Here is a 52,655-nt window from a genome sequence, read left to right as displayed (position 1 = left end):
AGCCTGGGCGAGAAGTTCAAGGCGGCCGGGCTGCACGACGGCGAACTGCGCGTCAAGCGCAGCCGCGTGAGCTGCTTTGCCGCCTGCAAGGGCGGGCCGGTGATGTGCGTGCAGCCCGACGGCACCTGGTACTACAACGTGACCGACGCCAACATGGACCGCATCATCAAGCAGCACCTGTGCCAGGGCCGCGTGGTCGAAGACCTGGTGTTCCACCAGGGGCCCCAGGGGTCGGACGCTTGACGCCGGGCCACGCTCCGCAGGCGCAGGCGCAGGCGCAGGCACAGGCGCCGGGCACGGTGTGCCTGGTGGGCGCCGGCCCCGGAGACCCCGAGCTGCTGACCCTGCGCGCCTGGCGGCGCCTGCAGACCGCCGAGGTGCTGGTCTACGACAACCTGGTCGGCCCGGGCATCGTGGACTTCGCCCCGCCACAGGCCGAGCGCATCTACGTGGGCAAGGCCGCGGGCCACCACACGCTGTCGCAGGAGGCGATCTGCCAGTTGCTGGTGGACCAGGCGCAAAGCGGCAAACGGGTCGTGCGCCTCAAGGGTGGCGACCCCTTCGTGTTCGGGCGCGGCGGCGAAGAGATGGAGGCGCTGGCCCGGCACGCGATTCCGGTGGAGATCGTTCCGGGCATCACGGCGGCGCTGGGCGCTGGCGCGAGCTTCGGCTTTCCGCTCACGCACCGGGAACATGCCCAGAGCTGCGTCTTCGTCACGGGCCATCTCAAGGACGGCGGCGTCGATCTGAACTGGCAGGCGCTGGCCCAGCCGCACCAGACCGTGGTGATCTACATGGGGGTCACGGGCCTGGACCGCATCGCCGAGAACCTACAGGCCGCCGGGCTGCCCGGCGAGACGCCGGCGGCCCTGATCTACAAAGCCACCTGGCCAGAACAGCGCATCCACACCACGCCGCTGCGCGACCTGGCGCGGACGGCGCGGCGGCACCGCATCCAGCCCCCCACCCTGCTGGTGATCGGCACCGTGGTGGGCTTGATCAACGCCGCCTGAACCGGCGCACCGCGAGCCACAGCAGGCTGAGCGCCACGCACACCGCGAGCGACCAGCCCAGGGTGCGCGACCACAGCAGCTCGCCTTCGCGCGCCGCGCCCATGAAGAACAGCACGAAGGCCAGCAGGTGCACGCCCCAGCGCTGCGCGCGGACCCACACGGCTTCGGAGCGCAGCGTCCAGGCCAGCAGCACGTCCACGCACCACCAGACCGCGAACACCGTGTCCAGGCGCGGCGCGCTGACCCGGGGGGTGTGCAGGATGCGCTGCCAGTCGTTGCCGAAGAGCACCACAACGGCCCAGTAGAAGTGCACCAGGAAGACCAGCAGGGCCGCGGTCCAGAAAGCGAGCCAGTAGCGCGCGGCGCGCTCGGAGCGGTGCCGGAAACCGAACAGGCTCAGGGCGGGTACCACGAGCACCAGCGCCGCCCAGATGGTGAAGAAGGTGCGGTGCAGGTCCAGGCGCTGCGCGGGCAGCATGTCGGGCGCACCGCCGCCCGGCGGCTGCAGCGAGAACAGCGCCGTGTCACTGGTCAGACCCGCGCCGATGAAGGCCAGCGCCAGCAGCAGGCCGGCTCCGAGCAGGGCGATCAGCATCGTGCGCCGGTCGGGCAAGGGGGTTCGGGTGGGTGCGTTCATGGTGGGGGGGTTGGGGGTTTGTCGGGCGGGTACGGAGCGCCCAAGGATGCCGCGGCGCCGCGGCCGCTGTCTGTCAAAATTTCGACAATCCCGCTCGCCCGCCCCCGCGACCGGCTCTCCACACCACGCCGCAGCCCACGGCCCCCGATGCCCCGCCCTGCCCCCCTCCCACCCGGTTTGCGCGCCGCGCTGGCCAGCGACGACTGGTTCGGCGCCTGTCCGGCCGAGCTGCAGGACGCGCTGCTGGCGCGCTCGCGCCTGCACCGCCTCGCGCACGGCGAGTCCCTGTTCGCGCGCGGCGGGTCGGCCAGCGGCCTGTGCTGCGTGATCGCGGGCGCCCTGCGCATCGGCGCGGTGAACGTCGAAGGGCAGCCCGCCGTGCTGGCCTACCTGGAGCCCTACCAGTGGTTCGGCGAGATCTCCATGATCGACGAGCTGCCGCGCACCCACGACGCGGTGGCCGACGGCGACACCCAGGTGCTGGAGGTGCCGCGCGCCGGGCTGCTGGCCTGGCTGGAGACGCACCCAACCATGTGGCGCGAGCTGGGCCGCCTGGCCTGCCGCAAGCTGCGCGTGGCCTTCGCTGTGCTGGAAGAGCTCGCGCAACTGCCGCTGGAAGAGCGCATCCGCCAGCGGCTGTGGCTGCTGGCCCAGGGCTACGGCAGCCGCGACGCCCCGCGCCGGCGCATCCGCCTGGGGCAGGAGGTGCTGGCGCACATGCTGGGCGTGAGCCGGCAAAGCGTCAACAAGGCCCTGAAAGCGCTGGAGGCGCGTGGGGTCGTGCGCCTGCACTACGGGGAAATCGAGCTGCTCTGAGCCGCAGCGCCGTGCGAGGCCTCGGGACGCCCGGGGCCGGCCCCGGCAACACCGGGCTCAGCGGGTGGGCCAGGCCACCACCATCGGGTGCACCAGGGCCTGCAGCGCGCTCAGGTCGTCCGGCGTGTCCACGTCGGTGACGCAGGCCCGCCGCACGCTGGGGACAGGCTGCACGGCCTCGGGGTGGCGCTGCAACCAGTCGCGAATGCCCAGCTGCGGCGCGGTGGCGGCCACCTGCGCCACGGCGTGGCTGGAGAGCAGGAGCGGATGCCCGCGCACGCCGTCCACCACCGGCATCAGGGCGTGCACCCCGGGCGCGCGCTGCCGCCAGGCGCTCAGCAGGGGCGAGACGTCGTCGGCCCCCAGCAGCGGCAGATCGGCCAACACCAGCAGCAGGTCGTGGCCGGGAAAACCATCGCCATGCGCCTGCAGCGCGAGCCGCTGCGAATCGATCAGGCTGGGGTTGGGCAGCCGGTGCTCCACGGCGTGGGCACCGCAGCGGGCCGCCAGGGGCAGGAGCTGGTCGCGGTACGGGCCCATGACCACGCTCACCGCCGGAATGCCCGCGCCGCGCAGGGCCGCGACCACGCGCTCCAGCACGCTGCGGCCATCGATCTGCAAGGTCGCCTTGGGCCGGCCGCCCAGGCGCTGGCCTAGGCCGGCCGCCAGGATGGTGGCGGCCAGTGGCGGGTGGGGCGCGGCGGTGTTGTTCATTCGCGCTAGACCGCGCAGACCGGGGCGGTGAAGGCCTGGGACCCGGTCTCGGCCGCTTCGAGCCGGGACTTGCCCACCGAAACCGGCACCGGCGCGCCCTGCCGCACGCCGTTCTTCACCGCCACCACCTCGGCCATGATGGACAGCGCGATCTCGGCCGGGGTCTTGCTGCCGATGTACAGCCCGGCCGGCCCGTGCAGCCTGCGCAGGTCGTCTTCCGACAGGTCGAAGTGGGTGTGCAGGCGTTCCCGGCGCAGCGCGCTGTGGCGGCGCGAACCGATGGCGCCCACGTAGAAGGCTTCGGACTGCAGCGCGTCGATCAGCGCCAGGTCGTCCAGCTTGGGGTCGTGCGTCAGCGCCACCACGGCGGTGCGTGCGTCGGGCTTGAGGCGCAGGATCAGGTCGTCCGGCATCTCGTGGCTGAGCACCACGCCGTCCAGCATCCAGCTGGCGCGGTGTTCCTCGCGTGGGTCGCAGACGATGACCTCGAAGCCCAGGCTCAGCGCCATCTGGCCCATGAAGCGCGAGAGATCGCCCGCACCGATCAGGATGAGCCGCGCCTGCGGCCCGAGGTAGGTGGTGAGGTGGTGCTCATCCAGTCGGGGCACGCCGTCCCGGCGGCCTTCGCTCAGCGCCACCGCACCGGTGCGCAGGTCCAGCCGCCGCTCGGTGCTGCGCCGCCGCTGGCAGGCCTGCAGCAGCTCGTCGAGCCGGCTGCGCCCGGACACCGGCTCCAGCACCAGCTCCACCGTGCCGCCGCAAGGCAGGCCGAAGCGGTGCGCCTCGTCGGCCGAGATGCCGTAGCGCAGCACGGCGGGCGTGTCGGTGGCGCAGGCCGCCCGCACGCCGCCTTCGCGGATGCGCTGGATCAGGTCGTCTTCGATGCAGCCGCCCGACACCGAACCGACCGTCTCGCCCTGCCCGTTGATGGCCATGAGCGAGCCGGGCGGCCGGGGCGAAGAGCCCCAGGTGCGCGCGACGGTGACGAGCACCACCGGCAGGCCGGCGGCGCGCCAGCCCACGGCGGTGCGCAGCACCAGGGTGTCGAGGTCTTCCATGGTTGGCTTCCTCTCAGGGTGGTGGCTCGGGTCAGGCCAGCTTGAAGGGCAGCTCGCGCATCGGCTTGCCGGTCAGGCGCGTCACCGCGTTGGCGAAGGCCGGCGCCAGCGGCGGCAGGCCGGGCTCGCCCATGCCGGTGGGCGGTTCGGCGCTGGGCACGATGTGCACGGCGATCTGCGGCATGTCGGTGATGCGCGGGACCACGAAGTCCCCGAAGTTGCTCTGCTCGACCACGCCGTCCTTGAAGGTGATGGCCGCGCCCGGCAGGCACATCGACAGGCCCATCAGCGCGGCGCCCTGCACCTGTGCCTCCAGGGTGCGCGGGTTCACCGCCAGGTTGCAGTGCACGCCGGCGGTGGCGCGGTGCAACACCGGCTGGCCGTCCTTCAGCGAGGCCTCCACCACATAGGCTACGACCGACTGGAACGACTCGTGCACGGCCACGCCCCAGGCCCGGCCCGCGGGCAGCTTCTTCTTGCCGTAGCCGCTCTTGTCGACCGCCATCTGCAGCGCCGCGCGGTGCCGCGGGTGTTTCTCGCCGAACATCTGCATGCGGTAGGCCACCGGGTCCTGCCGGTTGGTCCGCGCGATCTCGTCGATCAGCGTCTCCATCACGAAGGCGGTGTGGGTGGAGCCGACGCTGCGCCACCAGAGCACGGGCACGTTGACCTTGGGGTGGTGCACCGTGAGGCGCATCGGCAAGTCGTAGGGCTCGCGCATGCCTTCCACGGCGGTCATGTCGATGCCGTTCTTCACCATGAAACCCTCGAAGGGGGAGCCGCTGAGGATCGACTGCCCGACGATCGTGTGGTCCCAGGCGAGCACCCGCCCCTGCGCATCGAGGCCGATGACCGCGCGGTGCAGGTGCATCGGGCGGTAGTAACCGCCCCGGATGTCGTCCTCGCGGCTCCACAGCGTGCGCACCGGCGCGTCCAGGCCGGCCGCGCGGGCCGCCTTGGCCACCACGCAGGCCTCATACACGTAGTCGCTGGTGGGGATGGCGCGCCGCCCGAAGCCGCCGCCCGCCATCTGCACATGGACCTGGACCTGCTCGGGTTTGAGGCCCAGCACACCCGCGGCCATCATGCCGTCGAGGCCCGGCATCTGGCTGCCGAGCCAGAGCTCGGCGCCATCGGCGCCGATGCGCACCGTGCAGTTCAGCGGCTCCATCGGCGCGTGGGCCAGGTAGGGGAAGGCAAACTCCGCCACGATCTTTTGGGCGGCACCGGCCAGCGGCGCCATGTCGGCGTCGAAGTGGCGCGGGCCGGGTTGGCCGGCCTGCTCGCGGTACTGCGCGAGCTGGCGCGCGCTGTCGACCTTTTCGACGCCCGCGGTGTCCCATTGCACCTTCAGCGCGTCCCGGCCCTGCTTGGCGGGCCAGTAGCCCTCGGCCACGACGGCGACGCCCTCGGCGCCCCGGTCCAGCGGCACGCGCAGCACCGCCTTCACGCCCTTGATGGCGCGCGCCGCGCTGTCGTCCAGCGAGGCCACCTTGGCGCCGAACACCGGCGGGCGCATCACCACCGCCGTGAGCTGCCCGGGCAGGCGCATGTCGATGCCGTAGTCCTGCCGGCCGCTGCTCTTGGCTTTCGCGTCCAGCCGCGTGGTGGGCCGCCCGATGATGCGGAAGTCCTTCGGGTCCTTGAGCACCACCTTCTGCGGCACCGGTTGCGCCATGGCGGCCTCGGCCAGCTCGCCGTAGCCCAGTTTGCGACCGTCGGCCGCGATGACCTCGCCGGCCGCGGTGCGCAGCGTGGCCGCGTCCACCTTCCAGCGCGCGGCCGCGGCGTTGATCAGCATCCACCGGGCGCGCGCGCCGAGCTCGCGGTATTGGGTGAAGCTGTTCTTGATGGAATTGGAGCCACCGGTCAGGTGCATGCCCATCATGGGGTCGACATAGGCGCCGGCGTTGCTGCCATGGCGGCTGCGCACCTTGGCCCAGTCGGCATCGAGTTCGTCGGCCAGGATCATCGGCAGCGCCGTCTGGACGCCCTGGCCGAAGTCGAGCCGGTTGATCGTCACGGTGACCTCGCCGTTGGGCGCGATCTCGACGAAGGCGGACGGCTGATGCGTCGGGCCCAATGGCTTGTCGGCCGGGGCATCGGTCTGCGCCAGGGCCATGCCCGGAAAAGCGCCCAGGGCAAAGCCGCCGACCCCGGCCAGCTTCAGGAAACTGCGGCGCGGCATCGCGGCGGGCTCGTCGGCCGGGTCGCGGCTGAGCAGGTGCTGCAGGGCGCGGGGCATTTCAGCGCGGTCAAAGTGGTTGAACAGCATGGGGAATCCTTCAGGCAAGGTTTTTCGCGGCATCGACCACGGCGGTGCGGATGCGGGCGTAGGTGCCACAGCGGCAGATGTTGCCGGCCATGGCCGAGTCGATCTCGGCGGCACTGGGCTGCTTGCCACGCGGCAGCGACTTCAGGAACGCGGTGGCGCTCATGATCTGGCCGCTCTGGCAGTAGCCGCACTGCGCCACGTCGTGTTTGACCCAGGCCGCGTGCACGGCCGCGCCCACGCGGTCGGCACCGCCGGTGACGGCTTCGACCGTGGTGAGCCGCTTGCCTTCGGCGGCCGAGATGGGCGTGACGCAGGAGCGGATGGCGGCGCCGTCCAGATGCACGGTGCAGGCGCCGCACAGCGCCGCGCCACAGCCGAACTTGGTGCCGGTCAGGCCCAGCGTGTCGCGCAGGGCCCAGAGGATGGGGGTGCCGGGGTCGGCATCGACCGTGTGGTTTCGGCCATTGACGTTCAGGGTGCTCATGGGGGGTTCTCCGGGTCAGAAGTTGCCGTCGGTCGGCGTCGGGACGGGAAAGCGGGAAACGGCTCGCCCGACGGTTTCAAACGTCGAACGATGTCGGGAAGTGTCTGCGGCGGCCCCGCCTCGGGTTTGCCGGTTTTGACGCTTTTTTTGCCTTTTCCAACGCCATGCCCATGGAAAAGGAAATCGCCACCGGCGCCAGAGGTACAGTGCCCCTGGGTGCTCCGCCCCCGGAGCACCACCCTGCCTGGCGCTGCGCGCCGGGACGAATCCCTCCGCTGAAGCCCACCGACCATGCCCATTGAAACCCTGGCCCAGGCCATTGGAAAGTTTGCCCAAACCGATGGCGGCCACGCCACCGGGATTGAGCGGCTCTCGCTTCTGCGGTGCAGCGTCAGGACCGAGCCCCTGCATTGCATCTACGGGCTCGGGCTGGCCGTGGTCGCGCAAGGGGGCAAGCAGGTCATCCACGGCGAATATGTGACCCAGTACGGCCCGGGCCAGTCCCTGGTGACGACGGTGGACATGCCCGTGGTGTCCCATGTCACGCACGCCGACGCGGCCAGGCCCCTGCTGGCCATGATGCTCACGCTGGACGCACGCGCGCTGGTGCAGCTGGCGGCCGAGATGGGGTTGCCGGCCCCGCCGCGCGACCCGCCCCCGCGCGCGATCTCGCTCAGTCCGCTGGACGAGCCCTTGCTGGACGCGGTGACCCGCCTGGTGCGGCTGCTGGAGGAGCCGCTGCTCATCGCCAGCGTGGCGCCCTTGATCCAGCAGGAGATCATGGTGCGGGTCCTGCTCGGCCCGCATGGGCCGTTTCTGCGGCACCTGGTGGCCTCGGGATCGCCCGGCCATCAGGTCGCCCAGGCCATGGCCTGGCTCAAACAGAACTTCACGCGCGACGTGCTGATCGACGAGCTGGCCGCCCGCGCGCACATGAGCCCATCGAGCTTCCGGCTGCACTTCCGCGACCTCGCGGGCATGAGCCCCCTGCAATACCAGAAGCAGCTGCGCCTGCAGGAGGCCCGGCAACTGATGTTGAACCAGGCCCTGGACGCGGGCAGCACCGCGGCGCGCGTGGGCTACGAAAGCGCCTCGCAGTTCAGCCGGGACTACAGCCGCTTGTTTGGCGCGCCGCCCCAGCGCGACATCAAGCGCATGCAGCGCCTGCCCAACGGCGGCGTGGTGGGCGAGCCGGTGCCCTAGAAGCCGGCCCGGGCTTCACGGGTGGGCGCCGCGCCGACCCCCGCCGCCCGGCGCTCCCGCGGGAAAGTGCAGGGAAAAGACGGTGTGCCGCTCGTCCGAGTCAACGGACACCCGGCCACCGTGGGCCTCCATGATCGCGCGGGTGATCGACAGCCCGAGCCCCGTGCCATCCGAGTCCGGGTGGGCGCGCGACTTGTCGACCCGGTAGAAACGATCGAACAGCCGCAGCGGGTGCTCGGTGTGAATGGTTCCGGCGTTGGAAACGCTCAAGGTCGTCCCCTGATCGCTGCGCCGGATGGCCACCAGGACCTCGCCCGCCTCGGGGGAATGCCTCAGCGCGTTCGACAGCAGATTGCTGATGGCGCGCCGCACCATGAGCCCATCCCCGACGATCTCGGCGTCACCGTCCAGCGTCAAGCGGATCCGCTTCTCATCGGCCACCGCGTCGTAGAAGTCGAACAGCGCCCGCACCTCGCGGTCCAGCGATATGGCTTCGCGGTGGGGAAGCTCGATGCCGTGTTCGGTCTTGGCCAGGAACAGCATGTCGGACACCATGCGCGCCAGGCGCTGGAACTCTTCGGCGTTGGAGGCCAGGATGTCGCGGTAGGCGTCGGCGTCGCGCTTTTGCGCCAGCGACACCTGGGTCTGGGTCAGCAGGTTGTTGATGGGGGTGCGCAGCTCGTGGGCCAGATCGCTGGAGAACTCCTGCAGGCGCGCGAAATCCGCCTGCAGGCGCCCGAGCATGGTGTTGAGGCTTTCGGCGAGATCGGCGAACTCCACCGGCACGGCCTCGACGGGCATGCGCTGGTCCAGCTTCTGCGCCGTGACCGTCATGGCGCGCTCTTTCATGACGCGCAGCGGCGCCAGGCCGCTGCGCGCCGCGCACCAGCCCAGCACGCCGCTGACCAGAATGGCGCCCAGCGAGTAGAGCGCCAGCGTCTGGCTCAGCGCGCGCATGAAATGCGCGTGGTGCCCCGTGTCCAGGGCGATCCGCAGTTGCAGGGGCTGGCCTGCGCTGTCCGGGCCGCCCGAAGCGGCCGGGGGCTCGACGCGCGCGCTCAGGCCGCGCAGCGTCTGGCCGTCGGTGGTCCAGTCGGTGGGGCCGGTGCCGGCGTCGACCGAAGCGAGCTTGGGGGGAAAGACCATGCCCTCGGTCCCGTGCACCAGGCGCTCGCCCTGGCGCAGGTCGATGAAGAGCCCATGGTGGCTGCCCAGCAGTTCATCCAGCCGGCTGGAGAGCTGCTCCGGCGACGGCGACTCGGCGACGATCTTCTGAACCAGGCCGATCTTGTCCCGCAGATAGTCCCGGTCCAGTTCGACGAAGTGGCGGCTGGTCGCCAGCGCCACCAGCACGGCGAGCCCCACCAGCACGGTGGCCGACACCAGCGCGTAGAAGGCGGTCAGGCGCGCGGTCAGCGAGAGTCGCCCGGGCATCAGTCGGAAGCCTCCGGCACTTCCAGCACATAGCCCATGCCGCGCACGGTCTGGATCAGGCGAGGCTCAAAGCCATCGTCCACCTTGCCCCGCAGGCGCCGCATGGCCACCTCGATCACGTTGGTGTCGCTGTCGAAATTCACGTCCCACACCTGCGAGGCGATCAGGGAGCGCGGCAACACCTCGCCGTGGCGGCGCATCAGCAGCTCCAGCAAGCCGAATTCCTTGGCGGTGAGGTCGATGCGTTTGCCCGACCGCGTCACGCGCCGGCGCAGCAGGTCCAGCTCCAGGTCGGCCACCTGCAGCGTGGTGGCTTCCAGCCCCGTGCGACCCCGGCGCAGGATGGTGCGCACCCGGGCCAGCAGCTCGGCAAACGAAAACGGCTTGACCAGGTAGTCGTCGGCCCCGAGCTCCAGGCCCTTGACGCGGTCTTCCACCTGATCGCGCGCGGTGAGAAACAGCACCGGCATCTCCCGCCCCTGGCCGCGCAGGCTGCGCAGGACCTGCCAGCCGTCCATGCCCGGCAGCATGACGTCCAGGATCAACAGGTCGTGGTCGCCTTCGAGCCCGTGGTGCAGGCCGTCGATGCCGTTGGTGACGAGATCCACCACATAGCCCGCCTCGCGCAGGCCTTGCCGCAAATAGTCGCCCGCCTTGGGCTCGTCTTCAACAATCAGAATCTTCACGGTCGCGCTCCTGGTCGCTAGTTTGCCTGCGCATACAGCCGCGCGGACGAAAATGACAGCTTTGTCATCAAGCCGACAGGATGATGACGGAGAGCCCCCCGCAGAATCCGTCCCGTTTGATCTAAATCAAAAAGGAGCGATTGCCGTGAATTCCCCTTTCCATGTTCGGGCGACCCGCCGGCTGCTGGTGGCAGCCGCGCTCGCCGGGCCTTTGGCCTTGTCGGCCCAGACCGCGCCCCCGGAGCTTGACTGGCGACAGGCCAACGAGGCCGTCGGGACGCTCAAGCGCGGCCACGCCGATGTGCTCAAGTGGGAACAGGCCAACCCGTCGGCCGAGCCGGCGCAACCCGCCGCCACCGGCTGGGCCCTGCCCACGCCCGAGCACGCCGTTCGCCAGGCCTGGCGGCTGCACCGCGACCTGGCCAGCCCGCTGGCCCGCCTCGGCGACCAGAACGGGCAGTGGATCGCGAGCGGTCGCTGGACCGAGCTGGACCCCGGCCTGCAGCGCCGCATCGACGACATGGACGAACTGCTGGAGGTGGCGGCCGAGGCCCGCAAGGCCTGGTTCCAGGCCGTGGCCGCGCAGCAGATCCTGAAGCACCAGCGCGACCTGCTGGACGCCGCCCAGGCGGCCAGCGAACTGGGCCAGCGCATGGTGAGCGTGGGCAACTGGAGCCGGTTGCAGCAGTCCCGGGTGCAACTGGCCACATCGGCGGCGCGCATGGACCACCGGCGCGCCCAGTACGCGGCCGTTCAGGCACAGGCCAAGCTGCTGACGCTGCTGGGCCTGTCCGGTGAACACGACGCGGTGGCGCTGCCCGACCGCCTGCCCGACCCGCCGACGCAGGCGCTGGAGGCGTCCGATCTGCGGCAACGCGCGGCCGGCGTGCAGGCCCAACTGCCCGCGGCCGAGCGCATGCGCAACCGGGTCCTCACCAGCGTGGCCCTGGGCGCCTACCAGGCCAGCCATGCGCTGGCGCAGGCCAGCCGGGACGACGTATTGAAAGAGCGGACCTTCATCACCGAAGAAACCGTGCTGCACTACAACGGCATGCTCAAGAGCGTGTGGGATCTGCTGGACGAAGTCCGCAACCAGGCGCAGGCCACCATCGACGCCATCGGCGCCCAGCGCGACTTCTGGATCGCCGACACCGACCTGCAGTGGGTATTGCAAGGCGGCAGCCCCGACAGCTTTGTATCGCTGGGCGGTGGCGCCGAAGCCCCCGCGGCCGCAGCGCATTGACAGGACCCCTTCATGACCATCAACAACCCAAGACGACAGTTTTTCGCCGGCGCCGCGGCCTCCGTGGCCGGCCTGGCGGTGGCGCGCTCCGCGCTGGCGGGCCTGCCCGAGCCCGTCATCCAGACCTCGGTGGAAACCGCGCCGCCGCTGGTACCCACCACCGGCCGGCCCTACAACCCGGTGGTGACCCTCAACGGCTGGACGCTGCCCTGGCGCATGAACAACGGTGTGAAGGAATTCCACCTGGTGGCCGAGCCGGTGGTGCGCGAGGTGTCGCCCGGCTTCAAGGTGAACATGTGGGGCTACAACGGCCAGAGCCCGGGCCCGACGATCGAGGTGGTCGAGGGCGACCGCGTTCGCATCTTCGTGACCAACAAGCTGCCCGAGCACACCACCATCCACTGGCACGGCCAGCGCCTGCCCAGCGGCATGGACGGCGTGGGCGGGCTGACCCAGCGCGCCATTCCCGTGGGCAAGACCTACGTCTATGAGTTCGAGGCGCGCCGCCCCGGCAGCTTCATGTACCACCCGCACGCCGACGAGATGGTGCAGATGGCCATGGGCATGATGGGCATGTGGGTGACGCACCCCAAGACCCAACACCCCCACATCAGCGCCGTGGACCGCGACTTCTGCTTCCTGCTCAACGCCTTCGACGTGGAGCCCGGCAGCAAGACGCCGAAAATCAACACCATGACGGACTTCAACATCTGGTGCTGGAACAGCCGCGTGTTCCCGGCCATCGACAGCCTGAACGTGCGCCTGAACGACCGTGTGCGCATCCGCATCGGCAACCTCACCATGACCAACCACCCGATCCACCTGCACGGGCACGAGTTCCTGGTCACGGGCACCGACGGCGGCCCGACGCCGCCCAGCACGCGCTGGCCCGAGGTGACCACCGATGTGGCCGTGGGCCAGATGCGCCAGATCGAGCTGATCGCCGACGAAGAGGGCGACTGGGCCATGCACTGCCACAAGAGCCACCACACCATGAACGCCATGGGCCACGACGTGCCGACCATGATCGGCGTGGACCACCGCGGCCTGGTCGGCAAGATCCAGAAGGTCGCGCCCGACTACATGCTGATGGGCGAGCGCGGCATGGCCGACATGGGCGAGATGCAGATGCCCATCCCCGACAACACGGCGCCCATGATGACCGGCACCGGCCAGTTCGGCCCACTGGAGATGGGCGGCATGTTCACGGTGTTCAAGGTGCGCAAGGACCAGAAGCCCGGCGACTACAAAGACCCCGGGCCTTACAAGTTCCCCGAAGGCACCGTGGCTTACGAGTGGAACGGCACACTCCCTCCAGCACCGCGCCCCGCCGCCAGCCGCGACACCACGCCGGCCGCCGCCAAGGCGATCAAGCCCACGAGCAACAGCATGCAGCATTGAGATCTCAGTTTTCCGTTCCCCTTCCTACCCCTCCCCTGAAAGAACCCACATGAGCTTTGCACGATCCTTCCTGCCCTCCCGCTCCGCGCTGTTTTTCTCCGGCGTCCTGTTGGCCACCACGGCCGCCCTGGCGGGCGGCAACCACGCCGGTGGGCACCACGACTCCCCGATCGGGAAACCCGGCGTGGCTTCCCAGGTCAATCGCACGATCCAGGTGGACATGGCTTCCGGGATGCGCTTCAAGCCGGCGGACATTCCGGTCAAAAAGGGCGAGACGATCCGCTTCGTTTTGAAGAACACCGACGTCGTCAAGCACGAGTTCAGCCTGGGCACCCAACAGGAGCTGCTGGAGCACTACGAGGTGATGAAGAAATTCCCCGACATGGAACACGACGAACCCAACAAGATTTCGCTGGCGCCCGGCCAGCAGGGCGAAGTGATCTGGACATTCACCAAAGCCGGCGCCGTGGACTTCGCCTGCCTGCACGTCGGGCACTTCGACGCCGGCATGAAGGGCCAGGTCAAGGTGGCGGCGAAATGACACGGGTCAGCGTCGGCTCGCCCCTTCCCCGCGTTCATTCACAAAAGGAACTCCCCATGAAGACCCTCCCTGCCGCATTGGCCACCCTGGCCGTCGCCCTCTCGTTCTGGGCGGTGGGCCCGGCGTTCGCCCAAACGACCTCGGACCCCGGCAAAGCGGGCGTGGCCGCCATGCCCGCCTTGACCGACGGCGAAGTCAAGAAAATCGACAAGGACGCCGGCAAGATCACCATCAAGCACGGTGAGATCAAGCACATGGAAATGCCCGGCATGACCATGGTCTTCGTGGTCAAGGACAAGGCCTTGCTGGACACGGTGTCGGTCGGCGCCAAGATCCGGTTCATGGCCGCCAACGAGAACGGTCGGATGGTGGTGACCGACATACAGCCCGCGAAGTGACCACCCGACCCCGGTGGGTTTTCCTGGTCGCCACCGGCCCGGCGTTGGCGGGGCTGGCAGCGGCCTGGGCGCTATGGTGGGGCCTAGCCGCGCCACCACCCGCCCTGCGCGACTTTTTCGCGACTTCATTTCCGCACCGGCTTTTCAGCCGTTTCCGAGTCGGCTCAGGTCCAGACCTTCCTTAGGCCTCATACCCATCTGCGTACCCTCCCCTTGTAAGCCTCGTACTCTGCCCCGAATAGAGACACCAACACACGTTCTTCCGGAATGATCTGGAACCGAGTGATGTAAAGCACGAACAAGACAACCCATAGGACAGCGACCGGATTCGCCAGAAACACGGCCCACGCCAACAGGGTCAGCAAGAGCCCGACATACATGGGGTTGCGCGTGTACCGGTACACGCCTTGGACGACCAACGAGGATGCCAAGCTTGCCTTGACCGGGTTCACGGTGGTCTTGGCGCGCCGAAACGCAACCATTCCGGCAATGGCGATGCCTTGGCCGACGCTCACCAGAACGATGGCGCAGAGCACGCGGGCCAGGTAGGGAATCTGCACAAGGCCCGCGACGGCGGGCGTCAGCCACATCAGGAGCGCCAGGACAAGCGTCACGATGGGGGGAGGAACCTTCAGTTCAAGCACGCTCATATCACTCCATGAGGTCTAGCACCCGGCCGTGAACACAGCTGTGATTTCAGCCCAGTCCGAACGTCTTGCGCAGGCCCTTTTCGACCGGGCCAGCGGGCATGAAGCGGCGCAACTTGGCCAGAAGGGACGCTTCCCCCTTGGGCGTGTGGCGCATCTTCCACGGACCAAGTGCCGCGCTGACCATCGTCGCCACAACGCCTTCAGGCGTGGGCGCCTTTTGCACGTTGTTCTGGAAGGCTTTGGCGACGATGGCAAGCTCTTTGCTGTAGTCCGGGATTCTGGCAGCGGTCTGGGGCGCGTTGAGATCAAGGTTGGTTTTGGTGAAGGAGGGCTCGACCAGCGACACGCGGATGCCGAATTGGCGGACTTCATGATCCAGTGACTCGGACAGCCCTTCAACAGCGTATTTGGAGGCCGCATACAAGGCCATGTACGGCGAACATAGAAAGCCAACCACCGAGCTGACATTGACGATGCGACCGGAACGCTGCTGACGCATGTGCGGCAGCACGGCCTTGATCACGCGCAAGAGGCCGAAAAGGTTGGTTTCGAACAGCGTCTGGGCTTCGGCAATCGAGGTTTCTTCAGTCGCGCCCAGCAGGGTCACACCCGCATTGTTGACCAGCACATCGATGCGCTTGGCCTGCGCGATGATGGCCTGAATGCCTCGATCAACGGAAACATCGTCGCGGATATCCATCTCAATGAGCGTGACGCCAGGTATGGCTTGGGCCTTTGCCGTGTTGCGCACGGTGCCGAAGACCCGGCAGCCTTGTTCGGCAAACTTTGTGGCGGCGGCGCACCCGATGCCTGACGACACGCCGGTGACGAGGACAACTTTGGAATTCGACATGGCAGTTCCTTTGTGTAGAGGATGTGGAGTGACGAGGATCAGTTGTGTAAGGAGGCAGGTCTGATCGGATTGCGTGCCATGACGATCCACGCTGCGCCGTCGATCATCACCGAACGCTCGCCGGGGAGGCCCGCGAAGACGGCACGAACCGCGGCCGAGGCGCGGGCGCGGATGTCGTCGGGCTGATCAGCGAGCGCGCGCGACAGTGGGCCGACCTCGAGCGCCATCTTCACCGCGTCGTCGATCGCAGCGTCCCGCGTCCCGCCCTCGCCGAACGGGACGGAAGCATCGAAGGGCGCGATAGCGATATCGGTGAAGCCGGCTGCCGTCAGGATGCGCGCCACTCGTCTCCGGTCGCCGAACGAAAATGGGCCGGGCGCTTCGGGATCGGGCAGCGCGGTCAACGGGACGATGTTCTTGAGCGCGCCAATCGGCAGGCGCACCCAATCGTTCTCGGCCACGCCGCGCCAGCAGACGAAAGCGACCCGCCCGCCCGGCCGCAGCGCGCGTCGCAAGTGAGCGAACGCCCCTGTCGGATCGTCGAAGAACATCACCCCGAAACGCGAAAACAGGATGTCGAACGCGCCCTCGGGCAGCTCGGCGCTGCTGGCGTCGGCCACCCGGAACAGGGCCGGCGTATCCTGTGGCGCAAGCGCGCGCGCTCGGTCGATCAGCGCTTCGGATATGTCCACTCCCAGCACTTGGCCCCCCGGGCCAACGCGGGCGGCCAGAGCCAGACTCGACGCGCCCGCGCCGCAGCCGACGTCCAGCACGCGCTCGCCCGTCGCGGGCGCGACGGCTTCGATCGCGGCCTGGCCGAACACCGCCACCATGGCGTCGAGCCGGGCCTGGTTGGCGACCCAGCGCTCTCCGCTTTGGCCATTCCAGTCGGCGACCTGATAGGCATTTTGCTCGGGCATGCTATCTCCTTGTTCTGATTCGTTCTTAACTAGCTACCCTTTTATCGAGGCAGGGGGAAATGACGCTACTCGGCCCATGCCGCGATCCGTTTCGCGATCGCCTCGGGGGCCTCGATGTGCAGGAAGTGACCGACCCCGGGGATGACTTCCAGCGCGTGCGGAGCGGCGAACCGATGTCGGTCGTCGACCTGCTGGGGGAGGATGCAGCCGTCGTCGGCACCGTGGAGCTGCAGCAGGGGCACCGCGATCGGCCGAGACAGGCGGCGCGTCGCTCCAAGCATGCCGGGGCGCAGCATCGCCCGGTAGTACTTCAGAGGCGCGGGCATGCTCGCCCGCAGGTGCTCGTGCAGCTCTGCCTGGAGAGCAGGAGCTAGCGAGAGGCCGGGCGACCACTGACGCCAGAGGTGGTCGATGAGGGCGAGATCGCGGGCGGTGGCCATCCAGCCGCTTCCCGGCAGTTGAAAGAGTCCCATGTACCAGCTCCGGCTTAGCTGCGCGGGGCGCGCAAGCTGGCGCATGAACGTGAGTGGATGGGGGATAGCGAGCGTGACCGCGCGTTCGATCCGCTCCGGCGCGGTGACGCAGGTATCGTAGGTGACCAGGGCGCCCCAGTCATGGCCAATCAACTCCACGGGCCGACCCGGAGACCAGCGGTCGATCAGGGCGATCACGTCGCTGGTGAGGGCAGCGAAGTCGAACGGCCCCGCAGTCGGGGACGGCGCGTAACCGCGAAGCCAGGGTGCGACGACGTGACGTCCACGGCGGCCGAGTTCGGCAAGGAAGGGCTTCGCGGTCGGGGGATGGTCCGGGAAACCGTGCAAGACGATGGTCGGTTGCCCATCGGGGTCACCCCCCTGCAACGCGTGAAAGGTGCCGTGCGGCAGGTCGAAGGTGACGTGTTCGAACTCCATGTGTGTCTTCTCAAGCCAACATCGATTGCTGGGCGAAGATGCCCGCCATCGCGCCCTGCGACGATGCCTGGGTGACCGAGGGCAAGAAGGTCGTGGTGAGGTCGCCGGCGGCGTAGATGCCGGGCATGCTGGTCTGGCGGCGCTCGTCGACCTTGAGGACGATGCCGCTGGGCGTATCGGCCGTGGCGAGGCCCAGAGATTCGTGCAGGCTTGCGGACGGCTTGTTGCGCGGCTGGGCGAACAGGATGTCGACCGCGATATGGCGGCGGGTATCGAGATTGACGGTGGTGATACGGCCCTTGTGATGGGCGATCTCAACGATCCGGCCATCGACGACAGGGATGTTGCGGCGCGCCAGATCGGCCTGGATCTCGGGCGCAATGTCGTGACCATCGGCGAAGACGGTCAGCTTGTCGGTCCAATCGAGGAACAGCCTGACCTGATTGTGAGATTGCGGGCCGGACCAGACGACGCCCCAATGCTGGCCGGCGACTTCAAAGCCGTCGCAGTAGGGGCAGGGCACGATGGACGTGCCCCAGCTTTCGGAAAAGCCTGGAACGTTGGGCATCTGGTCGGCGACGCCATAGCTCAGGATCAGGCGGCGCGCCCCAAGGCTTTCGCCATCGCCAGTGAGGACGGAGAAGTGGTCGATGGCGCCAGAAACGCTGTCGGCCCGGGCATTGACCAGCTTGACCGTGGGATAACGCTCCAGCTGCTGCCGCGCCTCGGCCAGGATGTGCAGGGGTGGCTTGTGATCGTGGCCGAGCAGGCCGTGCGAGTGGCCAGCGAAGCGATTGCGCGGCAGGCCGGTATCGAGAACAGTGACCTTGCGGCGGGCACGGCCGAGCTGCAGGGCGGCGGCGAGGCCGGCAAAGCTGCCGCCGATGATGATGACGTCATTCATGGTGATGGGCTCCGTGTGGTGGATGGAGGGGGTCGGTCCAGTTACTGGACTTTTAAGTACATTAATGTGCACGAGCTATAGTGAACTGTCAAGTCCACTAAATATGCCCATGACCCACCCCCCAGCTCCCGCTCCCAAGCCCCAACGCGGCCGGCCACGCGATCCTGAGCGCGTGCGGCGCATCCTGGAAGCGGCGCAAAGGCACTTCAACGAGCATGGCCTGGAGCGTGCCAGCGTGGATGCCATAGCCGCGGACGCCGGCGTGTCCAAGATGACCGTGTACAGCAATTTCGGCTCCAAGGAGGGGCTGTTCCAGGCGTTCGTGCGCGACAGGACGGTGGCGGTGGTGGCTGACGGCCCGGGCGCCGAGGCGCTGGACCCAGGCCAGCCGGAGAAGGCGCTGCTGGCGATCGGGGCCCGGTTTCTTGCACTGACGCGCGGGGACGACGCCCTGGGCGCGTTGCGCTCTGTCTACGGCGTCGCGGGGGCGCAGCCGGAAGTCTGCCGTGCGTTCTACAAGGAAGGCCCGGAGCGTGCGAACGGCGAGCTGGCTGCATACCTGCGCCGTGCTCACGCGGCGGGCACGCTGAAGGTGCGGAACCCGCTTCAGGCAGCGGACCTGTTCCTGTCGATGTTCCTGGGCTCCGGGCACTTCCGCGGACTGCTGAAGCTCGAGATGCCGGATTCCCGGGAAAACAGGGCTCTTCTGCGCGAGGCCGTACGGGTCTTTATGGCGGCCTACGGCGCGTAGGCTCCACAATGCGGCCTGAGGCCGCGAGCACGCGGCGGGCCCGGGAAGCCCGGCGCTGAATCTGACTTTTTTGTCATCCCGGCGTCATCTCGCCAACCCGATCCCCTTTCTACAGTGTCCCCATGGCTTGGCGGTTCCGGCAGCCCACCAAGGGTCCGATGCCCGCCAGACCGGCTCCAGGCGCTTTTGCCTGGGTTCTGTCATGAAAGGAAATCGGTATGTTCCAGTGGATGCCCACGGTCACGCGACGCCACTTCCTCGGCAGCCTGGGCGCGCTGGGCGCGGCCGGGTCCGTGCCGGGGGTTCTGGCCGCCACCCCCGGTGTCTCCGATACCACGGCCGCAGCCATCACCGGCATTGAAAAAGAAGCGGCGGGCTTCGCCAACCCGCTGCGGCTGCCCGGCGGCAGCGGCCTCTATGGCGTGCTGCCCGCGTCCGAATTCCGGGAGGTGCATGTAGTGCGCAGCGCCATCGAGGTGCTGCCCGGCCGGCGCACCCCCATCCTGGCCTATGCGGTGGAGTCGGGCGGCAAGACCTTCCTGAACCCCGCTCTGTTGGCCCGCCGGGGCGACGAGATGCGTGTGCGGCTGATCAACGACATCGATCAGCCCACCGTCATCCACTGGCACGGCCTGAGCGTGGATTCGCGCAACGACGGCAACGGTCTCAACGTGGTGCCCCCCGGGGGCCGCATGGACTACGCCTTTGCCCTGCGCGACCGCGCGTCCATGTACTGGTACCACCCGCATGCGCACGGTTACATCCCGCAGCAGGCCTACCACGGGCTGGCCAGCCTGCTGTTCGTCGAAGACGACGAAGAAGCCGCGCTGCGCAAGGAGCTGGACCTGGTCCTGGGCGACAGCGAAATCCCCCTGGTGCTGCAGGACCGCGAGTTCGACGCACAGGGCCGGCTGCGCTATGCGCCGACCGCGGCCCAGTCCTTCGGGGGCTGGGTGGGCGACCGTCTGCTGGTCAATCTGACCGAGCGACCGTTCATCCAGGCCGGGCGCCGCATCGTGCGCTTTCGCATCCTCAACGGCTGCAACGCGCGCAGCTACCGGCTCGCGTTCGTGCAGGGCGGGCACCGCCTGGGCTTCTTCCTGGCGGGCACCGACGGTGGCCTGCTGGCCCAGCCGCTGCGCATCGACCAGACCTTCATTTCCCCCGGCCAGCGGCTGGACGTGCTGGTGGACCTGCGCGAAGCCGATCCCGGCCGGCCGGTGACGCTGGCCTCGCTCGCCTTCGACCCCATGCATGCCGAGGGCGGCCACGACATGGGCCAAGCAGCAGGCCCTGCCATGGCTGGCATGGACCACAGCCAGCACGGCGCGGCGCCCACGGCGGAGCCGTCCACCCCGATGGCGATGGAGGGCGACGCGCGTGCGCTGATGCGCATCGACCTGAAACCTTCGGCCCCATACGAGCGCCGCATGCCCACGGTGCTGTCCAGCCTGCCCGCTGCGATCACGTCCCCGAACCCGCCGCGCCGCCTGCGGCTCGGCCACAACGGCCAGGGCAACTGGACGATCAACGGCGGGCTCTTCGACCCGAAGGTGGCGGCGCTGAGCGTACAGCGCGGTGCCCGCGAGACCTGGCTGATCGAAAACGCCGAACGCAGCATGCCCCACCCCATGCACATCCATGGCTTTTCATTTCGCGTGATCGAGCGCCTGGGCAGCCCCGCGCTGGTGCGCGAACTGGCCGGCGCCCGGGGCCTGCTGCCGCACGACCAGGGCGTGGTGGACACCGTGCACGTGTGGCCCGGCGAATCGGTGCGCATCGCCATCGACTTCACCCACCCGCACGCAGGTGACCAGGACTACGTTTTTCACTGCCACTCGCTGGAACACGCCGAAGCGGGGATGATGCTGCGGTATACGGTAAAGATATGAAACACGCTGCATCGCCCCAGACGCACGGACCCAGAAGCCTGTGGCGAACGCGTTTTGGCGTCGGTTGGCTGGTGCTGGGCGCGGTGGCGGCGTTCTTTCTGCTGACCGAGCACCGGGCCCACCTCTTCGGCGTCCTGCCGTATCTGCTGGTCCTGGCCTGTCCGTTGATGCATCTGTTCATGCACCGCGGCCATGGCACCCATGGTCATCACGGAAGTCCTGAGCAACCGCGGACCGGGGCCGATGAGATAGACCAGACGAACCCGGGAGATCGATCATGAATCCCAGCGAAACGGCCTATGGCCTGTGGTCCCTGGTGGTCCTCAACTCGGCCGTTTTCATCCTGTTCGCCTTCAGCTTCTTCAAGCCGGCCACCGCGCGCGACTGGCGCAGCTTTGGCGCCTTTGCCGCTTTCATCGTGGCCCTGTTTGTCGAGATGTACGGCTTCCCGCTGACCATCTACCTGATGTCGGGATGGCTGGCAACCCGGTTCCCGGGTCTTGACCTGTTGACCCATGACAGCGGCCACCTGTGGTCCACCTTGCTGGGCGAAACAGGCGATCCCCATTTCGGTGTACTGCATATCGCCAGCTATGTCTTTCTAGGATATGGCTTCTACTTGCTGTCGAGCGCGTGGCATGTGCTGTACCACGCACAGCGCCAGCACTCGCTGGCGACCACCGGGCCATACGCCCGCGTCCGGCATCCGCAGTACCTGGCCTTCGTGCTGATCCTGCTGGGTTTCCTGCTGCAGTGGCCCACGTTGCTGACCCTGCTCATGTTCCCTGTCTTGCTTGTGATGTACAGGCACCTCGCCATCACCGAAGAGCAGGAAATGCACAAGCAGTTCGGGGAGACGTACGATGCATACGCCCAGTCCATACCTCGGTTCATCCCTCGCTTGGGCAAGGCACGGTCGACGGCCGACGCTGAGCCAAAGAAGTGACCTGGGTTCTTGCAGGCAGCAAGCGTTTCGTTCGTTCAGGGGTTGGATCCAGGAGAAATGGTCTTTTGCTTCTGAAAGGGGGTTCCATGAATCAGCCTGACAACGGCGCCCAGACGCCATCGTTCTGGCGCCGCCCGGCCGGCATGGCGCTGGCAACGGTGGCCTTGATCGCCGGCTTTTTCCTGCTGCGTGAGCACTGGGGCCATGTCCTGGGTTACTGGCCCTACCTGCTGTTGCTCGCCTGTCCGCTGATGCACCTGATGCACGGCCATGGCCATGGAGGCCATGGCGGGCACCGGCGGCCGCCGGAGCGCACCGACAACAACAGGGAATAGGCTCATGAACATGAACGAACACCACCACCACGGCAGCGGTGCACCGTCCCCTTCGGCCGCTCCAACGGATCTGAAGGACCCCGTGTGCGGCATGACCGTCACGGCGCAGTCCGCTCACACGCTGACGCACGAAGGTCGGCCCTATTACTTCTGCAGCGCCAAGTGCCAGGGCAAGTTCGCGGCGAACCCGCGGCAATACCTCGCGCCCGAGCCCCCGGTAGAGACGCCTCCAGCGGCGGCCGGCACGGTCTACACCTGCCCCATGCATCCGGAGATTCGCCAGGACCATCCCGGCAGCTGTCCCAAGTGCGGCATGACGCTGGAGCCCCTGCTGCCCGAACTCGACGACGATGACAACCCCGAGTTGCGCGATTTCCAGCACCGCTTCTGGTGGACCTTGCCGCTCACCGTGGTCGTCACCGTGCTGGCCATGTTCGGCCACCAGTTGCAGTGGTTCGAGTCCACAACCCAGACCTGGATCGAGCTTCTGCTGTCGATCCCCATCGTGCTGTGGGCCGGCTGGCCGTTCTTCTCGCGCGGCTGGCAGTCCGTGGTGAACCGCAGCCCCAACATGTGGACCTTGATCGGTCTGGGCACGGGGGCGGCCTTCGTCTACAGCGTGGTCGCCACGGTCGCGCCCCAGGTGTTCCCGGACTCTTTCATCTCCATGGGCCGCGTCGCCGTGTACTTCGAGGCCGCCGCCGTCATCATCTCGCTCACGCTGTTGGGGCAGGTGCTCGAACTCAAGGCCCGCTCGCAGACCTCGGCGGCCATCAAGTCGTTGCTGGGCCTGGCGCCCAAGACCGCCCGGCGCATCCGGTCGGACGGCACCGAAGAGGACGTGCCGCTGACCCATGTGCATGTGGGCGACCTGCTGCGCGTGCGCCCCGGCGAAAAAGTCCCGGTGGACGGCGAGGTCACGGAAGGCGGCAGTTCGGTCGACGAATCCATGCTCACGGGCGAGCCGATGCCGGTGGCCAAACGCGTGGGCGACAAGGTGATCGGCGCCACGCTCAACACCAGCGGCGCGCTGGTGATGCGTTCGGAGCGCGTCGGCGCGTCCACCGTGCTGTCGCAGATCGTGCAGATGGTGGCGCAGGCACAGCGCTCCCGCGCGCCCATGCAGCGCATGGCCGACGTGGTCGCGGGCTACTTCGTCGTCACGGTGGTGGGCATTGCGCTTCTGACCTTCTTTGGCTGGGGCCTGTTCGGCCCCGAACCGCGCTGGGTGTTCGGCCTGATCAACGCGGTGGCGGTGCTGATCATTGCTTGCCCCTGCGCGCTGGGCCTGGCCACACCCATGTCCATCATGGTCGCCACCGGCCGCGGCGCCACGCAGGGTGTGCTGTTCCGGGACGCGGCAGCCATCGAGAACATGCGCAAGATCGACACCCTCATCATCGACAAGACTGGGACGCTCACCGAAGGCCGTCCGACCTTCGAGCGCGCCGTTCCCGCGCCCGGTTTTGACGCCGACGAAGTGCTGCGCCTGGCCGCCAGCCTGGACCAGGGCAGCGAACACCCGCTGGCCGAGACCATCGTGCGCGCCGCGCGGGAGCGCGGCATGGCGCTGGACAAGCCCGAGAACTTCGAATCCGGCTCGGGCATCGGCGTGCGGGGGCAGGTGGCCGGGCGCCAGCTGGCGCTGGGCAACACCACGCTGATGGAACAGGCCGGTGTCTCGGTGGCCGCCCTGGTGCCGCAGGCCGAGGCCCTGCGCGCAGAAGGTGCCAGCGTGATGCACCTGGCGGTCGATGGCCAGCTGGTGGGCCTGCTGGCGGTGTCCGATCCGGTCAAGGCCAGCACGCCGGAAGCGTTGGCCACGCTCAAGGCCTCCGGGCTGCGCATCGTGATGGCCACCGGTGACGGCCTGACCACGGCCCGGGCGGTGGCGGCCCGCCTGGGCATCGACGAGGTGCATGGCGAGGTCAAGCCGGCCGACAAGCTGCTGCTGGTGGAACGGTTGCAGAAGGAAGGGCGCGTGGTGGCCATGGCCGGCGACGGCATCAACGACGCGCCAGCGCTGGCCAAGGCCGACGTCGGCGTGGCCATGGGCACCGGGACCGATGTGGCGATGAACAGCGCGCAGGTCACGCTGGTCAAGGGCGATCTGCGCGGGATCGCGATTGCGCGGGCGCTGTCGGAAGCGACCGTGGGCAACATGAAGCAGAACCTGGTGTTTGCCTTCTTCTACAACGCGCTGGGCATCCCGGTTGCGGCCGGCGTGCTGTATCCGCTCACCGGCTGGCTGCTGTCGCCATTGATCGCCGCGCTGGCCATGAGCCTGAGCTCGGTGTCGGTGATCGGCAATGCGCTGCGTCTGCGGGGAACGGCGCTCAAATAGCCTCTGGATGCTGCGCACGAAAGGTCGTCACCATGCCGATTGATTGCGCCGCGTCACCCAACACCGGCAAGGCGGTGCAAGCCGGCAAACGCCGCGCCTGCGGGGTCCTGCTGCAGGCGACCCTCGCCGCCCTGGCCTGGGACGCCATGCCGGCTGCGCACGCGCAGGAGCCGGATGGGCGCGACATCATCGAGCGGGTCGAGCACCTGCTGTGGGGCAGCACCGTGCAGGGCCAGTACCAGATGACCATCACCACGCCACGCTGGCAGCGCACGCTCGCGTTGCGGGTCTGGATCGAGCGGCCCCGGCGCTCCTTTGTGCGCATCTTGTCGCCGGCCAAGGAGGCCGGCATCGGTTCGTTGCGCATCGGCACCGACATGTGGAACTACCTGCCCAACGTGGAACGGGTGGTCAAGATTCCACCGTCGATGATGTTGCAGCCCTGGATGGGCTCGGACTTCACCAACGACGATCTGGTCAAGGAGAGCAGCGTTCTGGAGGACTACACCCACAAGGTACTCGGCACCTCGACCGTGGACGGCCAGGACGCTTACCAGGTCGAAGCCACGCCCAAGCCCGAAGCGGCCGTGGTCTGGGGTCGGGTGCTGTACTCGGTGCGCAAGGGCGACTTCATGCCCTTGAAGCAGGCGTACTTCAGCGAGCGCGGGGAATTGGTGCGGGTACTGAGCTTTTCCGAAGTGCGCCAGCTGGGCGGGCGCACCCTGCCTACGCGCTGGGAGATGCGACCGCTGGCCAAACCCGGCAACATCACCACCGTGCTGCTGAAGGAAGCGGTTTTCGACCGCCCCGTGGACGAGGCGGTTTTCACCCAAAGCCATTTGCAGAATCCATGAGCGCGCGCCTGAGCCCGACCTTCCCTCCGCCGCTCAGCGTGGCGGCGGATCGTGCCGGGGCTCCTTCAGCCGAGCTGGTGGTGCGACTGGAACGGGTCACGCGTGTGTACCAGCAAGACGGTATGGCGGTGCGTGCGCTCGATGGTGTCGATCTGGCGATTTCTCGTGGCGACTTTGCCGTGCTGGTGGGCCCTTCGGGCTCGGGCAAGACCACCTTGCTGAACGTGATGGGCGGACTGGATTCGCCCACGACGGGGCGCATCTGGATCGCAGGCGTCGAAACCGGCCGCATGAGCAAGGCCGAACTGTCGCAGATGCGCCTGCGCCAGATTGGCTTCGTGTTTCAGGAGTTCAACCTGATTCCGGTGTTGTCGGCGCTGGAGAACGTCGAGTTCGTGATGTTGCTGCAGGGCGTTCCCGAGGCGCAGCGCCGTGCCCGCGCCATGGACATGCTGCAGGAACTGGGCCTGCGGGGTCTGGAGCATCGGCGCCCGGCCGAGCTCTCGGGTGGGCAGCAGCAGCGCGTCGCGGTGGCGCGGGCGATTGCCGCCGAACCCGTGATCGTGCTGCCCGATGAGCCCACCGCCAACCTGGACTCCAAAGCCGGCGCCGCGCTGATGGACCTGATGCTGCGCTTGAATGAAGAGAAGGGCGTGACCTTTGTCTTCTCCACCCACGACCCGATGGTGGTGGAGCGTGCACGGCGGGTGATCCGGATGCGCGACGGGCGGGTTGAGTCGGATGAGCGCAAGCCCACGGCGCAGGCAGGCCGGCCATGATGCTCGGCAAACTCGCCTGGTGCAACGTGCTGCGCAACCGGCGGCGTTCGGCGATCACGGTGTTGTCGATCGCCACCGGGCTGGCGGCGCTCACCTTCATCTGGGCCTTCATCGATGGCATGAACCAGCAGATGATTCAAAACAGCACGCGCTTCCTGACGGGCGACATGCAGGTGCACCAGCGCGGCTACCACGCCGACCCCACGCTCGACCTGACCATGGAGCAAGTCGCGCCTGTTCTGGCGGCGGTGCGCGCCGACCCCAACGTGGAAGCCGCTGCCATTCGCCTGGAGGGAAAAGCCCTGGCCAGCCGCGGGGACAAGTCGCGCGGCATCGTGTTGGTGGGGGTGCAGCCGCGCGAGGAGGCGCTTGTGAGCGTGTTGTTCAGCGCGGTTGTCAGTGGTCGGGCCTTGCAGGACGACCAGCGCGGCGTCTTGATCGGCGAGCAGTTCGCGCAGGCCCTGGGCCTGGCGGTGGGCGACGATTTGCTGCTGATCGGGCAGGCCTATGACGGCTCGGTGGCCAGCGGACGCTTTCCGGTGCGCGGCGTGTTTCGCACCCGCATCGACGAGCTGGATGACCGGGTGGCGGTGATGCCCCTGGAGGCGGTGCGCGAGTTCTTCGCCGCGCCGACCGGTGCCAGCGCCATCGCGCTGCGGCTGCGCGAGCGAGGGCGGATCGACGCAACCCAGGCGCGTCTGTCCCAGCGTCTGGGTGTGGGCTACGAGGCACTGGCCTGGCCGCAACTGCTGCCCCTGGTGGCGGTCAGCGCGCGCTTCCACGAGGTCATGGCCTGGGTGGTACTGGTGGTGTTTTTCGGCATCGTGGCGGCGGCGGTGGCCAACCCGATTCTGATGGCGGTGCTGGAACGCACGCGTGAGTTCGGCATCATGTTGGCGCTGGGCACCAGCCGCGCCCGCTTGCTCGGGCTGGTGTTGCTCGAAGCCCTGTTGCTGGGCGCGCTCGGTCTGCTGGTGGGCAACCTGCTGGGTTTGTCCGTCACGGCGCTGTTTGCCCGCGTGGGTATCAACCTGGGTGCCTTTGGCGCGGCCCTGCGCACCATGCCGGGGCTGGAGGATGTGATCTTCCCGGTGATCCGCTGGGAACGCAGCGCCATGGTCTCGCTGCTGGTGTTCGCCACGGCGTGTATCGCCGCGCTGTATCCGGCGGCAAAGGCGGCGCGGCTGGAGCCAGTGGCCGCCATCCGGGGGCTCACGGGGTCACGCTCTGCGAGGGCACCGCGTGGCGGCGCACCGGGGCGGGGCTGGCCGGTGTTTCTGTTGATCGCCGCGCGCAACATCCTGCGCAACCGCCGGCGCACCGCCATCACCGCCGGCGGCACGGCGTTTGGCATCGTCGCCTTCGTTTTTCTGTTCAGCTACTTCGACGGGTTTGGCGAGGAGTTGATCGAGAACTCCACCCGCTATGTCACCGGCCACGTGCAGATGGAGCCCCGTGGTTTTCGGCAGGACTACGCGCCCGAGTTGGCGTTTGACGGCGCGCAGGCGCTGCTGCAACAGCTGCGCGCGGCGCCCGAGGTGGCGGCGGCGGCACCGAGGGTGCAGGCGCAGGCACTGGCCAGCAGCGCGGCCAAGTCCGAAGGCATCCTGTTGGTGGGCATCGTGCCCGAGGTCGAGCGCGAGGTCACCTTCATCCACCGCACACTGGTCGAAGGCAAGCCGCTCAGCAGTGGCGCGGACCGCGACATCCTGATCGGCCGCAAGCTGGCCGAGCGCCTGGGTGTTCGCCTGGGGGAAAAGGTGGTGGTGATGGCGCAAGCCGCCAATGGCGAACTCGGCACCAGCGCTTTGCGTGTTGCCGGAATCTTCGCCACCGAGAGCGGTTCCTTCGACAGCGCGATGGCTTTTGTCACGCTGCCGGCGGCGCAGTCGCTGCTGGCCCTGGACTCCAGGGTGTCCACCATCAATCTGCGATTGCGTGACCGCGCCACGCTGGACGCCAGTCTGCCGGCTTTGCGCCAACGGCTCGCCAACCCCTCGCTGACCTTGGAGCCCTGGCAAACGCTGTTGCCACAGGTGCAGGAGATGGTGCGCATGAACCGCGTCATCGGCAACATCGTGCTGGCGATTGCCTTCCTGGTGATCGCGATCGCCATCATGAACACGGTTTTCATGGCGGTGGCCGAGCGCACGCGTGAGTTTGGCGTGATGATGGCGCTGGGCGCACCGCCCGCCGCGATTCAACGCATGGTGGTGTACGAGACCCTGGCGCTGATGCTGCTCGCTTCCTTCATCGGTTACGGCGTGGGCGTGTTGCTGGTGGCCTACTTTGGGCGCCAGGGCATTGACCTGTCGGGCTTCTTTCGCGGCTACTCGGCCATCCCGGGGCTCACCGGCATCGTCCACCCCAAGCTGGTGCTCAGCCACATCGGTCCGCCGGGCCTGGTGTTGTTTGTGGCCAGCGTCCTGGTGTCGCTGTACCCCGCCGCCCGTGCGGCCCGGCTGGACCCGGTGCGGGCGATCCGCCATGTGTAGCGGAGCGTGCCGGGTGATCGGGCTGCTGAGCCTTTTGGCGGGGGTGGCGGCGCCGGTGGCGGCCCAGGACGCGCCGGTCGTGCGCGTCTCGGGCCACTACAAGAATGCGCTGCTGCGTTCAAAGACCTGGGCCGCCGAGCCCTATACCCTGGATGTCAACCGCTTGCGGCTGGAACTCAAGGGCCAGCTCAATACCGCGCTGGGTTTCGATCTGCAATACGACAACGAAGTCCTGCTGGGCAGCTACCTGCGCACCGCGCAGTTCAGCCAGCAGAAGGAGGGGCCGGTGCCGCAATACTGGCAGGCCCAGGCCAGCTACGTGGACCGGGCTTCGCTCCATGGTGTGCACCGCTTGTACCGGGCCCAGCTGCGCGGCGAGTGGAGCGACACCACCTTGCGTATCGGCAGACAACGCATCGCCTGGGGCACCGGTCGTTTCTGGAGCCCGATCGATTTGCTCAACCCGATCAGTCCGCTGGCGCTGGAGCGTGAGGAGCGTCCGGGTGTGGACGCCGTGTTGGTGGAGCAGCGCTTTGGCCCGGTCGCGCGTTGGTCGGGCGTCTATGCGCCCAGCCGGCAAAGCGGCCAGGACAGCCGCGCCCTGCAATGGCACAACAACACCCATGGCATCGATTATTCGGTGACGGCCGGCCGGTTTCGAGGTGACGAGGTGATCGGGCTGGACCTCGCGAGCCAGGTTGGCACGACCGGCGTGCGCGCCGAGTTCAGCCACACGCGCCCACCCCATGGTCCAGCCTTTCGTCGCACCCTGCTCGGTATCGACCACGCTTTTGCCAACACCCTGACACTCAGCGCCGAGCTGTACCACGACAGCAGCGGCGCCACCAGCCCGATGGCCTACGACTTCAGCGCCTTGGCAACAGGCCGCCGCCAGACGCTGGCACGGCGCTATGTGGGCCTGCGCGCCAGCTATGCCCTGACCCCCTGGCTCAAGCTCCACGCCGATCTCGTGCAGAACCTGGCCGATCGCAGCCATTACCTGGCCCCTTCCGTCACCTACTCGCTGCAAGACGACCTGGACCTGACGTTGGGATGGCAATACTTCGGCGGCGCCCCAGGCAGCGAACTGGCACGCCCGCCGGATGTGGTCCACGCCAGTGTGCAGTGGTTCTTTTGAGGCAGGACATCGACCCGCCATGAACCTGACTTTTTTGTCATTCCGGCGTCATCTCGCCAACCCGATCCCCTTTCTACAGTGCCCTCATGGCTTGGCGGTTTCGACAAGCCACCGGGGGTCGGATACCCACGGCAGGTGTTTCATTTTTTTGGAGGTTGATGCATGCGAAACGATCTTTTATTCAGGGAGCGCACCATGGCTTTTGAAAACGACGGCGCGACGGGCCGGCGCCGTTGGTGGATGGCTTCCATGGCCCTGGCCGGCCTGCTGATGGTCGCGGCGCCCTGGGTCGGTTGGGCCCAGACAAGCCCCGCCGCCGAGCAGTCGTCCAGCGAACGGGGCGTGACGGTCAAGGTGACCGCAAAGTCGATCGGGGTGCCAGGCAGCCCGTGGGAGTTCGCGGTCGTGCTGGACACGCACAGCGCCGACCTGAACGACGACCTCGTTCAAAGCGCCACCTTGACGACCGACGACGGACGCACGTTCAAGCCCACGGGCTGGCTGGGCGCGCCACCGGGCGGCCACCACCGCGAAGGCGTGCTGGCCTTCGACGTACCGGCGCCGCGTCCGGCTGCGATCGAACTCCGGATCGACCGGCCGGGCGAAGCCGCTCCCCGCAGCTTTCGCTGGCAACTCTGATGTTTCAACAAGGACGGTCCGTGATGACAAGCAAGAACAACTGGCTTTTGACGGCGGTGCAGATGGGCCTGCTGGCCTGGTCGGGTGCCACCTGGGCCGCCGACCAGGTCTATGTGGCCAATGAAGGCGCCGACACGGTGAGCGTGCTCGATGCCGCCTCGTTCAAGACGCTGGCGAGCGTGCGCGTTGGCAAGATGCCGCACAACGTGCAGGTATCGCCCGACGGCCAGTTCGCCTGGGTGACCAACAACGGCGAGCCCGGCCCGATGAGCGACGCCTCCGCGCACAAGGGCATGGCCCCAGGCGCCCACGAGGCGATGGCGCAACCCGGGGCGGTCTGGGTCATCGACACCGGCACCCACGCCGTCGTCGCCCGGGTGCCGGTGGGCATGCACCCGGCCCATGTGGTGGTGTCGCCCGATGGCCGTCTGGCCTACGTCACCAACGGTGGCGACAACACGGTCAGCGTGGTCGACACGTCGACGCGAAGCCCCGTGGCGAGCATTCCGGTCGGCCAGTTTCCCCATGGCCTTCGGATCAGCCCGGACGGCAAAGAGGTCTACGTCGCCAACCTCAAGGGAGGCACGGTGTCGGTCGTCGACACCACCAGCCAGAAGGAGGTGGCGCAGGTGCCGGTTGGCCAGGGCCCGGCCCAGACCGGCTTCACGCCAGACGGCCGCCTGGCCTTTGTCTCGCTGTCGCAGGAAAACGCCGTCGCCGTGATCGACCCGGCCACGCGCCAGGTGATTCGCAAGGTCGCCGTCGGAGCGGTCCCCATCCAGCTGTACGCCACGCCGGACTCGCGCACGCTGCTGGTGGCCAACCAAGGCGCGCGCCAGAAACCCGGCAACACCGTCAGCCTGATCGATCTGGAGAGCTTCAAGGTCACCAACACCGTCGTGACCGGCGCCGGCGCCCATGGCGTGGTCGTTGACCGGGAAGGCCGGTACGCCTATGTGACCAACACCTACGCCAACACCGTCTCCGTGATTGATGTGAAAGACCGCAGGGTCGTGAAGACGGTTCCCGTGGGCAAGGCGCCCAACGGCATCAGCATCGCGCCTTGATGGCTGTGTGCGTAAGATGCGGCAGGGGGCCGCGCGGGCGGCCATGGGAAAGGTCCGATGAACGGCTACGAACTGCTACCTGGCGCCCAGGGTCTTGTCGCCGCACTGGCCGTCGGCCTGGTGATCGGTCTGGAACGTGGCTGGCACAACCGCGAGCTGCCGGAAGGGGGGCGTGTTGCGGGCCTGCGCACCTTCGCGCTGACCGGTCTGCTCGGTGGTGTGCTCGGGCATCTGCAGCCCGATTTCGGTGCCTGGCCTTTGCTCGGTGCGCTGCTCGGGCTCTCCCTGCTGCTGACGGTGTCCTACACCCGCCGCGCCAAACTGTCGGGCGATCTCAGCGCCACCACCCCCGTGGCAATGCTGTTGACGCTGGCGCTGGGCGCCTTTGCGGCCCACGGCAACATCACCCTGGCCTTGTCGGCCGCCGTGATTGGCGCCGTGCTGCTGGACCTCAAGCCGACCTTGCACGGCTGGCTGCGCGTGATCGATCACCGCGAATTGACGGCTTCGCTGCAGCTGCTGGTGTTGTCCATGGTGATCCTGCCCTACCTGCCCAACACCGGTCTGGGGCCCTACGCCGCGCTCAATCCCTACCAGCTGTGGTGGGCGGTCATCCTGATCGCGGGCCTGTCGCTGACGGGCCACTTCGCGATGCGCATCACCGGCGCACAAAGAGGCGTCCTGTGGACCGGAATTCTGGGTGGGCTGGCCTCTTCCACGGCCGCCACACTGGCTTTGGCCCGGTACGCACGCCAGCAGCCGCGCCTGGCGGATGCGGCAGCGGCTGGCTCGCTGGCCGCGTGTGGCGTCATGTTCTTTCGCATGCTCGTCCTGCTGGCCGCGGTGCAGCCGTCGCTGCTGTCCACCCTGGGCAACAGCCTGGTGGTCTCGGGCGTGGTGTTGCTGGGGGTGGCGCTCTGGCGGTGGCGCAAGCAGGCCAACACCCCGGTGGGGGAAGGTGCCGTCGACACGATGGCGCCGTTTGACCTCGGCACCGCGCTCGGCTTTGGCGCGCTGCTCGCCGTCATGAGCGTCCTGGTGCCCGCGGCGAAACAGTGGCTGGACACCAGCGGCCTCTACGTGCTGTCGGCGGTGTCTGGCCTGGTGGACGTGGACGCGATCCTGATCTCGCTCGCCCGGCTGCACGGAACGGGTGGCCTGTCCACGGTCGCCAGTGTCACGGCGCTCGGTCTCGCGACCTTGGCGAACATGGTGACCAAAATCGGCATCGCCTGGACGACGGGTGGCCCGCAGGTCGGCAAGCCCGTGCTCCTGGGCTACCTGGCCGCGATGGCGTGCGGAGCGATCGTGTTGGCGCTGAGCGTGGCGCTTGTGTGAGGCTTGCGTGAAGCTTCACCGGCCACGTCTTCGGATGTTGTGTGTTTGAACCACAAGGACCCCCACCATGGAAAAGTCATTCCACCGTTTCTCTGAACTCTTTTCCCAGCTGGGCCTGCCCATGGACGAGGCCGGTATTCGGGCCTTCCTGAAAACGCACTCGCCCCTGCCAGACGATGTGCTGCTGGCCGATGCGCCCTTCTGGACACCGGCTCAGGCGGCTCTGTTGCGCGAAGAGCTGCTGGAGGACGCGGACTGGGCCGAGGTGGTGGATCAGCTGAACACCGCTCTGCGCGCGCCCGTCCGCGGTTGAGACACCGACCGGGGCCGTGAGCGCCCGCGGGTCGCGGGGTTCTGCCTCCGTTCACCGGCTGGCAGGCTTACCGTGGTGGCTTCCACAACAAATGGCCGTCCACCCGCTGCAACTTGCCCTCGCGCTCCAGCGCCGCAACGGCGCGGTAGAGCGCTTCATGGGTCACCGCCAAGTCCCCTGCGAGGCTCTTCAACCCGGAGGCCATGGGCAAGCTGCCTTGGACGCCTTCGGTGCGAATCAGATGCACCAGCCGTTCACCCACCCCTTTCAGGGACAGCCGCTCGCACTGAAGGCGTGCTTGCCGGAGTTCAGCGCTCAGCATGGTGATCCACTTCTGCGAGAAGCGGGCGTCTGAGGCCAGCGCCATCCGGAGGTCTGCCAACGGAAGGCGAACCAGTTGGGACGGTGTCGCCGCGATCGCATCGCAGTGGTAGGCGACCGCCTGGAGGCTGGCTTCGGCGACAAAGCCATGCCGCACCCGCTGCAGCACCAATGCGGAACCTTGTTCGTCCACGCGCTGCAGCAGCACTTCGCCCATGACGACGAAGTGCATGAACCTGGGTTTTTGCCGTTGTCTGAACAGAGGGGTGCCCCGGTCCACCTTCACAGGTTCCGCGGCCTCCATCAGCGCTGGGGTGAGGAGTGTTTCCAGTTCCAGGGGAAATTCGATCTGCATATGATCAAAATCATACGATGCGTGCCGCTTGAACAGGGATCATCGGTGCCCCATGCAACGACCCAACGGAGTTCTGCAGATGCACCCATCGATTCTTTTCAACGCGCTGCTGGCGGGACCGCTCCTGGCCGCAGCGCCATCGGCGGCGCTCGCCCAGCACGCCGCCCATCAGCCGGCGGCACCGGAATGGGCCTCGCCCTATGCAGGCATGCAGGGCCGAGACATCAAGGCGCTCTCGCCCCAGCAGATCGCCGATCTCCGTGAGGGCAAGGGCATGGCCCTTGCCTTGGCGGGCGAGCTCAACGGCTTTCCAGGCCCATCGCACGTGCTGGAAATGGCGGACGCCCTGGGCCTGAGCGCCGAACAGCGCGCGACGACCCAGCAACTGCTGGAGCAGATGAAGACACAGGCGCGGACGTTGGGCGCCGAGGTCATCGCAGCCGAAGGCAGACTGGACGCCCTTTTCAAGGAGCGCAGGGTCACGCGGGACAACCTGATGACCGCGACCTTGCAAGTGGCCAACGCACAGGGGCGGCTTCGTGCCGCCCACCTCGGATACCACTTGACGATGGCGGAGCTGCTGACCGCTGGGCAAATCGAGATCTACAACCAGCTCAGAGGCTATTGATCCCCCAGCCAAGCGTCATCCGGCGGTGGCCCGCTCCGACGCGTACCAGCGCTGGTCGCCCAGCATCATTTCCTGGTGCCCGCGTCCCGCCGGAATCATGGGGTAGCAGTTCTCCTGCGCCACCACGCGCACGTCGAGGAAGAACGGGCCGTCGTGGGCCAGGCATTCGGCCAGCGCATCCGCGAGTTCGTCGGGCGCGTCCACGCGGCGCGCGCCCCAGCCAAAGGCCCGGGCCAGCGCCACGAAGTCCGGCAGCGCGGCGTTCCAGCTGTGGCTGATGCGGTTGCCATGCACCAGCTCCTGCCACTGGCGGACCATGCCCATGTAGCCGTTGTTGCACAGCATCACCTTCACCGGCGTGCCGTGTTGCACGGCGGTCGACAGCTCCTGGATGTTCATCAGGATGGAGGCGTCGCCGCTCACGCAGACCACGGTTCTGTCGGGGTGCGCGATCTGCGCGCCGATGGCCGCGGGCAGGCCGTAGCCCATGGTGCCCGCGCCGCCCGAGGTCAGCCAGCGCCGGGGCGCTTCAAAGCGCAGGTGCTGCGCCGCCCACATCTGGTGTTGGCCCACGTCGGTGGCCACGATGGCGTCGCGGGGCGCCAGTTGCCGCTGCAGTTCGTGCATCAGCTGTTGCGGCAGGATGGCGTCGCCGCGCGGCGTGAAGCCCAGGCTGTCGAAGCCGCGCCAGCCGGCGATGCGCTGCCACCAGGCGTCCAGCCGTTGCGCCGGTGGCGGCTCGGCGGGCAGGCTGGCGAGCAGGGCCTGCAGCACGGCGCCGCAGTCGCCATGCAGGGCCACATCGACCGGCACCACCTTGTTGATGTTCTTCGCGTCGATGTCGATGTGGATCTTGCGGGCGCGCGGCGCGAAGTCCGCGAGCTTGCTGGTCACGCGGTCGTCGAAGCGCGCGCCCACGCAGAGGATCAGGTCGGCGTGGTGCATGGCCTGGTTGGCTTCGAGCGTGCCGTGCATGCCCAGCATGCCGAGGAAGCGCGGGTCCGACGCGGGGAAGGCGCCCAGGCCCATGAGGGTCAGTGTGGTCGGCAGGTGCAGCCGGCGCGCCAGGCGGGTGAAGGTCTCGCAGGCCTCGGGCCCCGCGCTGATCAGGCCACCGCCCCCGTACAGCACCGGCTGGCGCGCGGCGCCGATCAACTCAACCGCTCGCTGCAGGGCCGCCGCGGCCGGCAGCGGGGGCAACACCGTGAGCACGTCGCCACCGTCGTCATGGGCTGGCGCCGTGGCGCACTGGAGCTGGACGTCCTTGGGCACGTCCAACAGCACCGGCCCCGGCTTGCCCGAGGCGGCGATGCACAAGGCCTTGCGCACGGCGGCGGCCACCTCGCTGGCGTCGCGCAGCTGGTGGTTCCACTTGGTCACGGGGCGCGACATGCCGATCGCGTCGCATTCCTGGAAAGCCTGCGTGCCGATCACGCCGGTGGCCACCTGGCCGCTGATGCACAACACCGGGATCGCGTCGCTGTGCGCATCCAGCAAACCGGTGAGGGTGTTGCTGACCCCAGGCCCCGAGGTGACGAGCACCACCCCCACACGGCCGGTGCAACGCGCGTAGCCCTCGGCCGCGTGCACGGCGGCCTGTTCGTGGCGCACCAGCACATGGCGCAGGGCCGGCCGCTGGTACAGCGCGTCGTAGAGCGGCAGCGCGGCGCCGCCGGGGTAACCAAAGACCGTGTCGATGCCACAGGCCAGCAGGGTGTCGAGCAGCAGCTCGGCCCCGTTGCGGGCGGCCAGCGGCCCGGTGGCGGCGATCGGATCTTGCGAAGGCGAAGCCTCTGAAAGCGGCGTTTCCGAAAAGTGTTCGGCGGTGGTGGTGTTCATTGGCATATTTTTCTGCAAACATGCCAGAATGTTTTCGATTTATTGGAGACGTTCTGGTGACAAAGCCGAAAATCCATCTTCCAAAACAGCCCATCGACGAAGATTCGCCGGCCAGCTTCGATCGCCACGACATGGCCATCCTGCGCGAGCTGCTGGCCGATTCGCGCAAGACCCTGCAAGAGATCGGTGCGGCGGTGCACCTCTCGCCCACCACCTGCTGGAGCCGGATCAAGCGCCTGGAGGCGGAGGGCGTGATCAAGCGCTACACGGCGGACCTGAACCGCGCCAAGCTGGGCTGGCAGGACACGGTCATCGTGCAGCTCACGCTGGACAGCCACACCGACGAGGCGCTCTACGAGTTCGGCAAAACGCTGGCCACCATTCCCGAGGTGATGGAGGCCTACCTGATCTCGGGCGACTACGACTACTACATCCGCATCGCGGTGAAGAACACCCGCGACTACGAGCGGCTGCTGCGCGAGAAGCTCTACAAGATTCCCGGCATCCGCCACAGCAAATCGAGCTTCGTGTTGCGCGTGCTCAAGGACGAGCGCATGCCGCTGTGAAAGCGGCATGGGTCTTTGCGCGTCAGCGTGTTTGGGATTTGTGCGTAACGCTGTTTCACGGAAAGGCTCCGAGCGCCATGGGCCGGTCACGCATGCCGCAGGCGTCACTGCCCCCAGAAGGCATCCTCTTGCGTCTGGTCGCTGGAGAACAGCCGCACCTCAACGATCTTGCCGCCCTCGATGCGGATGAGGTCCACGCCCGGCTGCTTGAGCTGGATGCCGTCGCGCTCACCGGCAAATTCAATGGTGATGGCCACCCAGTCACCATTGGCCATGTAGTGGTCGGCACGGGTGATGGCGAACGTGCCTTTGGACACTTCCATCATCTTGCCCAGCATCGGGCCCACAGCGGCCATGCCGCGATGCGTGCCGGAAAACCGGTTGTTGCCGGGCTGGTGCCAGATCACGTCGGGCGAAATGGTGCTGCCCAGCGTGGCCTGGTCGCCGGTTTGCACGGCTTTGATGTAGGTCTTGGCGATGTCGATGTTGTTCATGGTGCGCTCCTGTGTTGACGCGGTTGTGGAAGATGGCTGTGCCAGCGCCGGGGTTGGCTGTCCTTCTCGGACGATTTCAATATGGTTATATTTGGACAAATAAGACCGATTGAAACGGTATATAAGCGACAATGACGGATACTTTCAGGACATTTTCAGAAAACAGCCATCCAAGGCCTCGGAAGCGATTCAGTCCGCATCAGGAAGCACGCAGGTGAACACGGAGATTCAGCGCCTGGGCTATCAACCGCAGGCGCCCTACCAGCTCGACCTCGAAGTCTTTTCTGTGGCCGACCTCAGACACCGGGGCAAGGAACAGGTGCGCGTGACCCACAGGTACGAGTTCCACACCTTGGTGTGCGTCACGCAGGGAAGATGTACCCAGATGGTCGACTTCAAGTCGATCTCTTGTGAGCCGGGGTCGCTGCTGGTGTTGCGGGCAGGACAGGCCCACAACTACGGAGAAGATGAAGACTGGGACGGCTGGAACCTGTTGTTCCGCCCGGAGTTTGTCTTGCCCGTTTCCACGACGTCTCACGACCTCAAGCTCGCGCTCAATCTGGAGAGGTTGCCTGAACACATGGTCCTCAGCAGCCAGGAGCTGCGCAAGGCCACGGACCTGTTTCAGCAGATGCGTGAGGACACACTGATCGACGCGCCGCAGGAAGATGTGCATGCCTTGCTGCGTCATCAGCTCCACACGCTCTTGACGCGGCTGAGCATCCTCCAAGGTCGGCAACAGGTACAAGGGCTTCCGGTCTCCGCGGCCTTGCAACGCTTCAACCGGTTCCAGCAACTGGTGGACGAGCGCTTCGCGCAATGGCACCAGGTGGCCGACTACGCCAGCCACCTCGGCTATACCGAAAAGACGCTGGCGCGCGCCGTGGCGGCGTCCATGGGCACGACGGCCAAGGCCTTCATCGCGGCGCGCATCCATCTGGAAGCCAAGCGCCTGCTGGTGCACACGGACTTGCATGTCGCCACCATCGCCGAGAAGCTGGGCTTCGACGAGGCGACCAACTTCAGCAAGTTCTTCCGGCGCGAGGTGGACTGCACCCCGGCAGAATTTCGAAGGCAGCAAAGAATGTCTCTTTGACGCCCTGAGCGGTGTAACGATTCGGCGACCTGCGGCGACTGAACCCCACCAAGGCTTGTGCACGCCTGTCTGGCGATGCACGAGACCCTGGCATGTCCATCACATCAGGAGCTTTCCATGTCCACGTTCTCTTCCCGCCTGTCCATGAGCCTGGCCGCCGCCGTTGTCACCACCGCCGCCCTCGGGGGCTGCGCCATGGCCTGCCGCGCCTGCGGTGGCGCCAAATGCGGCCCGGCCAAATCCATGTCCAAATGCGGCGCCGCCGCCAAGTGTGGTGCCTGCAAGGCCAAGTGCGGCGCCTGTAAAGCCCAATAAGCCCCAGGTCTTGCGCCCGATCCCCCGGGTCCCATCGGCGGTTCCGGGGATTCCTTCACCGAGGCCCCATGTCCGCATCCTCTGTTTTGCGCCGCCACTGGCGCTCGACCCCGCTGGCCGAACTCAACACCGCGCTCCGCCACGGCCTGTCCAGCGTGGAGGCGTTCGAGCGGGCGACCACCGCGTCGGGCTCGCTGCTGCAGAGCTGGGTGCGGGGCGCCCAGGTGGTGGCGTACGAACACTACCCGCCGGCGGACGTGATCGATCTGCGCAGCGGCGCCCAGTTCTATTACCACGCCCACCGCAACCACGGCGACGAGCACGGCCACCTGCATGTGTTCTGGCATGCCACCGCGTCGGGCCGCCGCCGTCGGCCCACGCTGGGCCGCACGGTGTGGAAACGCACCGCCCCCACCCACCTGCTGGCCATCGCGCTCGACGCCCGGGGCCTGCCCGTGAACCTCTTCACCACCAACCAATGGGTCACCGACGGTCATTGGTTCGACGCGGCGCGCACGCTGGCCTGCCTGGACCGCTGCAGCCCCGGCCCGGTGACCGGGCATGAACACGCATGCGCCTGGCTGACCCATTTCCTGGCCTTCTACCGGCCATTGATCGCCGACCTGCTGGTGCGGCGCGACGCCCGCCTGCACGCCCATGGCCCGTTGGCCGACGCGCTGAACAACCGGCGGCTGGACGTGCTCAGCCACCGCCGCATCGACTGGGCCGCCGATCTCGATGCGCTGCAGGCCGAAGCGAGCCGGCGCGGGCTGCCCGCCCCTCGATGAGCCGGCGCCCGGCCGGACAAGGCGCTCAGGGCTCGCCGTCCCCTTGGGGCCGGGCCGGCGCATCGGCCGCGCCGTCCACCACATCATCCACCCGCTCGGCGTAGGCCCGCATGGCCCGGCGCAGGAACGGCACCTGCAGGCTGAAGTTCTTGCAGCCGTCGCACATCATCAGGTGCAGGTTGAGCGACAGCTTCTCCGTGACCGACAGCTTGCGCTCCTGGGATTCGGACACCAGGCGGGTCACCTCACGACAGTTCAGCATGTTGCCCTCCTTGCGCAAACCAGCGGTTCTCCAGGCACTCGCGCAGCCGCAGCCGCGAGCGGTGGAGCATCACATTCAGATTGGTCGAGGTGATGCCCACCTCGGTGCAGATCTCGCGCGCGTCCAGCCCGATGTATTCGCGCATCATGAACACGCGGGCCTGCTGCCCGGGCAACCCCTCCAGGCACAGCTCGAACACCTTCCAGAACTGCTTGTCGTGCAGCGTCTCCGTGGGGTTGCCCCAGGTGGCCGGCCGCTCATCGGACTCCCACATGCCACGGGCATCGAACAGCTCGTTCAGGTCCGCTTCTTCGTCGGCGTCGCCCACCACCTGCTGCGACGACACGTGGCGCTGCTTGTGGCGCAGGATGTCGGTGATCTTGTGCTTGAGGATGGCGAACACCCAGGTCTTCAGGCTGGCCTTGCCGGCGAAGGTGGCCGTGTTCTTGAAGGCACCGAGCAGCGCTTCCTGCACGGCGTCTTCGGCCAGTTGGGCGTCGCCCAGCTGCAGCGCCGCGAACTTGAGCATCTTGCCCCGTAGGGCGCTGAGTTCAGCCGGATCGACCCCCGGCGGCAGGCCCGTCGCGCTCACGGTGCGGCCCGGTTCGTCAGCTGGTTGCGGGCCGCGCTGTAGCTGGACACCGCGTAGGGCACCAGAAAATTCAGCACCACGTGCCCCCACGAAATGCCCGCGCCAGCCAGCAAGGCCTCGCCCTGGTTGATCAGGTTGAGCACACAGCCCACCACGAACGACACGCGCAGAGCGCCGATCACGATCGGTCGGGAAAACACCGTGCTGAAAAAACCCTGCATGGACAACTCCGATGAAACGATGCGATGCGCGGCGGCGCCACGCACCCGTGGCACCACAGGGGCGCATTCTCGCGCACGCGTCCGCGCGCCCGGAGTCGGCATGCAGGCGCACTCCGCAAAGTGGCAACCAACCCGTGGGGGGACCTCCGGTGTGAAATGGTGTTGATGAGGTGTTGAAGAGCTGCTTGGTCGTTCGGCGACGGCCCATCGTTACAGCCCTCCCTTGCGGTCATCGACGAAGGCCTGCGCCGGCCTGGGCTTCGTCGGCCGCCACACGGAATTTTCAGGTCCGGTGTAAGAACCGCCGCATGGCCGCGACTACACCTTGCAAGCCCATCTTGTTGGCAAGCAACCCACCCCCAACCGTTTCAGGAGATCACCATGAACCCCACCCTCACCCGCCGCAACGCCGCCCGCATCGCTTCGGGCACCGCCCTCGCCCTGGCCATGGGCGCCGCCCTGACGCTGGCCGCCAGCCCGGCCGCCGCCCAGAGCGCCGACAAGGAAAAATGTTTTGGCGTGGCCCTCAAAGGCAAGAACGACTGCGCCGCCGGCCCCGGCACCACCTGCGCCGGCACCTCCAAGGTGGACCACCAGGGCAACGCCTGGTCGCTGGTGCCCAAGGGCAGCTGCGAGAAGACCGCATCGCCCACGTCGCCCACCGGATTTGGCCAGCTCAAGGCCTTCCAGGAAAAGGCCTGACCCAGGCCGCGCGGCCGCCGCACACCGGAGAACCCCCATGAGCCTTCACCCCGCTTCTGCCTCCGGTCCCGTCGCGCTGGCCGCGCTCAGCCAGCCCCGCGCGCCCGTTCCCGGGCCGCTGCCACAGCGCGCCGGGCTGGGCCTCAAACCTGAACACTTTGCCCACATCCACGCGCACCGGCCCGACGTGGGTTTCTTTGAAATGCATGCGGAAAACTACCTGGTGGCCGGTGGCCCCATGCACCACCACCTCACCCGCATCCGCGAAAGCTACCCGCTGAGCATCCACGGCGTGGGCCTGTCCATTGGCGGCGAGGACCCGCTCGACGCCGAACACCTGGACGCGGTGGCCCGGCTGGTCGAACGCTACCAGCCCGCGCTGTTTTCCGAACACCTGGCCTGGTCGAGCCACGGCGGCGTGTTCTTCAACGACCTGCTGCCCCTGCCCTACAACCTGCCCATGCTGCGGCGCGTGTGCGACCACATCGACCAGGTACAGACCCGGCTGGGCCGCCCCATGCTGCTGGAGAACCCGTCCACCTATGTGGCGTTCGCCAGCTCCACCTGGAGCGAAGGCGACTTCCTGCGCGAGGTGATCCAGCGCACCGGCTGCGGCCTGCTGCTGGACGTGAACAACGTCTACGTCTCCAGCATCAACCACGGCCGCGACCCCCTGCGCAGCCTGTGCGAACTGCCCTGCCACGCCACCGGCGAAATCCACCTCGCGGGCTTTGCCGAGGACGTCGATGGCGCGGGCGACCGCCTGCTGATCGACGCCCACGGCTCGCCGGTGGCCGAAGCGGTCTGGGCGCTGTACGACACCGCGCTGGCCCTCGCCGGCGCGCAGCCCACGCTGATCGAGCGCGACAACGACGTGCCCAGCTTCGAGGTGCTGCACCACGAGGCGCGGCTGGCGGAACAGCACCTGTCGGCGGGCGCGCTGGCGACGCCCCCTGCCCGGCCCTGCCCACGCACGCGCACCCGCTACGCCCCGTCGCTGGAGGCCTCCCCATGAGCACGCAACACAGCTGGGCCCAGGCCCTGCTCGACCCGGCGCAGGCCGCCCCCAGCGGCCTCGTCACCTGGAACCACAGCGACCCACAGCGCCGCCTGGCCGTGCACCGCAACAACGTGATGGTGTCGCTGGTGGACGCGCTGGCCCACACCTTCCCGGTCACGCAAGAGCTGGTGGGCGAAACCTTCTTCCGCGCCATGGCCCAGGTCTTCGTGCGCGCCCACCCGCCCCGCACCCGGGTGCTCAGCCACTACGGCGCCGAGCTGCCCGGGTTCATCGCCCGCTTCGCTCCCGCGGCCAGCCTGCCCTACCTGGCCGACGTGGCGCAACTCGAAATGCTGCGCCTGCAGGCCCTGCACGCCGCCGACGCCCGCGCCATGGACGCCCAGGCCATCGCGGCGGTCATGCACGACGCGCGGGCGCTGCCCACGCTGCGCTGGCGGCTGGCCCCCAGCCTGCACCTCCTGCGCTCCGCGCACGCGGCCGTCTCGCTTTGGGCGGCCCACCAGGAGGGCAGCGGCCTCGCGCTGGAAGACATCGACCCCGCGCAGGCCGAGTCGGCCCTGGTGTTTCGCAGCGGCCTGGACGTGATGGTCTGGCAGACCCCGCCCGGCATGGACGAGCTGGTGCTGGGCCTGCTGCTGGACGACCCCTTTGGCCAGGCCCTGGAGCGGGCCCTGGCCGCCGCGCCCGACTTCGACCTCACCCAGGCCCTGGCCACCCTGATCCGCCACGAACTGTTGATCGGGGTGGAGCACGCCCACTGAGCCACTGGCCACCTTTCAACCACAACACCCAGGAGACCGCCATGAACACCCTCACCACCCCCTCCCCCGCCAACGCCGCCACCGACGGCACCATGGCGCGCCTGAGCGCGCTGCTGCAGAGCGTGCACCGCCTGATGGGCCATCTGCCCAACACCCTGCTGGCCTTCATCGCGCGCTTCTCCATCGCCGCGGTGTTCTGGAAATCGGGTCAGACCAAGATCGAAGGTCTGGCCATCGACATCGTCGGCGGCCAGTTCACGCTGGGCATGCCCCGGCTGTCGGACAACGCGGTGTTCCTGTTCAAGGAGGAATACAAGCTGCCCCTGCTGTCGCCCGAACTGGGCGCGACCCTGGCCGCGCTCGGCGAGCACATCCTGCCCATCTTCATCCTGTTCGGCCTGGCCACGCGCCTGTCGGCCCTGGGCCTGCTGGGCATGACGCTGGTGATCCAGCTCTTCGTCTACCCCGACGCCTACCCCACCCACGGCACCTGGGCCGCCGTGCTGCTCTACCTGATGGCGCACGGCCCGGGCAAGCTGTCCATCGACACCTGGATCGCGCGCCGCTGCGCGGCCTGAAACCGCCCCATTGACGACGTAGGACAACTGTCCTATATTCTCGATCAATAGGACAACCGTCCTAAAAAGGACCCAAGAACCCGCGCAGTTCCGTGACGGCCGACCATGGACCACGACCGGCCGCGGTTCTCGGTGAGTGCCAAATTTCCTCAGGAACGCCTCTTCATGGGTGACAAGCAGACACGTGACCACATCGTTGAAGCCGCCGACCGGCTGTTCTACGAAAACGGCTACGGGCACACCTCGTTCGCCCACATCGCCGATTCGGTGCAGATCTCGCGCGGCAACTTCTATTACCACTTCAAGAGCAAGGACGAAATCCTGGACGCGGTGATCGCGCTGCGTCTGGCCAACACCCAGCGGATGCTGGACCGCTGGGAGCAGGACGCCGCCTCCCCCCTGGAACGCCTGCGCCGGTTCACCGACATGCTGATCGTCAACCAGGCGCCGATCCTGCGGTACGGCTGCCCGGTCGGCACGCTGTGCACCGAGCTCGCCAAGCTCGACCACGCCGGCAAAGAACAGGCCAATGCGCTGTTCACGCTGTTTCGCACCTGGTTGAAGCGGCAGTTCGTGGCGCTGGGCCGCAAGTCCGACGCCGATGCGCTGGCGATGCACCTGCTGGGCCGCAGCCAAGGCATCGCCACCCTCGCGAATGCCCTGGGCGACAAGCGCTTCCTGCACCGCGAAGTCCGGCAGCTGCACGCGTGGCTGGAGCAAGGCATGGCGCCCCGGGGTTGACCCCTCGGGCAAGCGCGAGATCAACCATTCAACAGGAGTCGAATCCCATGTTTGTCGTATTGCTCAGGTTCTCGAACAACCGATCACAGGCCAGTCGTTTCCTGGAGGGGCACAAGCGCTGGCTCGACCACGGCTTCGATGACGGCGTCTTCCTGCTGGCGGGAAGCATCCAGCCCCAGCAGGGAGGGGGCCTGCTCGCACACCACACAACGAGACAGGAGCTTCTGGACCGGGTGAACGAAGACCCGTTTGTTGCCGAAGATGTCGTGACAGCCGAGATCGTTGAAATCGCCCCATCGAGAATGGATCAACAGCTGCAGTCCCTGCTCGGTTGAACCCCCGTCCAATGACAGCATCAGACAAGGCCATCGAAACATGAGTGCAGCACGGAGGGTCGTCCAATGAGCACAACCATCATCGGCCCCGACGGGGCAGCACGGTGCCGCTGGTGCGCGGCGGCGCCCGAGTTCCTCGCGTACCACGACCACGAGTGGGGCTTCCCGGTCGACGACGACCGGCGCCTCTTCGAGAAGATCAGCCTGGAGGCTTTCCAGTCGGGGCTGAGCTGGCGCACCATCCTCGCCAAACGCGACCACTTCCGGGCCGCCTTCGACGGCTTCGACTTCCACCGGGTCGCGCGCTACACCCAGAGCGACGTCGAGCGGCTGCTGCAGGACAAGGGCATCGTGCGCCACCGAGGCAAGATCGAGGCGGTGATCCACAACGCCGCACGCGCGGTGGAGCTCGTCCAGCAAGAAGGCTCGCTGGCCGCGTTCATCTGGCGCTACGAGCCCGAGGCGGCGCAACTGGCGACGCCCCAGACGGTCTCGACCTCGGCGCAGTCGGAGCGGCTGTCGCGCGACCTGAAAAAGCTCGGCTGGAAATTCGTGGGACCCACCACCGTGTACGCCTTCATGCAGGCCATGGGGCTGATCAACGACCACGCCGAACCATGCGCGATCCGCCCGAAGGCCGAGCGCGCACGCCAGGCCTTCAAGCGGCCGGGCATCCGCCCAGTTTGAGCCACACGCGCCGGTTCTCGACCTTCACCGGGTAGGTCCGGATGTTCTCGGTCAGCGGCGCGCACAGGGCCTGGCCGGTGCAGACGTCGAACTTGCCCTGGTGCAGCGGGCATTCGATTTCGCGCCCTTCCAGAAAGCCGTCGCTCATGCGCGCCGCGCCGTGGGTGCACAGGTTGGAGGTGGCGTACACCTGCCCGTCCACCTCGTAGAGCGCGACCTCCTGGCCGGCCACCACAATGCCCATCACATCGCCCTCGGGCACGTCTTCGAACGCCACCGCGTCGGTCCAGTTGTCTTCTGCCATGGGCTTGCCTCAGATCGGGTAGATGATGGAATTGGCGATCATTTCGCTGTCGTACACGCACAGGCGCGACAGCAGCTTCAGGCCCTCGGGCCGGCGCACGATCACGTCGCGGTAGAAGCCGGCGCTCAGCACGATGGACTCGGCGTCGATCTTGGTGCGGATGACGGCGTAGTTGGCCTCGGACTCGATGCGTTCGCCGTCGGCCGTCTGCTCGATCCGGATCACGCGCGGCGTGCCCACGATGTGGCGCTGGTAGTACGGGTCGTGGTACATGGTTTCCTTCACGCCGTACACCCGGTCGCGGATCATGGCCTGGCTCTCCAACGCCAGCAGGCACAGGGGCAGGCCCTGCTCGTGGTTCTCGCGGGGCTGCAGCCGGTAGCTGCCCTCCTCGACGAAGAAATCGGGCCACTGCTCCCAGTCGGCCGAGTCGCACACCATGGCGTAGTCGCTGTAGAGATTGAGCAGTTCGAAGTAGGTCTTGAAGTCGATCATGTTCATTCCCCCATCACCTTGCGCCAGTAGCCGTACATGCCTCGAATCAGGGTCTCGGTCACCATGTGATCGGTGTCGCCAATGTCGTGCCCGCCCATTTCGAGCACGGTGCGGTGCGCGGGCTTCTGCTCGAAGCCCTCTTGCGACCACTCGATCACCTCGCCGTCGTCGGCCGAGACGAAGCCGGCCGGGCCGAACAGATTGGCCTGGATCAGGCGGCGCTGCTCCATCTCGGGCGTGTCGTCCTCGAAGCCGAAGTGGGTCCAGACGAAGTCGAACGAGCCATGCCCGTTGGGCTGGATGTGGCGCGTGGACACGCTGTTGACCTGCTGCTGGATGATCACGCTGGGGAAGATGGTGGTCATCACCGCGGTCGGGCCGGCCCACCAGGGCTCGGGCACGATGTCGAGCAGGCGCGGGTCGTTGAGCTTCATGGACTCCTTGAAGCTGTCCACACCGGCCACCACCTCCTCGTTCCTGCCGCCCTGCCCCCGCGTGGAGATCATGGCGGCGTGGCGGAAGTGCGCGTCCATCTTGAGCTCGGACTTGTTGTCGGCGCGCCAGAGGCCGAAGGTGGAAAACCAGGTGTGCAGCAGACCGGGGTGGTAGGGGTCCTTGATGTTCTCCTGCATCAGCTTCCAGTTGCCCGGAATGCGCTGGCGCCGGTAGCCCAGCACCTTGAGCGGGCGGCCATCAAAGACGCGGTCGAAGTAATGCAGGATGGTGGGACCGAGGAAGGCCTCCAGCGGCTCCACATCGTGGTCGAACGACGCGAAGACCACGCCGCCACGGGTGGCCACCTTGAGCTTGGTCAGCCCGTGGTCTTCGAGCTTGAAGTCCTTGGGCATGCCGCCGTTGACCTTGCCGTCCTGCTTGACGCCGCGGCGGAACGGCACGCCCTGCAGGTCGCCCTTGAGGCTGTAATTCCACTGGTGGTAGGGGCAGAAGAAGTCTTTCGTCGCCTTGCCGCTGCGCTCGCGGCAGAAGCGCATGCCGCGGTGGGCACAGACGTTCTCCACCACGTTGATGCCGCCGTCGGGGTCGCGCACCATGATGACCGAGCGCTCGCCGATCACCGAGCGCCTGAAGTCGCCCGGGTGGGGGATCTCGGCCTCCAGGCCCACGTAGCACCAGTGGCCGGCGTAGAAGAAGCGGTCCAGCTCGCGCCGGTAGAGGTCGTCGCGGGTATAGGCCCAGAACGGGACGCGGCTGGTGCCTTCGCCCGGCCATGCCGGGTCCTGGGGAAACACGGTGGGGGTTTCGCTCATCGTGGGGTCTCCTGTGGTTGGGTTCTGGGTGGGGCCGGGCGGTGCGGATCAGACGCCGCCGGGGTAGAAAGCGTCGGCGTGCACATGCTCGGGGGCCATGCCCATCTGGCGCACCAGCAGGCCGAGCGCCTCCACCATCGCGGGCGCGCCGCACAGGTAGGCGCGCCAGCCGGCGAGCGAGGCGATGTCCTGCGCGATGGCGTCGGTCACCAGGCCGCGGCGCTGGCCGGCTTCCACCGGGCCGGTGGCCACCACGATGTGAACGCGCAGGTTGGGGTGGCGCTGCGCCATCGCGCTCAGGCGGTCGGCGTCGTACAGGTCGTGCTGGCTGCGCACCCCGAAGTACAGGTGGATCGGGTTCTCCATGCCCCCTTCGAGCGCACCGCGCACGATCGAGAGCACGGGCGCCAGCCCGGTGCCGCCGCCCACGCACAGCATAGGCCCCGTGTGTCTGCGGCGCAGGTAGGCCGTGCCCAGCGGGCCGCTGAGGCGGATGGTCGAACCGGGCTTGAGCTCGTCGAACACGTACGCCGAGACCTGGCCCCCAGGCACGCGGCGGATCTGGAACTCCATGTCGGTGTCGTCGGGCAGGCCCGCCATGGAATAGGGCCGGATGTGTTCGGGCGTGAACTGCAGCGTGGCGTACTGCCCCGGGCTGAAGGCCAGCGGCTTGGCCAGCCGCACCCGCAGGCGCTGGACGTCGTGCGTGGCGTCCTCGATGGCGGTGACCGTGCCTTTGATGATGCGCGCGGGGTGCACCACGACCTCGTCCACCTCGGGCACTTCGATGGTGCAGTTGTCGGTCAGCACCGCCTGGCAGGCCAGCACGTAGCGGCCCGTACCGGTCTGCGGGCGGCCGGCTTCGGGGCCGGCGTCCATCAGGTCACCGTCCACCACGCGGCAGCGGCAGGTGCCGCAGCGCCCCGACATGCAGCTGTAGGAGATGGGAACCTCGTTGGCCCGCAGCACGTCCAGCAGGTTCTTTCCACTGTCCACGTTCAGGCGCAGCTTGAGCGGTTCTACGACGAGTTCCATGGCGGTTTGTGTCTCGATGTCTCCGATGTGGGGCGATTCTGGAGCGCCAAGTCATATCAGTCGATAAAGCAAACCGCATAGATAGAATCACCATCATGAATATGGCGGCCACCCCATGGACCTGCGCGACATCGACCTGAACCTGCTGGTGGTGTTCAACCAGCTGCTGCTCGACCGCAGCGCGTCCACGGCCGCCGACAAGCTCGGGCTCTCGCAGCCGGCGGTGAGCAACGCGCTCAAGCGCCTGCGCGCGGTGTTGAAGGACGAGCTGTTCCTGCGCACCTCGCGCGGCATGGAGCCCACACCCTATGCGCTGCATCTGGCCGAGCCGGTGGTGTACGCGCTCAACGCGCTGCAGACCGCCTTGTCGCGGCGCGACTCGTTCGACCCGCTGACCAGCCAGCGCACCTTCAACCTGGCCATGACCGACATCGGTGAGATGTACTTCATGCCGCCGCTGATGGACGCCCTGTCGCGCCTGGCGCCGCAGGTGCGGGTCCACACCCACCGGCCGAACGCCGACCAGCTGCGGGAAGACATGGCCTCGGGGTCGGTGGACCTCGCACTGGGCCTGATGCCGCATCTGCAGGCCGGTTTTTTCCAGCGCCGGCTGTTCCGGCAGCGCTACGTGTGCATGTTCCGCCAGGGCCACCCCACGGCCCGCTCGCCCATGAGCCTGGCGCAGTTCTGCAAGCTGGAGCACGTGGGCGTGGTGGCGCCGAACACCGGCCACGGCGAGGTGGACGGCCTGCTGGCGCGCGCGGGCATCGAACGGCGCATGCGCCTGGTGGTGCCGCACTTCATCGCCGTGGGCCACATCCTGCAGAGTACCGACCTGATCGCGACGCTGCCCGAGCGCTTCGCGCAGCGCTGCCAGGAGCCGTTCAAGCTGGTGATCTCCCCGCACCCGGTGAAGCTGCCCGAGATCGCCATCAACCTGTTCTGGCACGCCAAGTACAACCGCGACCCGGACAGCGTGTGGCTGCGCCAGCTGATCGTCGAACTGTTCGCCGACCCCTGACGCCGGCGCGAGGCCCTGCGTTGGCCGCCCATCTACAATTCGCGCCCCCAAGCCACGCCCCGAACCCCGACCCCATGAACATCACCGTCAACCCGGACCTCAAAGCCTATATCGACCCCCTGACCCCGGAGGAACACGAGGCGCTGGAGCGCAGCCTGCTGGCCGAGGGCTGCCGCGATGCGCTGGTGCTCTGGGGCGACGTGCTGGTGGACGGGCACAACCGCTACGGCATCTGCCAGCAACACGGCCTGCCCTTCCAGACGGTGCAGAACCCGCGCTTCCAGTCCATGGAGGATGTGCACCTGTGGATGATCGACCAGCACCTGGGCCGGCGCAGCGTGTCGGACTTCCAGCGCGGCGTGCTGGCGCTGCGCAAGCGCGAGATCATTGCCGAACGGCGCTCGCGGGCGCTGGCCGCGCCGTCGGCGGACGCACTGCCCGAGGCATCCGATCAGACTGAGCCGGCCAGGCCAACGGACAGCCCGGCCGCCACCGCGCCCGCGCTCGAATCCAAGCCCCTGCACAGCCGCGAAGACATCGCCAAGGCGGCGCGGCTCAGCAGCAGCCAGGTGGTGATGATCGAAAAGATCCAGAAGCAGGCCGAGCCCGAGCTGGTCGCGGCCCTGAAGTCCGGCACGATCTCGCTCAACGCGGCGGCGGCTGTGGCCAGCCTGCCGGCCGAAGAGCAGAAGGCCGCCGCGCTGGCCGGCAAGGACGAGCTCAAGCTGGCGGCCAAGCGGGTGCGCGAGTCGCGGCGCAAGCCGCAGGACACGGATGCGGATGCAAGCGCGCAGCCGCAGGAGGCCCAGCCGCCCACCGACGAACTGACGGCCTTGCGCCAACAGGTGGCGCAGCTGCAGGCCGAGAACACCGCCCTGCGCCAGCAGGTGCAGGCCCTGCGCGGCCAGCTGGAAGAAGCGTCGGCGTAGACCCCGCGCCTACGGCGCCGGCCCGTGTTTCAGGCGCCAGACCAGCACCGCGCCCGCCACCGTGGCGGCAAACAGGCCCATGGCCACGGCGTTGAACAAAGCGCCGCTGGCGCGCAGGCCCAGGTCCGCGAGCCCCGGCCCGAGGCGCACCAGCAGCGACAGGTGCAGGGCCGCCAGCGGCAGGTAGAACAGCCCGCCGAACTGCAGCTTGACCCGCGCGATGGCCGGCAGGATCACCGGCGCGTGCCCCATCATCATGCTGACGATGAAGCCCAGCCCCAGGGCGTGCAGCGCGGCGTCGCGCAGCGGCAGGCCCAGCGCGGCCCCAGCCCAGGCGAGGCCCGCGATGGCGAGCCAGGCATAACCGCCCAACAGGCACACGGCCATGTAGCGCGTCAGGCCGTCGGCGTGGATGGTGCGGCGGGCGATGTCGAACACCCCCAGCCAGACGGCCAGCAGGAACAGCGCCACGCCGTAGAGCACGCCCCCGGCCATGGGCGCGAACATCGACCAGCCGGCGCCCCCGACCACGGCGGCCAGCACCAGGAGCAGCGAGAACCGGGCGCCGGGGCGCGCCCGCATCAGCCGGGTCATTTCCAGCCGCTCGGCGGCGATCGTCATCACCAGAAAACCGAACCACCAGGGCAGGCTGGCCACGTCACCCGGCCGGAACAGGAACACCAGGCCGCCCGCGAGCCAAGCCAGCGCGGCGGCCAACAGCAGCACCGTATGGGCCGCGCGCTGGCGGCGGACGATCACCAGGTTGACGGCCACGAAGACGGCCGCGGCCACCACGATCAGGACCGCGGCCACACCACCGAACCCGAGCAGCAGGCACAGCCCGCCCAGGCCGGAGGCCAGCGGCGCCAGCCAGGCCCCCGCGGCCTTGACGGCCACGGCCCGCTCGATGCCGATGACCGTGCCCAGGAAGCCGCAGATCATCAGGGCCGCGTGCGACAGCGCGGCGCGCCCCAGCCATGCGTGGGACTGCAACAGCTCGGGCAGTTGCACGCCGGCCCGCAACAGCCCCCCGGCGATGCCGCCCAGCAGGGCCATGGCCACGAGGGCCAGCAGCAGCGGCGCCAGCCGGCCACGGCGCGGCGGCGGGCGGGCGATGCGTGAGGCGCGCTCGGCCATCAGCGGTCCATGAAGCGCCGTGCGCGCTCGCTCAGGCGTTCCTCGCTCCAGGGCGGCTCCCAGACCAGCTCCACCTGGATCAGCATCTCGGGCGGCAGGTCCCGGTCCAGCTCGTTTTCGATCTCTTCGATGATCAGGTCGGTCACCGGGCAGGCGGCCGAGGTCATGGTCACCCGGGCATGCACCTTGTTGTCGGCCACGCTCACCCGGTAGATCAGGCCCAGGTCCACCACGTTGATGGAAACCTCCGGGTCCACGACACGTCGCAGCGCCTTGGCGATCGGTTCGAGCAGGGCGTCCGGGCCGTCGTAGGGAAAAGGGGTGGGTGTCATGGAAGGCTCCTGCGCGCCGGGCGGCACACCCGGCATTCAACCAATGACGCAGAAGTCGAGCACCACTTCGCCCGGTTCCCGACGCAGGTATTCCAGGGACACGGCGTCCCCGAAGGTCTGGCGGATCTGCGCCAGCAGGGGGATGGGATCGTGGTCGTTGACGAAGCGCATGGTTTCCCCCGGCTGCAGGCTTTTCAGCGCGCCGAAGATGGCGGCGTGGCGAAAGCGCTTGGCCACCCCGCGGGCGTCGAAGAGGTGAACGTTCTGGAGAGTCTGAGTGTTGCTCATGGGAACCTCGTGAAGAAGGAAGGGACGGAGTGGGACGGAAAGCACCGGTTGGCATCCCGCCGCCAGGCGCTGCGGTGATCGGCATGGGTGCCAGACAAGGCCGATCACACGCTTAAAGATGCATTTTTGATGAATCTATTTTAGACGCCGCCGGCAAAAGATTCATTTGACATGCATCAAATTCAGACCAACGGCGTGCCCCGGATGTCCGCCCACCGCAGGACCGCCAGCCCCCAGCCCGGCGCAGGCCGAGAACGACGGCGTGACCGTTGGTCGGGTGCTTTTCACCCAACAATCCAATAATCAATAGAATGTTTCCAATGAACAAGCGCAAACTCAAAGACCTGCTGTACGAGCAGGTGGCCCGCATCGGCAAGGCCCTGGGCAGCCCCAAGCGGCTGGAGCTGCTGGAGATGCTGGCGCAGGGCGAAAAGTCGGTGGACGTGCTCGCGGCCGAGCTGTCGATCGACATCAAGCTCGCCAGCGCCCACCTGAAGGCGTTGCGCGATGCG

62 protein-coding genes (2 of these 62 cut by a window edge) are annotated in these 52,655 nt (G+C 67.8%); 37 read left to right on the top strand and 25 right to left on the bottom strand.

Annotation, left to right across the window (positions count from 1 at the left end):
* A protein-coding gene (locus AC07YZ_RS18535; RefSeq protein WP_494795808.1) for a (2Fe-2S) ferredoxin domain-containing protein crosses the window boundary here: on the top strand, positions 1–243 show its 3' portion. The gene continues 111 nt to the left of window position 1, outside the view; the window shows 243 of its 354 coding nt (coding positions 112–354); the start codon falls outside the window, past its left edge; the stop codon is at positions 241–243.
* On the top strand, positions 240–1,013 hold the full coding sequence (gene cobA / locus AC07YZ_RS18530; protein WP_494795807.1) for a uroporphyrinogen-III C-methyltransferase: 774 nt from the start codon (positions 240–242) through the stop codon (positions 1,011–1,013). The genes AC07YZ_RS18535 and cobA overlap by 4 nt, the downstream gene beginning before the upstream one ends.
* Here the strand turns inward: cobA and AC07YZ_RS18525 are convergent.
* Positions 1,000–1,650: a hypothetical protein gene (locus AC07YZ_RS18525; RefSeq protein WP_494795806.1), complete on the bottom strand. Its 651-nt coding sequence runs from the start codon at positions 1,648–1,650 to the stop codon at positions 1,000–1,002. The two genes, cobA and AC07YZ_RS18525, sit on opposite strands and share 14 nt — an antisense overlap.
* Before the next feature lie 147 nt (positions 1,651–1,797).
* On the opposite strand from AC07YZ_RS18525, the gene AC07YZ_RS18520 reads away from it, so the two are divergent.
* Complete coding sequence (locus AC07YZ_RS18520; RefSeq protein ID WP_494795805.1) at positions 1,798–2,466, top strand: Crp/Fnr family transcriptional regulator; 669 nt, start codon at positions 1,798–1,800, stop codon at positions 2,464–2,466.
* A gap of 57 nt (positions 2,467–2,523) precedes the next feature.
* Here the strand turns inward: AC07YZ_RS18520 and AC07YZ_RS18515 are convergent, their stop codons facing one another.
* The 4 genes from AC07YZ_RS18515 to AC07YZ_RS18500 are packed head-to-tail and all read right to left on the bottom strand — an operon-like array spanning position 2,524 to position 6,997.
* Complete coding sequence (locus AC07YZ_RS18515; RefSeq protein ID WP_494795804.1) at positions 2,524–3,180, bottom strand: nucleotidyltransferase family protein; 657 nt, start codon at positions 3,178–3,180, stop codon at positions 2,524–2,526.
* A 5-nt stretch (positions 3,181–3,185) separates the two neighbouring features.
* The gene (locus AC07YZ_RS18510; RefSeq protein ID WP_494795803.1) at positions 3,186–4,238 is read right to left on the bottom strand and encodes an XdhC family protein; all 1,053 of its coding nucleotides are present in this window, start codon (positions 4,236–4,238) and stop codon (positions 3,186–3,188) included.
* A gap of 31 nt (positions 4,239–4,269) precedes the next feature.
* Positions 4,270–6,513 (bottom strand): xanthine dehydrogenase family protein molybdopterin-binding subunit, encoded by a 2,244-nt coding sequence (locus tag AC07YZ_RS18505; RefSeq protein ID WP_494795802.1) that lies wholly within the window; start codon positions 6,511–6,513, stop codon positions 4,270–4,272.
* A 10-nt stretch (positions 6,514–6,523) separates the two neighbouring features.
* On the bottom strand, positions 6,524–6,997 hold the full coding sequence (locus AC07YZ_RS18500) for a (2Fe-2S)-binding protein (RefSeq protein WP_494795801.1): 474 nt from the start codon (positions 6,995–6,997) through the stop codon (positions 6,524–6,526).
* A 291-nt stretch (positions 6,998–7,288) separates the two neighbouring features.
* Here AC07YZ_RS18500 and AC07YZ_RS18495 point away from each other — a divergent pair, with 291 nt between their 5' ends.
* The gene (locus tag AC07YZ_RS18495; protein WP_226494461.1) at positions 7,289–8,200 is read left to right on the top strand and encodes an AraC family transcriptional regulator; all 912 of its coding nucleotides are present in this window, start codon (positions 7,289–7,291) and stop codon (positions 8,198–8,200) included.
* A gap of 15 nt (positions 8,201–8,215) precedes the next feature.
* Here the strand turns inward: AC07YZ_RS18495 and AC07YZ_RS18490 are convergent, their stop codons facing one another.
* Together AC07YZ_RS18490 and AC07YZ_RS18485 are read right to left on the bottom strand one after the other, a co-directional pair.
* Positions 8,216–9,634 (bottom strand): heavy metal sensor histidine kinase, encoded by a 1,419-nt coding sequence (locus AC07YZ_RS18490; RefSeq protein ID WP_494795800.1) that lies wholly within the window; start codon positions 9,632–9,634, stop codon positions 8,216–8,218.
* On the bottom strand, positions 9,634–10,320 hold the full coding sequence (locus AC07YZ_RS18485; protein WP_226494463.1) for a heavy metal response regulator transcription factor: 687 nt from the start codon (positions 10,318–10,320) through the stop codon (positions 9,634–9,636). The genes AC07YZ_RS18490 and AC07YZ_RS18485 overlap by 1 nt, the downstream gene beginning before the upstream one ends.
* Before the next feature lie 145 nt (positions 10,321–10,465).
* On the opposite strand from AC07YZ_RS18485, the gene AC07YZ_RS18480 reads away from it, so the two are divergent.
* Genes AC07YZ_RS18480 through AC07YZ_RS18465 form a run of 4 tightly spaced genes read left to right on the top strand, consistent with a single transcriptional unit; the run spans position 10,466 to position 13,903 of the window.
* Positions 10,466–11,563, top strand: coding sequence for a TolC family protein (locus AC07YZ_RS18480; RefSeq protein ID WP_494795799.1), 1,098 nt, complete (start codon positions 10,466–10,468; stop codon positions 11,561–11,563).
* Positions 11,564–11,575: 12 nt separating this feature from the next.
* The gene (locus tag AC07YZ_RS18475) at positions 11,576–12,964 is read left to right on the top strand and encodes a multicopper oxidase family protein (RefSeq protein WP_494795798.1); all 1,389 of its coding nucleotides are present in this window, start codon (positions 11,576–11,578) and stop codon (positions 12,962–12,964) included.
* 49 nt (positions 12,965–13,013) lie between these two features.
* The gene (locus AC07YZ_RS18470; RefSeq protein WP_226494466.1) at positions 13,014–13,505 is read left to right on the top strand and encodes a cupredoxin domain-containing protein; all 492 of its coding nucleotides are present in this window, start codon (positions 13,014–13,016) and stop codon (positions 13,503–13,505) included.
* A 56-nt stretch (positions 13,506–13,561) separates the two neighbouring features.
* Positions 13,562–13,903 carry a copper-binding protein gene (locus tag AC07YZ_RS18465; protein ID WP_226494467.1) on the top strand — a complete coding sequence of 114 codons (342 nt, stop codon included), beginning with the start codon at positions 13,562–13,564 and terminating at the stop codon, positions 13,901–13,903.
* Between the two features lie 188 nt (positions 13,904–14,091).
* Here AC07YZ_RS18465 and AC07YZ_RS18460 read toward each other — a convergent pair whose 3' ends face one another.
* The 5 genes from AC07YZ_RS18460 to AC07YZ_RS18440 all read right to left on the bottom strand — a co-directional run bounded on the left by AC07YZ_RS18460 (position 14,092) and on the right by AC07YZ_RS18440 (position 18,141).
* On the bottom strand, positions 14,092–14,553 hold the full coding sequence (locus AC07YZ_RS18460) for a methyltransferase family protein (RefSeq protein ID WP_494795797.1): 462 nt from the start codon (positions 14,551–14,553) through the stop codon (positions 14,092–14,094).
* A 46-nt stretch (positions 14,554–14,599) separates the two neighbouring features.
* Positions 14,600–15,406: an oxidoreductase gene (locus AC07YZ_RS18455; protein ID WP_494795796.1), complete on the bottom strand. Its 807-nt coding sequence runs from the start codon at positions 15,404–15,406 to the stop codon at positions 14,600–14,602.
* Between the two features lie 38 nt (positions 15,407–15,444).
* Positions 15,445–16,326 (bottom strand): class I SAM-dependent methyltransferase, encoded by an 882-nt coding sequence (locus AC07YZ_RS18450; RefSeq protein ID WP_494795795.1) that lies wholly within the window; start codon positions 16,324–16,326, stop codon positions 15,445–15,447.
* Between the two features lie 65 nt (positions 16,327–16,391).
* Positions 16,392–17,237: an alpha/beta fold hydrolase gene (locus AC07YZ_RS18445; protein ID WP_494795794.1), complete on the bottom strand. Its 846-nt coding sequence runs from the start codon at positions 17,235–17,237 to the stop codon at positions 16,392–16,394.
* Positions 17,238–17,247: 10 nt separating this feature from the next.
* Entirely contained in the window at positions 17,248–18,141 is an 894-nt protein-coding gene (locus AC07YZ_RS18440) for an NAD(P)/FAD-dependent oxidoreductase (RefSeq protein WP_494795793.1), read from the bottom strand.
* Between the two features lie 172 nt (positions 18,142–18,313).
* On the opposite strand from AC07YZ_RS18440, the gene AC07YZ_RS18435 reads away from it, so the two are divergent.
* The 14 genes from AC07YZ_RS18435 to AC07YZ_RS18370 all read left to right on the top strand — a co-directional run bounded on the left by AC07YZ_RS18435 (position 18,314) and on the right by AC07YZ_RS18370 (position 33,032).
* Positions 18,314–18,892 (top strand): TetR/AcrR family transcriptional regulator, encoded by a 579-nt coding sequence (locus AC07YZ_RS18435; protein WP_494795792.1) that lies wholly within the window; start codon positions 18,314–18,316, stop codon positions 18,890–18,892.
* 218 nt (positions 18,893–19,110) lie between these two features.
* Entirely contained in the window at positions 19,111–20,784 is a 1,674-nt protein-coding gene (locus AC07YZ_RS18430; RefSeq protein WP_494795791.1) for a multicopper oxidase family protein, read from the top strand.
* Entirely contained in the window at positions 20,781–21,065 is a 285-nt protein-coding gene (locus AC07YZ_RS18425) for a DUF2933 domain-containing protein (protein WP_494795790.1), read from the top strand. Before AC07YZ_RS18430 ends, AC07YZ_RS18425 begins: the two co-directional genes overlap by 4 nt.
* Complete coding sequence (locus AC07YZ_RS18420) at positions 21,062–21,730, top strand: methyltransferase family protein (RefSeq protein WP_494795789.1); 669 nt, start codon at positions 21,062–21,064, stop codon at positions 21,728–21,730. The genes AC07YZ_RS18425 and AC07YZ_RS18420 overlap by 4 nt, the downstream gene beginning before the upstream one ends.
* Before the next feature lie 86 nt (positions 21,731–21,816).
* A complete protein-coding gene (locus AC07YZ_RS18415; RefSeq protein ID WP_494795788.1) occupies positions 21,817–22,065 on the top strand; it encodes a DUF2933 domain-containing protein in 249 nt (82 codons plus the stop codon).
* 4 nt (positions 22,066–22,069) lie between these two features.
* Entirely contained in the window at positions 22,070–24,409 is a 2,340-nt protein-coding gene (locus AC07YZ_RS18410) for a heavy metal translocating P-type ATPase (protein ID WP_494795787.1), read from the top strand.
* Between the two features lie 32 nt (positions 24,410–24,441).
* Positions 24,442–25,263 (top strand): outer membrane lipoprotein-sorting protein, encoded by an 822-nt coding sequence (locus tag AC07YZ_RS18405; RefSeq protein WP_494795786.1) that lies wholly within the window; start codon positions 24,442–24,444, stop codon positions 25,261–25,263.
* A gap of 122 nt (positions 25,264–25,385) precedes the next feature.
* Positions 25,386–26,042, top strand: a complete 657-nt coding sequence (locus AC07YZ_RS18400; RefSeq protein WP_494795839.1) for an ABC transporter ATP-binding protein — start codon at positions 25,386–25,388, stop codon at positions 26,040–26,042.
* A complete protein-coding gene (locus AC07YZ_RS18395; protein ID WP_494795785.1) occupies positions 26,039–28,537 on the top strand; it encodes an ABC transporter permease in 2,499 nt (832 codons plus the stop codon). The genes AC07YZ_RS18400 and AC07YZ_RS18395 overlap by 4 nt, the downstream gene beginning before the upstream one ends.
* 13 nt (positions 28,538–28,550) lie before the next feature.
* Positions 28,551–29,675, top strand: a complete 1,125-nt coding sequence (locus AC07YZ_RS18390) for a hypothetical protein (RefSeq protein WP_494795784.1) — start codon at positions 28,551–28,553, stop codon at positions 29,673–29,675.
* A gap of 195 nt (positions 29,676–29,870) precedes the next feature.
* Positions 29,871–30,314, top strand: coding sequence for a hypothetical protein (locus tag AC07YZ_RS18385; protein ID WP_494795783.1), 444 nt, complete (start codon positions 29,871–29,873; stop codon positions 30,312–30,314).
* A gap of 20 nt (positions 30,315–30,334) precedes the next feature.
* Entirely contained in the window at positions 30,335–31,381 is a 1,047-nt protein-coding gene (locus AC07YZ_RS18380) for a YVTN family beta-propeller repeat protein (RefSeq protein ID WP_494795782.1), read from the top strand.
* 57 nt (positions 31,382–31,438) lie between these two features.
* The gene (locus AC07YZ_RS18375; protein ID WP_226494479.1) at positions 31,439–32,719 is read left to right on the top strand and encodes an MgtC/SapB family protein; all 1,281 of its coding nucleotides are present in this window, start codon (positions 31,439–31,441) and stop codon (positions 32,717–32,719) included.
* Positions 32,720–32,786: 67 nt separating this feature from the next.
* A complete protein-coding gene (locus tag AC07YZ_RS18370) occupies positions 32,787–33,032 on the top strand; it encodes a DUF2789 domain-containing protein (protein ID WP_226494480.1) in 246 nt (81 codons plus the stop codon).
* 67 nt (positions 33,033–33,099) lie between these two features.
* On the opposite strand, the gene AC07YZ_RS18365 is transcribed toward AC07YZ_RS18370, so the two are convergent.
* Entirely contained in the window at positions 33,100–33,708 is a 609-nt protein-coding gene (locus AC07YZ_RS18365) for a Crp/Fnr family transcriptional regulator (RefSeq protein WP_494795781.1), read from the bottom strand.
* A gap of 52 nt (positions 33,709–33,760) precedes the next feature.
* On the opposite strand from AC07YZ_RS18365, the gene AC07YZ_RS18360 reads away from it, so the two are divergent.
* Positions 33,761–34,336, top strand: a complete 576-nt coding sequence (locus AC07YZ_RS18360) for a hypothetical protein (RefSeq protein WP_494795780.1) — start codon at positions 33,761–33,763, stop codon at positions 34,334–34,336.
* A gap of 15 nt (positions 34,337–34,351) precedes the next feature.
* On the opposite strand, the gene ilvB is transcribed toward AC07YZ_RS18360, so the two are convergent.
* Complete coding sequence (ilvB, locus tag AC07YZ_RS18355; protein ID WP_494795779.1) at positions 34,352–36,175, bottom strand: biosynthetic-type acetolactate synthase large subunit; 1,824 nt, start codon at positions 36,173–36,175, stop codon at positions 34,352–34,354.
* A gap of 131 nt (positions 36,176–36,306) precedes the next feature.
* On the opposite strand from ilvB, the gene AC07YZ_RS18350 reads away from it, so the two are divergent.
* On the top strand, positions 36,307–36,741 hold the full coding sequence (locus AC07YZ_RS18350) for an Lrp/AsnC family transcriptional regulator (protein WP_068171858.1): 435 nt from the start codon (positions 36,307–36,309) through the stop codon (positions 36,739–36,741).
* A gap of 104 nt (positions 36,742–36,845) precedes the next feature.
* Here the strand turns inward: AC07YZ_RS18350 and AC07YZ_RS18345 are convergent, their stop codons facing one another.
* A complete protein-coding gene (locus tag AC07YZ_RS18345; protein WP_226494484.1) occupies positions 36,846–37,235 on the bottom strand; it encodes a nuclear transport factor 2 family protein in 390 nt (129 codons plus the stop codon).
* Between the two features lie 109 nt (positions 37,236–37,344).
* On the opposite strand from AC07YZ_RS18345, the gene AC07YZ_RS18340 reads away from it, so the two are divergent.
* From AC07YZ_RS18340 to AC07YZ_RS18330, 3 genes are all read left to right on the top strand, one after another.
* The gene (locus AC07YZ_RS18340; protein ID WP_494795778.1) at positions 37,345–38,331 is read left to right on the top strand and encodes an AraC family transcriptional regulator; all 987 of its coding nucleotides are present in this window, start codon (positions 37,345–37,347) and stop codon (positions 38,329–38,331) included.
* A 117-nt stretch (positions 38,332–38,448) separates the two neighbouring features.
* Positions 38,449–38,646 (top strand): hypothetical protein, encoded by a 198-nt coding sequence (locus tag AC07YZ_RS18335; RefSeq protein WP_226494486.1) that lies wholly within the window; start codon positions 38,449–38,451, stop codon positions 38,644–38,646.
* Positions 38,647–38,714: 68 nt separating this feature from the next.
* The gene (locus AC07YZ_RS18330) at positions 38,715–39,434 is read left to right on the top strand and encodes a DUF6969 family protein (protein ID WP_494795777.1); all 720 of its coding nucleotides are present in this window, start codon (positions 38,715–38,717) and stop codon (positions 39,432–39,434) included.
* Between the two features lie 25 nt (positions 39,435–39,459).
* Here AC07YZ_RS18330 and AC07YZ_RS18325 read toward each other — a convergent pair whose 3' ends face one another.
* The 3 genes from AC07YZ_RS18325 to nrtS are packed head-to-tail and all read right to left on the bottom strand — an operon-like array spanning position 39,460 to position 40,509.
* Positions 39,460–39,696: a zf-HC2 domain-containing protein gene (locus AC07YZ_RS18325; protein ID WP_494795776.1), complete on the bottom strand. Its 237-nt coding sequence runs from the start codon at positions 39,694–39,696 to the stop codon at positions 39,460–39,462.
* Positions 39,680–40,288 (bottom strand): RNA polymerase factor sigma-70, encoded by a 609-nt coding sequence (locus AC07YZ_RS18320; RefSeq protein ID WP_494795775.1) that lies wholly within the window; start codon positions 40,286–40,288, stop codon positions 39,680–39,682. Before AC07YZ_RS18320 ends, AC07YZ_RS18325 begins: the two co-directional genes overlap by 17 nt.
* Positions 40,285–40,509, bottom strand: coding sequence for a nitrate/nitrite transporter NrtS (gene nrtS, locus AC07YZ_RS18315; RefSeq protein WP_068171463.1), 225 nt, complete (start codon positions 40,507–40,509; stop codon positions 40,285–40,287). The genes AC07YZ_RS18320 and nrtS overlap by 4 nt, the downstream gene beginning before the upstream one ends.
* Before the next feature lie 381 nt (positions 40,510–40,890).
* Here nrtS and AC07YZ_RS18310 point away from each other — a divergent pair, with 381 nt between their 5' ends.
* The 7 genes from AC07YZ_RS18310 to AC07YZ_RS18280 all read left to right on the top strand — a co-directional run bounded on the left by AC07YZ_RS18310 (position 40,891) and on the right by AC07YZ_RS18280 (position 45,334).
* On the top strand, positions 40,891–41,211 hold the full coding sequence (locus tag AC07YZ_RS18310) for a BufA1 family periplasmic bufferin-type metallophore (RefSeq protein ID WP_494795774.1): 321 nt from the start codon (positions 40,891–40,893) through the stop codon (positions 41,209–41,211).
* 37 nt (positions 41,212–41,248) lie between these two features.
* The gene (bufB, locus tag AC07YZ_RS18305; protein WP_494795773.1) at positions 41,249–42,226 is read left to right on the top strand and encodes an MNIO family bufferin maturase; all 978 of its coding nucleotides are present in this window, start codon (positions 41,249–41,251) and stop codon (positions 42,224–42,226) included.
* Entirely contained in the window at positions 42,223–42,993 is a 771-nt protein-coding gene (locus AC07YZ_RS18300) for an HvfC/BufC N-terminal domain-containing protein (protein WP_494795772.1), read from the top strand. The genes bufB and AC07YZ_RS18300 overlap by 4 nt, the downstream gene beginning before the upstream one ends.
* A 134-nt stretch (positions 42,994–43,127) precedes the next feature.
* Positions 43,128–43,571: a DoxX family protein gene (locus AC07YZ_RS18295; RefSeq protein ID WP_494795838.1), complete on the top strand. Its 444-nt coding sequence runs from the start codon at positions 43,128–43,130 to the stop codon at positions 43,569–43,571.
* 165 nt (positions 43,572–43,736) lie between these two features.
* The gene (locus AC07YZ_RS18290) at positions 43,737–44,312 is read left to right on the top strand and encodes a TetR/AcrR family transcriptional regulator (protein WP_494795771.1); all 576 of its coding nucleotides are present in this window, start codon (positions 43,737–43,739) and stop codon (positions 44,310–44,312) included.
* Positions 44,313–44,359: 47 nt separating this feature from the next.
* Positions 44,360–44,647: a YciI family protein gene (locus AC07YZ_RS18285; RefSeq protein ID WP_494795770.1), complete on the top strand. Its 288-nt coding sequence runs from the start codon at positions 44,360–44,362 to the stop codon at positions 44,645–44,647.
* Positions 44,648–44,713: 66 nt separating this feature from the next.
* The gene (locus AC07YZ_RS18280) at positions 44,714–45,334 is read left to right on the top strand and encodes a DNA-3-methyladenine glycosylase I (protein ID WP_494795769.1); all 621 of its coding nucleotides are present in this window, start codon (positions 44,714–44,716) and stop codon (positions 45,332–45,334) included.
* On the opposite strand, the gene AC07YZ_RS18275 is transcribed toward AC07YZ_RS18280, so the two are convergent.
* The 4 genes from AC07YZ_RS18275 to AC07YZ_RS18260 are packed head-to-tail and all read right to left on the bottom strand — an operon-like array spanning position 45,306 to position 48,436.
* A complete protein-coding gene (locus tag AC07YZ_RS18275) occupies positions 45,306–45,638 on the bottom strand; it encodes a non-heme iron oxygenase ferredoxin subunit (protein WP_226494495.1) in 333 nt (110 codons plus the stop codon). The genes AC07YZ_RS18280 and AC07YZ_RS18275 overlap by 29 nt on opposite strands.
* 9 nt (positions 45,639–45,647) lie before the next feature.
* Complete coding sequence (locus AC07YZ_RS18270; protein WP_494795768.1) at positions 45,648–46,139, bottom strand: aromatic-ring-hydroxylating dioxygenase subunit beta; 492 nt, start codon at positions 46,137–46,139, stop codon at positions 45,648–45,650.
* Complete coding sequence (locus AC07YZ_RS18265; RefSeq protein ID WP_494795767.1) at positions 46,136–47,401, bottom strand: aromatic ring-hydroxylating dioxygenase subunit alpha; 1,266 nt, start codon at positions 47,399–47,401, stop codon at positions 46,136–46,138. Before AC07YZ_RS18265 ends, AC07YZ_RS18270 begins: the two co-directional genes overlap by 4 nt.
* 48 nt (positions 47,402–47,449) lie before the next feature.
* Entirely contained in the window at positions 47,450–48,436 is a 987-nt protein-coding gene (locus AC07YZ_RS18260) for a 2Fe-2S iron-sulfur cluster-binding protein (RefSeq protein ID WP_494795766.1), read from the bottom strand.
* A 115-nt stretch (positions 48,437–48,551) separates the two neighbouring features.
* Between AC07YZ_RS18260 and AC07YZ_RS18255 the strand changes: the two genes are divergently transcribed.
* Positions 48,552–49,457, top strand: a complete 906-nt coding sequence (locus AC07YZ_RS18255; protein ID WP_494795765.1) for a LysR family transcriptional regulator — start codon at positions 48,552–48,554, stop codon at positions 49,455–49,457.
* Positions 49,458–49,531: 74 nt separating this feature from the next.
* Positions 49,532–50,386 (top strand): ParB N-terminal domain-containing protein, encoded by an 855-nt coding sequence (locus tag AC07YZ_RS18250; RefSeq protein WP_494795764.1) that lies wholly within the window; start codon positions 49,532–49,534, stop codon positions 50,384–50,386.
* A gap of 9 nt (positions 50,387–50,395) precedes the next feature.
* Here the strand turns inward: AC07YZ_RS18250 and AC07YZ_RS18245 are convergent, their stop codons facing one another.
* From AC07YZ_RS18245 to AC07YZ_RS18235, 3 genes are read right to left on the bottom strand one after another with little or no spacing between them, the layout of a single operon-like run.
* Positions 50,396–51,523: a DUF8744 domain-containing protein gene (locus AC07YZ_RS18245; protein WP_494795763.1), complete on the bottom strand. Its 1,128-nt coding sequence runs from the start codon at positions 51,521–51,523 to the stop codon at positions 50,396–50,398.
* Positions 51,523–51,855 (bottom strand): metal-sulfur cluster assembly factor, encoded by a 333-nt coding sequence (locus AC07YZ_RS18240; RefSeq protein ID WP_226494501.1) that lies wholly within the window; start codon positions 51,853–51,855, stop codon positions 51,523–51,525. The genes AC07YZ_RS18245 and AC07YZ_RS18240 overlap by 1 nt, the downstream gene beginning before the upstream one ends.
* Positions 51,856–51,891: 36 nt before the next feature.
* Positions 51,892–52,143 carry a DUF2249 domain-containing protein gene (locus AC07YZ_RS18235; protein ID WP_494795762.1) on the bottom strand — a complete coding sequence of 84 codons (252 nt, stop codon included), beginning with the start codon at positions 52,141–52,143 and terminating at the stop codon, positions 51,892–51,894.
* 320 nt (positions 52,144–52,463) lie between these two features.
* On the opposite strand from AC07YZ_RS18235, the gene AC07YZ_RS18230 reads away from it, so the two are divergent.
* Positions 52,464–52,655 carry the 5' end (the start) of an ArsR/SmtB family transcription factor gene (locus tag AC07YZ_RS18230; protein ID WP_494795761.1) on the top strand. It continues 480 nt past the right edge of the window, so only the first 192 of its 672 coding nucleotides appear in the window; it begins with the start codon at positions 52,464–52,466; the stop codon falls past the right edge of the window.

The organism is Hydrogenophaga sp. GW101-3F08, from assembly GCF_059424585.1.
Note: the sequence above shows the minus strand (reverse complement) of the source record. Positions and strands in the feature narration are given on the sequence as shown.

Excerpts from the sequence above, each read along its gene's own strand:
- AC07YZ_RS18475 (WP_494795798.1), top strand. The coding sequence starts at position 11,576 with ATGACCATCAACAACCCAAGACGACAGTTTTTCGCCGGCGCCGCGGCC.
- AC07YZ_RS18395 (WP_494795785.1), top strand. The coding sequence starts at position 26,039 with ATGATGCTCGGCAAACTCGCCTGGTGCAACGTGCTGCGCAACCGGCGG.
- AC07YZ_RS18405 (WP_494795786.1), top strand. The coding sequence starts at position 24,442 with ATGCCGATTGATTGCGCCGCGTCACCCAACACCGGCAAGGCGGTGCAA.
- AC07YZ_RS18245 (WP_494795763.1), bottom strand. The coding sequence starts at position 51,523 with ATGGCCGAGCGCGCCTCACGCATCGCCCGCCCGCCGCCGCGCCGTGGC.
- AC07YZ_RS18365 (WP_494795781.1), bottom strand. The coding sequence starts at position 33,708 with ATGCAGATCGAATTTCCCCTGGAACTGGAAACACTCCTCACCCCAGCG.
- ilvB (WP_494795779.1), bottom strand. The coding sequence starts at position 36,175 with ATGAACACCACCACCGCCGAACACTTTTCGGAAACGCCGCTTTCAGAG.
- AC07YZ_RS18470 (WP_226494466.1), top strand. The coding sequence starts at position 13,014 with ATGAGCTTTGCACGATCCTTCCTGCCCTCCCGCTCCGCGCTGTTTTTC.
- AC07YZ_RS18260 (WP_494795766.1), bottom strand. The coding sequence starts at position 48,436 with ATGGAACTCGTCGTAGAACCGCTCAAGCTGCGCCTGAACGTGGACAGT.
- AC07YZ_RS18465 (WP_226494467.1), top strand. The coding sequence starts at position 13,562 with ATGAAGACCCTCCCTGCCGCATTGGCCACCCTGGCCGTCGCCCTCTCG.
- AC07YZ_RS18235 (WP_494795762.1), bottom strand. The coding sequence starts at position 52,143 with ATGAGCAACACTCAGACTCTCCAGAACGTTCACCTCTTCGACGCCCGC.
- AC07YZ_RS18410 (WP_494795787.1), top strand. The coding sequence starts at position 22,070 with ATGAACATGAACGAACACCACCACCACGGCAGCGGTGCACCGTCCCCT.
- AC07YZ_RS18500 (WP_494795801.1), bottom strand. The coding sequence starts at position 6,997 with ATGAGCACCCTGAACGTCAATGGCCGAAACCACACGGTCGATGCCGAC.
- AC07YZ_RS18515 (WP_494795804.1), bottom strand. The coding sequence starts at position 3,180 with ATGAACAACACCGCCGCGCCCCACCCGCCACTGGCCGCCACCATCCTG.
- AC07YZ_RS18425 (WP_494795790.1), top strand. The coding sequence starts at position 20,781 with ATGAAACACGCTGCATCGCCCCAGACGCACGGACCCAGAAGCCTGTGG.
- AC07YZ_RS18455 (WP_494795796.1), bottom strand. The coding sequence starts at position 15,406 with ATGTCGAATTCCAAAGTTGTCCTCGTCACCGGCGTGTCGTCAGGCATC.
- AC07YZ_RS18250 (WP_494795764.1), top strand. The coding sequence starts at position 49,532 with ATGAACATCACCGTCAACCCGGACCTCAAAGCCTATATCGACCCCCTG.
- AC07YZ_RS18385 (WP_494795783.1), top strand. The coding sequence starts at position 29,871 with ATGGCTTTTGAAAACGACGGCGCGACGGGCCGGCGCCGTTGGTGGATG.
- AC07YZ_RS18430 (WP_494795791.1), top strand. The coding sequence starts at position 19,111 with ATGTTCCAGTGGATGCCCACGGTCACGCGACGCCACTTCCTCGGCAGC.
- AC07YZ_RS18325 (WP_494795776.1), bottom strand. The coding sequence starts at position 39,696 with ATGCTGAACTGTCGTGAGGTGACCCGCCTGGTGTCCGAATCCCAGGAG.
- AC07YZ_RS18285 (WP_494795770.1), top strand. The coding sequence starts at position 44,360 with ATGTTTGTCGTATTGCTCAGGTTCTCGAACAACCGATCACAGGCCAGT.
- AC07YZ_RS18420 (WP_494795789.1), top strand. The coding sequence starts at position 21,062 with ATGAATCCCAGCGAAACGGCCTATGGCCTGTGGTCCCTGGTGGTCCTC.
- AC07YZ_RS18510 (WP_494795803.1), bottom strand. The coding sequence starts at position 4,238 with ATGGAAGACCTCGACACCCTGGTGCTGCGCACCGCCGTGGGCTGGCGC.
- AC07YZ_RS18370 (WP_226494480.1), top strand. The coding sequence starts at position 32,787 with ATGGAAAAGTCATTCCACCGTTTCTCTGAACTCTTTTCCCAGCTGGGC.
- AC07YZ_RS18450 (WP_494795795.1), bottom strand. The coding sequence starts at position 16,326 with ATGCCCGAGCAAAATGCCTATCAGGTCGCCGACTGGAATGGCCAAAGC.
- AC07YZ_RS18290 (WP_494795771.1), top strand. The coding sequence starts at position 43,737 with ATGGGTGACAAGCAGACACGTGACCACATCGTTGAAGCCGCCGACCGG.
- AC07YZ_RS18375 (WP_226494479.1), top strand. The coding sequence starts at position 31,439 with ATGAACGGCTACGAACTGCTACCTGGCGCCCAGGGTCTTGTCGCCGCA.
- AC07YZ_RS18490 (WP_494795800.1), bottom strand. The coding sequence starts at position 9,634 with ATGCCCGGGCGACTCTCGCTGACCGCGCGCCTGACCGCCTTCTACGCG.
- AC07YZ_RS18495 (WP_226494461.1), top strand. The coding sequence starts at position 7,289 with ATGCCCATTGAAACCCTGGCCCAGGCCATTGGAAAGTTTGCCCAAACC.
- AC07YZ_RS18520 (WP_494795805.1), top strand. The coding sequence starts at position 1,798 with ATGCCCCGCCCTGCCCCCCTCCCACCCGGTTTGCGCGCCGCGCTGGCC.
- AC07YZ_RS18275 (WP_226494495.1), bottom strand. The coding sequence starts at position 45,638 with ATGGCAGAAGACAACTGGACCGACGCGGTGGCGTTCGAAGACGTGCCC.
- AC07YZ_RS18335 (WP_226494486.1), top strand. The coding sequence starts at position 38,449 with ATGTCCACGTTCTCTTCCCGCCTGTCCATGAGCCTGGCCGCCGCCGTT.
- AC07YZ_RS18240 (WP_226494501.1), bottom strand. The coding sequence starts at position 51,855 with ATGACACCCACCCCTTTTCCCTACGACGGCCCGGACGCCCTGCTCGAA.
- AC07YZ_RS18300 (WP_494795772.1), top strand. The coding sequence starts at position 42,223 with ATGAGCACGCAACACAGCTGGGCCCAGGCCCTGCTCGACCCGGCGCAG.
- AC07YZ_RS18295 (WP_494795838.1), top strand. The coding sequence starts at position 43,128 with ATGGGCCATCTGCCCAACACCCTGCTGGCCTTCATCGCGCGCTTCTCC.
- AC07YZ_RS18330 (WP_494795777.1), top strand. The coding sequence starts at position 38,715 with ATGTCCGCATCCTCTGTTTTGCGCCGCCACTGGCGCTCGACCCCGCTG.
- AC07YZ_RS18505 (WP_494795802.1), bottom strand. The coding sequence starts at position 6,513 with ATGCTGTTCAACCACTTTGACCGCGCTGAAATGCCCCGCGCCCTGCAG.
- AC07YZ_RS18270 (WP_494795768.1), bottom strand. The coding sequence starts at position 46,139 with ATGAACATGATCGACTTCAAGACCTACTTCGAACTGCTCAATCTCTAC.
- AC07YZ_RS18415 (WP_494795788.1), top strand. The coding sequence starts at position 21,817 with ATGAATCAGCCTGACAACGGCGCCCAGACGCCATCGTTCTGGCGCCGC.
- AC07YZ_RS18460 (WP_494795797.1), bottom strand. The coding sequence starts at position 14,553 with ATGAGCGTGCTTGAACTGAAGGTTCCTCCCCCCATCGTGACGCTTGTC.
- AC07YZ_RS18345 (WP_226494484.1), bottom strand. The coding sequence starts at position 37,235 with ATGAACAACATCGACATCGCCAAGACCTACATCAAAGCCGTGCAAACC.
- AC07YZ_RS18400 (WP_494795839.1), top strand. The coding sequence starts at position 25,386 with ATGGCGGTGCGTGCGCTCGATGGTGTCGATCTGGCGATTTCTCGTGGC.
- nrtS (WP_068171463.1), bottom strand. The coding sequence starts at position 40,509 with ATGCAGGGTTTTTTCAGCACGGTGTTTTCCCGACCGATCGTGATCGGC.
- AC07YZ_RS18360 (WP_494795780.1), top strand. The coding sequence starts at position 33,761 with ATGCAACGACCCAACGGAGTTCTGCAGATGCACCCATCGATTCTTTTC.
- bufB (WP_494795773.1), top strand. The coding sequence starts at position 41,249 with ATGAGCCTTCACCCCGCTTCTGCCTCCGGTCCCGTCGCGCTGGCCGCG.
- AC07YZ_RS18525 (WP_494795806.1), bottom strand. The coding sequence starts at position 1,650 with ATGAACGCACCCACCCGAACCCCCTTGCCCGACCGGCGCACGATGCTG.
- AC07YZ_RS18310 (WP_494795774.1), top strand. The coding sequence starts at position 40,891 with ATGAACCCCACCCTCACCCGCCGCAACGCCGCCCGCATCGCTTCGGGC.
- AC07YZ_RS18265 (WP_494795767.1), bottom strand. The coding sequence starts at position 47,401 with ATGAGCGAAACCCCCACCGTGTTTCCCCAGGACCCGGCATGGCCGGGC.
- AC07YZ_RS18445 (WP_494795794.1), bottom strand. The coding sequence starts at position 17,237 with ATGGAGTTCGAACACGTCACCTTCGACCTGCCGCACGGCACCTTTCAC.
- AC07YZ_RS18440 (WP_494795793.1), bottom strand. The coding sequence starts at position 18,141 with ATGAATGACGTCATCATCATCGGCGGCAGCTTTGCCGGCCTCGCCGCC.
- AC07YZ_RS18255 (WP_494795765.1), top strand. The coding sequence starts at position 48,552 with ATGGACCTGCGCGACATCGACCTGAACCTGCTGGTGGTGTTCAACCAG.
- AC07YZ_RS18280 (WP_494795769.1), top strand. The coding sequence starts at position 44,714 with ATGAGCACAACCATCATCGGCCCCGACGGGGCAGCACGGTGCCGCTGG.
- AC07YZ_RS18350 (WP_068171858.1), top strand. The coding sequence starts at position 36,307 with ATGGCCATCCTGCGCGAGCTGCTGGCCGATTCGCGCAAGACCCTGCAA.